Source organism: Streptomyces sp. ID05-39B (genome assembly GCF_033794725.1).
Classification (GTDB): domain Bacteria; phylum Actinomycetota; class Actinomycetes; order Streptomycetales; family Streptomycetaceae; genus Streptomyces; species Streptomyces bobili.
The window spans coordinates 56978-110444 of sequence record NZ_JARGEF010000002.1 but is presented as its reverse complement, the minus strand read 5'-3'; the positions used below and the strand labels follow the sequence as shown (position 1 = coordinate 110444).

At 69.3% G+C, this 53467-nt stretch carries 66 protein-coding genes, 1 tRNA gene, 8 other RNA genes, 2 pseudogenes and 1 other annotated feature (2 of these 78 cut by a window edge); of the genes and pseudogenes, 26 read left to right on the top strand and 51 right to left on the bottom strand.

The genetic code is table 11. The features are described from left to right. Positions 1-2077, top strand: the 3' portion of a protein-coding gene (locus P1P75_RS01445; RefSeq protein WP_319251111.1) for a DUF3516 domain-containing protein. It extends 437 nt beyond the left edge of the window; only the last 2077 of its 2514 coding nucleotides appear in the window; its start codon lies beyond the left edge, outside the window; it ends in the stop codon at positions 2075-2077. A 40-nt stretch (positions 2078-2117) separates the two neighbouring features. After that, a complete protein-coding gene (locus P1P75_RS01440) occupies positions 2118-2984 on the top strand; it encodes an acyl-CoA thioesterase II (RefSeq protein ID WP_319251109.1) in 867 nt (288 codons plus the stop codon). Between the two features lie 26 nt (positions 2985-3010). On the opposite strand, the gene P1P75_RS01435 is transcribed toward P1P75_RS01440, so the two are convergent. Further along, a complete protein-coding gene (locus tag P1P75_RS01435; protein ID WP_319251107.1) occupies positions 3011-3916 on the bottom strand; it encodes a DUF6397 family protein in 906 nt (301 codons plus the stop codon). Positions 3917-4046: 130 nt separating this feature from the next. Further along, complete coding sequence (locus P1P75_RS01430; RefSeq protein ID WP_319251105.1) at positions 4047-4460, bottom strand: roadblock/LC7 domain-containing protein; 414 nt, start codon at positions 4458-4460, stop codon at positions 4047-4049. Between the two features lie 107 nt (positions 4461-4567). On the opposite strand from P1P75_RS01430, the gene P1P75_RS01425 reads away from it, so the two are divergent. Continuing rightward, on the top strand, positions 4568-4996 hold the full coding sequence (locus tag P1P75_RS01425; protein ID WP_319251103.1) for a PPOX class F420-dependent oxidoreductase: 429 nt from the start codon (positions 4568-4570) through the stop codon (positions 4994-4996). Positions 4997-5014: 18 nt separating this feature from the next. On the opposite strand, the gene P1P75_RS01420 is transcribed toward P1P75_RS01425, so the two are convergent. The 5 genes from P1P75_RS01420 to P1P75_RS01400 all read right to left on the bottom strand — a co-directional run bounded on the left by P1P75_RS01420 (position 5015) and on the right by P1P75_RS01400 (position 10150). Continuing rightward, a complete protein-coding gene (locus tag P1P75_RS01420) occupies positions 5015-5620 on the bottom strand; it encodes an ATP/GTP-binding protein (RefSeq protein ID WP_319251101.1) in 606 nt (201 codons plus the stop codon). Positions 5621-5869: 249 nt separating this feature from the next. Continuing rightward, complete coding sequence (locus P1P75_RS01415) at positions 5870-6283, bottom strand: DUF742 domain-containing protein (protein WP_319251099.1); 414 nt, start codon at positions 6281-6283, stop codon at positions 5870-5872. A gap of 21 nt (positions 6284-6304) precedes the next feature. After that, positions 6305-6742, bottom strand: a complete 438-nt coding sequence (locus tag P1P75_RS01410; RefSeq protein ID WP_086764408.1) for a roadblock/LC7 domain-containing protein — start codon at positions 6740-6742, stop codon at positions 6305-6307. Next, complete coding sequence (locus P1P75_RS01405) at positions 6739-9312, bottom strand: nitrate- and nitrite sensing domain-containing protein (RefSeq protein ID WP_319251097.1); 2574 nt, start codon at positions 9310-9312, stop codon at positions 6739-6741. The genes P1P75_RS01410 and P1P75_RS01405 overlap by 4 nt, the downstream gene beginning before the upstream one ends. Positions 9313-9358: 46 nt before the next feature. Then, positions 9359-10150: an MHYT domain-containing protein gene (locus tag P1P75_RS01400; RefSeq protein WP_319251095.1), complete on the bottom strand. Its 792-nt coding sequence runs from the start codon at positions 10148-10150 to the stop codon at positions 9359-9361. Between the two features lie 152 nt (positions 10151-10302). Between P1P75_RS01400 and P1P75_RS01395 the strand changes: the two genes are divergently transcribed. Next, positions 10303-10902: a class I SAM-dependent methyltransferase gene (locus P1P75_RS01395; protein ID WP_319251093.1), complete on the top strand. Its 600-nt coding sequence runs from the start codon at positions 10303-10305 to the stop codon at positions 10900-10902. Between the two features lie 3 nt (positions 10903-10905). Here P1P75_RS01395 and P1P75_RS01390 read toward each other — a convergent pair whose 3' ends face one another. Then, positions 10906-11664, bottom strand: coding sequence for an alpha/beta hydrolase (locus P1P75_RS01390; RefSeq protein ID WP_319251091.1), 759 nt, complete (start codon positions 11662-11664; stop codon positions 10906-10908). Between the two features lie 138 nt (positions 11665-11802). Between P1P75_RS01390 and P1P75_RS01385 the strand changes: the two genes are divergently transcribed. Continuing rightward, entirely contained in the window at positions 11803-12327 is a 525-nt protein-coding gene (locus P1P75_RS01385; protein WP_319251089.1) for a PadR family transcriptional regulator, read from the top strand. On the opposite strand, the gene P1P75_RS01380 is transcribed toward P1P75_RS01385, so the two are convergent. Beyond that, positions 12313-13209 carry an oxygenase MpaB family protein gene (locus P1P75_RS01380; RefSeq protein ID WP_319251087.1) on the bottom strand — a complete coding sequence of 299 codons (897 nt, stop codon included), beginning with the start codon at positions 13207-13209 and terminating at the stop codon, positions 12313-12315. The genes P1P75_RS01385 and P1P75_RS01380 overlap by 15 nt on opposite strands. Positions 13210-13325: 116 nt before the next feature. Here P1P75_RS01380 and P1P75_RS01375 point away from each other — a divergent pair. Together P1P75_RS01375 and P1P75_RS01370 are read left to right on the top strand one after the other, a co-directional pair. Further along, a pseudogene (locus P1P75_RS01375) lies at positions 13326-13664 on the top strand (hypothetical protein). A 137-nt stretch (positions 13665-13801) separates the two neighbouring features. After that, complete coding sequence (locus tag P1P75_RS01370; protein ID WP_319251085.1) at positions 13802-14662, top strand: hypothetical protein; 861 nt, start codon at positions 13802-13804, stop codon at positions 14660-14662. Between the two features lie 53 nt (positions 14663-14715). Here P1P75_RS01370 and P1P75_RS01365 read toward each other — a convergent pair whose 3' ends face one another. Beyond that, positions 14716-14898: a hypothetical protein gene (locus P1P75_RS01365; protein WP_150469752.1), complete on the bottom strand. Its 183-nt coding sequence runs from the start codon at positions 14896-14898 to the stop codon at positions 14716-14718. Between the two features lie 236 nt (positions 14899-15134). On the opposite strand from P1P75_RS01365, the gene P1P75_RS01360 reads away from it, so the two are divergent. Continuing rightward, positions 15135-17999 carry a DEAD/DEAH box helicase gene (locus P1P75_RS01360; RefSeq protein ID WP_319251082.1) on the top strand — a complete coding sequence of 955 codons (2865 nt, stop codon included), beginning with the start codon at positions 15135-15137 and terminating at the stop codon, positions 17997-17999. Continuing rightward, a complete protein-coding gene (locus P1P75_RS01355; protein WP_319251080.1) occupies positions 17996-19300 on the top strand; it encodes an SWF or SNF family helicase in 1305 nt (434 codons plus the stop codon). The genes P1P75_RS01360 and P1P75_RS01355 overlap by 4 nt, the downstream gene beginning before the upstream one ends. Before the next feature lie 241 nt (positions 19301-19541). Here P1P75_RS01355 and P1P75_RS01350 read toward each other — a convergent pair whose 3' ends face one another. Next, the gene (locus P1P75_RS01350; protein ID WP_319251078.1) at positions 19542-19829 is read right to left on the bottom strand and encodes a hypothetical protein; all 288 of its coding nucleotides are present in this window, start codon (positions 19827-19829) and stop codon (positions 19542-19544) included. A 443-nt stretch (positions 19830-20272) separates the two neighbouring features. After that, positions 20273-21439: a xylose isomerase gene (xylA, locus tag P1P75_RS01345; protein WP_319251076.1), complete on the bottom strand. Its 1167-nt coding sequence runs from the start codon at positions 21437-21439 to the stop codon at positions 20273-20275. Between the two features lie 116 nt (positions 21440-21555). Between xylA and xylB the strand changes: the two genes are divergently transcribed. The 6 genes and pseudogenes from xylB to P1P75_RS01315 all read left to right on the top strand — a co-directional run bounded on the left by xylB (position 21556) and on the right by P1P75_RS01315 (position 29977). Further along, positions 21556-23001, top strand: a complete 1446-nt coding sequence (xylB, locus tag P1P75_RS01340; RefSeq protein WP_319251074.1) for a xylulokinase — start codon at positions 21556-21558, stop codon at positions 22999-23001. 14 nt (positions 23002-23015) lie between these two features. Beyond that, positions 23016-24224, top strand: a complete 1209-nt coding sequence (locus P1P75_RS01335; RefSeq protein ID WP_319251072.1) for an ROK family transcriptional regulator — start codon at positions 23016-23018, stop codon at positions 24222-24224. 571 nt (positions 24225-24795) lie between these two features. Next, the gene (locus P1P75_RS01330) at positions 24796-25401 is read left to right on the top strand and encodes an N-acetylmuramoyl-L-alanine amidase (RefSeq protein WP_319251070.1); all 606 of its coding nucleotides are present in this window, start codon (positions 24796-24798) and stop codon (positions 25399-25401) included. Between the two features lie 108 nt (positions 25402-25509). Then, the gene (locus P1P75_RS01325) at positions 25510-26778 is read left to right on the top strand and encodes a GAF domain-containing protein (RefSeq protein WP_319251068.1); all 1269 of its coding nucleotides are present in this window, start codon (positions 25510-25512) and stop codon (positions 26776-26778) included. 198 nt (positions 26779-26976) lie between these two features. After that, positions 26977-28383: pseudogene (locus P1P75_RS01320) on the top strand (aldehyde dehydrogenase family protein); the annotation flags it as partial. A gap of 64 nt (positions 28384-28447) precedes the next feature. Next, positions 28448-29977: a recombinase family protein gene (locus tag P1P75_RS01315; RefSeq protein ID WP_319251066.1), complete on the top strand. Its 1530-nt coding sequence runs from the start codon at positions 28448-28450 to the stop codon at positions 29975-29977. Positions 29978-30113: 136 nt separating this feature from the next. Here P1P75_RS01315 and thyX read toward each other — a convergent pair whose 3' ends face one another. The 39 genes from thyX to P1P75_RS01125 form a co-directional block, all read right to left on the bottom strand. Next, a complete protein-coding gene (thyX, locus tag P1P75_RS01310) occupies positions 30114-30827 on the bottom strand; it encodes an FAD-dependent thymidylate synthase (RefSeq protein ID WP_319251064.1) in 714 nt (237 codons plus the stop codon). Next, positions 30824-30958 (bottom strand): hypothetical protein, encoded by a 135-nt coding sequence (locus P1P75_RS01305; RefSeq protein WP_319251062.1) that lies wholly within the window; start codon positions 30956-30958, stop codon positions 30824-30826. The genes thyX and P1P75_RS01305 overlap by 4 nt, the downstream gene beginning before the upstream one ends. Further along, positions 30951-31256 (bottom strand): hypothetical protein, encoded by a 306-nt coding sequence (locus P1P75_RS01300; RefSeq protein ID WP_319251060.1) that lies wholly within the window; start codon positions 31254-31256, stop codon positions 30951-30953. The genes P1P75_RS01305 and P1P75_RS01300 overlap by 8 nt, the downstream gene beginning before the upstream one ends. Further along, positions 31257-31466, bottom strand: a complete 210-nt coding sequence (locus P1P75_RS01295) for a hypothetical protein (RefSeq protein ID WP_319251058.1) — start codon at positions 31464-31466, stop codon at positions 31257-31259. Next, positions 31463-31696, bottom strand: a complete 234-nt coding sequence (locus P1P75_RS01290) for a hypothetical protein (RefSeq protein ID WP_319251056.1) — start codon at positions 31694-31696, stop codon at positions 31463-31465. The genes P1P75_RS01295 and P1P75_RS01290 overlap by 4 nt, the downstream gene beginning before the upstream one ends. Then, positions 31693-32193 carry a hypothetical protein gene (locus P1P75_RS01285; RefSeq protein ID WP_319251054.1) on the bottom strand — a complete coding sequence of 167 codons (501 nt, stop codon included), beginning with the start codon at positions 32191-32193 and terminating at the stop codon, positions 31693-31695. Before P1P75_RS01285 ends, P1P75_RS01290 begins: the two co-directional genes overlap by 4 nt. A 94-nt stretch (positions 32194-32287) precedes the next feature. Beyond that, positions 32288-32479 carry a hypothetical protein gene (locus tag P1P75_RS01280; RefSeq protein ID WP_319251053.1) on the bottom strand — a complete coding sequence of 64 codons (192 nt, stop codon included), beginning with the start codon at positions 32477-32479 and terminating at the stop codon, positions 32288-32290. Further along, positions 32476-32730: a hypothetical protein gene (locus P1P75_RS01275; protein ID WP_319251051.1), complete on the bottom strand. Its 255-nt coding sequence runs from the start codon at positions 32728-32730 to the stop codon at positions 32476-32478. Before P1P75_RS01275 ends, P1P75_RS01280 begins: the two co-directional genes overlap by 4 nt. After that, positions 32718-32780, bottom strand: an RNA gene (locus P1P75_RS01270) — hammerhead ribozyme type II. The genes P1P75_RS01275 and P1P75_RS01270 overlap by 13 nt, the downstream gene beginning before the upstream one ends. A 107-nt stretch (positions 32781-32887) precedes the next feature. Further along, positions 32888-33067, bottom strand: coding sequence for a hypothetical protein (locus tag P1P75_RS01265; RefSeq protein WP_319251049.1), 180 nt, complete (start codon positions 33065-33067; stop codon positions 32888-32890). Between the two features lie 13 nt (positions 33068-33080). After that, positions 33081-33281, bottom strand: coding sequence for a hypothetical protein (locus tag P1P75_RS01260; RefSeq protein WP_319251048.1), 201 nt, complete (start codon positions 33279-33281; stop codon positions 33081-33083). A 1-nt stretch (position 33282) separates the two neighbouring features. Then, the gene (locus P1P75_RS01255; RefSeq protein WP_319251046.1) at positions 33283-33870 is read right to left on the bottom strand and encodes a hypothetical protein; all 588 of its coding nucleotides are present in this window, start codon (positions 33868-33870) and stop codon (positions 33283-33285) included. Further along, positions 33867-34142, bottom strand: a complete 276-nt coding sequence (locus P1P75_RS01250) for a hypothetical protein (protein ID WP_319251044.1) — start codon at positions 34140-34142, stop codon at positions 33867-33869. Before P1P75_RS01250 ends, P1P75_RS01255 begins: the two co-directional genes overlap by 4 nt. Positions 34143-34155: 13 nt before the next feature. Continuing rightward, entirely contained in the window at positions 34156-34461 is a 306-nt protein-coding gene (locus tag P1P75_RS01245) for a hypothetical protein (protein WP_319251042.1), read from the bottom strand. Next, complete coding sequence (locus tag P1P75_RS01240; protein ID WP_319251040.1) at positions 34461-34946, bottom strand: HNH endonuclease; 486 nt, start codon at positions 34944-34946, stop codon at positions 34461-34463. The genes P1P75_RS01245 and P1P75_RS01240 overlap by 1 nt, the downstream gene beginning before the upstream one ends. Before the next feature lie 94 nt (positions 34947-35040). Beyond that, positions 35041-35775, bottom strand: a complete 735-nt coding sequence (locus tag P1P75_RS01235) for a DUF2786 domain-containing protein (protein WP_319251038.1) — start codon at positions 35773-35775, stop codon at positions 35041-35043. A gap of 19 nt (positions 35776-35794) precedes the next feature. Next, positions 35795-35857: hammerhead ribozyme type II (locus P1P75_RS01230), an RNA gene on the bottom strand. A 13-nt stretch (positions 35858-35870) separates the two neighbouring features. Beyond that, a complete protein-coding gene (locus P1P75_RS01225; protein ID WP_319251036.1) occupies positions 35871-36044 on the bottom strand; it encodes a hypothetical protein in 174 nt (57 codons plus the stop codon). Continuing rightward, on the bottom strand, positions 36044-36469 hold the full coding sequence (locus tag P1P75_RS01220) for a hypothetical protein (RefSeq protein WP_319251034.1): 426 nt from the start codon (positions 36467-36469) through the stop codon (positions 36044-36046). Before P1P75_RS01220 ends, P1P75_RS01225 begins: the two co-directional genes overlap by 1 nt. Before the next feature lie 261 nt (positions 36470-36730). After that, complete coding sequence (locus tag P1P75_RS01215) at positions 36731-36961, bottom strand: hypothetical protein (RefSeq protein WP_319251032.1); 231 nt, start codon at positions 36959-36961, stop codon at positions 36731-36733. 3 nt (positions 36962-36964) lie between these two features. Then, positions 36965-37372, bottom strand: coding sequence for a hypothetical protein (locus P1P75_RS01210; protein WP_319251030.1), 408 nt, complete (start codon positions 37370-37372; stop codon positions 36965-36967). A gap of 2 nt (positions 37373-37374) precedes the next feature. Beyond that, positions 37375-37953: a hypothetical protein gene (locus P1P75_RS01205; protein ID WP_319251028.1), complete on the bottom strand. Its 579-nt coding sequence runs from the start codon at positions 37951-37953 to the stop codon at positions 37375-37377. Positions 37954-38077: 124 nt separating this feature from the next. After that, positions 38078-38494: a hypothetical protein gene (locus P1P75_RS01200; RefSeq protein ID WP_319251027.1), complete on the bottom strand. Its 417-nt coding sequence runs from the start codon at positions 38492-38494 to the stop codon at positions 38078-38080. An 18-nt stretch (positions 38495-38512) separates the two neighbouring features. After that, positions 38513-38656, bottom strand: coding sequence for a hypothetical protein (locus tag P1P75_RS01195; RefSeq protein WP_319251026.1), 144 nt, complete (start codon positions 38654-38656; stop codon positions 38513-38515). 18 nt (positions 38657-38674) lie between these two features. After that, positions 38675-38737: hammerhead ribozyme type II (locus P1P75_RS01190), an RNA gene on the bottom strand. A 1-nt stretch (position 38738) separates the two neighbouring features. Next, positions 38739-39302 carry a hypothetical protein gene (locus P1P75_RS01185; protein ID WP_319251025.1) on the bottom strand — a complete coding sequence of 188 codons (564 nt, stop codon included), beginning with the start codon at positions 39300-39302 and terminating at the stop codon, positions 38739-38741. Positions 39303-39306: 4 nt separating this feature from the next. After that, positions 39307-39396, bottom strand: a complete 90-nt coding sequence (locus P1P75_RS41935) for a DUF3649 domain-containing protein (protein WP_369076324.1) — start codon at positions 39394-39396, stop codon at positions 39307-39309. Continuing rightward, positions 39397-40239: a hypothetical protein gene (locus P1P75_RS01180; protein ID WP_319251023.1), complete on the bottom strand. Its 843-nt coding sequence runs from the start codon at positions 40237-40239 to the stop codon at positions 39397-39399. A 9-nt stretch (positions 40240-40248) separates the two neighbouring features. Then, positions 40249-40326, bottom strand: an RNA gene (locus P1P75_RS01175) — hammerhead ribozyme type II. Positions 40327-40530: 204 nt separating this feature from the next. Then, positions 40531-40593, bottom strand: an RNA gene (locus tag P1P75_RS01170) — hammerhead ribozyme type II. 34 nt (positions 40594-40627) lie between these two features. Continuing rightward, positions 40628-41011, bottom strand: a complete 384-nt coding sequence (locus tag P1P75_RS01165; protein ID WP_319251021.1) for a hypothetical protein — start codon at positions 41009-41011, stop codon at positions 40628-40630. Positions 41012-41031: 20 nt separating this feature from the next. Further along, an RNA gene (locus P1P75_RS01160) (hammerhead ribozyme type II) lies at positions 41032-41096 on the bottom strand. Between the two features lie 15 nt (positions 41097-41111). After that, a complete protein-coding gene (locus P1P75_RS01155; protein ID WP_319251019.1) occupies positions 41112-41444 on the bottom strand; it encodes a hypothetical protein in 333 nt (110 codons plus the stop codon). Between the two features lie 20 nt (positions 41445-41464). Then, an RNA gene (locus P1P75_RS01150) (hammerhead ribozyme type II) lies at positions 41465-41527 on the bottom strand. A 4-nt stretch (positions 41528-41531) separates the two neighbouring features. Beyond that, positions 41532-41750 (bottom strand): hypothetical protein, encoded by a 219-nt coding sequence (locus tag P1P75_RS01145; RefSeq protein WP_319251018.1) that lies wholly within the window; start codon positions 41748-41750, stop codon positions 41532-41534. A gap of 21 nt (positions 41751-41771) precedes the next feature. Then, positions 41772-41836: hammerhead ribozyme type II (locus tag P1P75_RS01140), an RNA gene on the bottom strand. A 16-nt stretch (positions 41837-41852) separates the two neighbouring features. Beyond that, positions 41853-42254, bottom strand: coding sequence for a hypothetical protein (locus tag P1P75_RS01135; protein ID WP_319251017.1), 402 nt, complete (start codon positions 42252-42254; stop codon positions 41853-41855). 745 nt (positions 42255-42999) lie between these two features. Next, positions 43000-43116: a sequence feature (16S ribosomal RNA rRNA prediction is too short), on the bottom strand. A 605-nt stretch (positions 43117-43721) separates the two neighbouring features. Then, on the bottom strand, positions 43722-44375 hold the full coding sequence (locus P1P75_RS01130; RefSeq protein WP_319251015.1) for a hypothetical protein: 654 nt from the start codon (positions 44373-44375) through the stop codon (positions 43722-43724). Positions 44376-44413: 38 nt separating this feature from the next. Next, complete coding sequence (locus P1P75_RS01125) at positions 44414-44611, bottom strand: hypothetical protein (RefSeq protein WP_319251013.1); 198 nt, start codon at positions 44609-44611, stop codon at positions 44414-44416. 1039 nt (positions 44612-45650) lie between these two features. Here P1P75_RS01125 and P1P75_RS01120 point away from each other — a divergent pair. The 11 genes from P1P75_RS01120 to P1P75_RS01070 all read left to right on the top strand — a co-directional run. Next, positions 45651-45723 (top strand) — tRNA-Lys (locus P1P75_RS01120). A gap of 96 nt (positions 45724-45819) precedes the next feature. Beyond that, positions 45820-46050, top strand: a complete 231-nt coding sequence (locus tag P1P75_RS01115) for a hypothetical protein (RefSeq protein ID WP_319251011.1) — start codon at positions 45820-45822, stop codon at positions 46048-46050. After that, the gene (locus P1P75_RS01110; RefSeq protein WP_319251008.1) at positions 46047-46307 is read left to right on the top strand and encodes a thioredoxin family protein; all 261 of its coding nucleotides are present in this window, start codon (positions 46047-46049) and stop codon (positions 46305-46307) included. Before P1P75_RS01115 ends, P1P75_RS01110 begins: the two co-directional genes overlap by 4 nt. Before the next feature lie 13 nt (positions 46308-46320). Next, the gene (locus P1P75_RS01105) at positions 46321-46752 is read left to right on the top strand and encodes a hypothetical protein (protein ID WP_319251006.1); all 432 of its coding nucleotides are present in this window, start codon (positions 46321-46323) and stop codon (positions 46750-46752) included. A gap of 13 nt (positions 46753-46765) precedes the next feature. Continuing rightward, a complete protein-coding gene (locus P1P75_RS01100; RefSeq protein WP_319251004.1) occupies positions 46766-48427 on the top strand; it encodes a terminase in 1662 nt (553 codons plus the stop codon). A gap of 34 nt (positions 48428-48461) precedes the next feature. Then, positions 48462-49937: a phage portal protein gene (locus P1P75_RS01095; protein WP_319251002.1), complete on the top strand. Its 1476-nt coding sequence runs from the start codon at positions 48462-48464 to the stop codon at positions 49935-49937. 173 nt (positions 49938-50110) lie between these two features. Continuing rightward, the gene (locus P1P75_RS01090; protein ID WP_319251000.1) at positions 50111-51040 is read left to right on the top strand and encodes a hypothetical protein; all 930 of its coding nucleotides are present in this window, start codon (positions 50111-50113) and stop codon (positions 51038-51040) included. Positions 51041-51042: 2 nt separating this feature from the next. Next, positions 51043-51567 carry a hypothetical protein gene (locus P1P75_RS01085; protein ID WP_319250998.1) on the top strand — a complete coding sequence of 175 codons (525 nt, stop codon included), beginning with the start codon at positions 51043-51045 and terminating at the stop codon, positions 51565-51567. A 70-nt stretch (positions 51568-51637) separates the two neighbouring features. After that, positions 51638-52696 carry a hypothetical protein gene (locus P1P75_RS01080; protein WP_319250997.1) on the top strand — a complete coding sequence of 353 codons (1059 nt, stop codon included), beginning with the start codon at positions 51638-51640 and terminating at the stop codon, positions 52694-52696. A gap of 76 nt (positions 52697-52772) precedes the next feature. Then, a complete protein-coding gene (locus tag P1P75_RS01075; protein WP_319250995.1) occupies positions 52773-53249 on the top strand; it encodes a hypothetical protein in 477 nt (158 codons plus the stop codon). A 5-nt stretch (positions 53250-53254) separates the two neighbouring features. Next, positions 53255-53467, top strand: the 5' portion of a protein-coding gene (locus P1P75_RS01070; protein ID WP_319251123.1) for a phage head-tail adapter protein. The gene runs 120 nt beyond the window's last position; only the first 213 of its 333 coding nucleotides appear in the window; its start codon is at positions 53255-53257; the stop codon falls past the right edge of the window.

Genomic DNA, 53467 nt, shown 5'->3' with positions numbered 1-53467 from the left:
CCACTTCTACGCCGAGGGTGACCGCGGCTGGGCCTGGCAGATCCCCATTCTGGAACTGCCCCAGGCGCAGTTCATCCTCATGTCGGCCACACTCGGTGATGTGTCCTTCTTCGAGAAGGATCTTGCCCGGCGCACCGGTCGGCCCACCTCGGTGGTCCGCTCGGCCACCCGGCCCGTGCCGCTGTCCTACGAGTACCGCTTCACGCCGCTCACCGAGACCCTCACCGAGCTGCTGGAGACCAGGCAGGCTCCCGTCTACATCGTGCACTTCACGCAGGCGCAGGCGGTGGAGCGGGCGCAGGCGCTGATGAGCATCAACATGTGTTCGCGCCAGGAGAAGGAGCGGATCGCCGAACTGATCGGCAACTTCCGTTTCACCACCAAGTTCGGCCAGAACCTCTCGCGTTACGTACGGCACGGCATCGGTGTGCACCACGCCGGCATGCTCCCCAAGTACCGGCGCCTGGTGGAGAAGCTCGCCCAGGCCGGTCTGCTCAAGGTGATCTGCGGGACGGACACCCTGGGTGTCGGCGTCAACGTGCCGATCAGGACCGTGCTGTTCACGGCGCTGACGAAGTACGACGGCACCCGTGTGCGCACGCTGCGAGCCCGTGAGTTCCACCAGATCGCGGGGCGGGCAGGCCGGGCCGGATTCGACACGGCGGGCTTGGTCGTGGCACAGGCGCCCGAGCACGTCGTCGAGAACGAGAAGGCGCTCGCCAAGGCGGGCGACGACCCCAAGAAGCGTCGCAAGGTGGTCCGCAAGAAGGCGCCCGAGGGCTTCGTCGGCTGGACCGAGAACACCTTCGACAAGCTCATCGACTCCGAGCCGGAGCCGCTGATGTCCCGCTTCCGGGTCACGCACACCATGCTGCTGTCCGTGATCGCCCGTCCCGGCAACGCCTTCGAGGCGATGCGGCACCTGCTGGAGGACAACCACGAGCCGCGCAGGCAGCAGTTGCGGCACATCCGGCGCGCGATCGCGATCTACCGTTCGCTGCTGGACGGCGGGATCGTGGAGAAGCTCGACGAGCCGGACGCCACGGGCCGTGTCGTCCGCCTCACGGTGGACCTTCAGCAGGACTTCGCGCTGAACCAGCCGCTTTCCACCTTCGCGCTGGCCGCGTTCGAACTGCTCGACCCGGAGTCGCCGTCGTACGCGCTCGACATGGTCTCCGTCGTGGAGTCCACGCTGGACGACCCCCGGCAGATCCTCGCGGCCCAGCAGAACAAGGCGCGCGGCGAGGCCGTCGCGGTGATGAAGGCGGACGGGGTCGAGTACGAGGAACGCATGGAGCGCCTCCAGGACATCACGTACCCGAAGCCGCTGGAGGAGCTGCTCTTCCACGCGTACGACGTGTACCGCAAGAGTCACCCGTGGGTCGGTGACCATCCGCTGTCGCCGAAGTCGGTGATCCGCGACATGTACGAACGGGCGATGACGTTCACCGAACAGGTCTCGCACTACGAGCTGGCCCGTACCGAGGGCATCGTCCTGCGCTACCTGGCGAGCGCCTACAAGGCCCTCGACCACACGGTCCCGGACGACCTGAAGTCGGAGGACCTCCAGGACCTGATCGAGTGGCTCGGCGAGATGGTGCGCCAGGTCGACTCCAGCCTGCTGGACGAGTGGGAGCAGTTGGCCAACCCGGCGGAGATGACCGCCGAAGAGGCGCAGGAGAAGGCCGACGAGGTCAAGCCCGTCACCGCCAACGCGCGTGCGTTCCGCGTCCTCGTCCGCAACGCGATGTTCCGCCGCGTCGAACTCGCCGCTCTCGATCACGTCGAGGAGCTGGCCGAGCTGGACGGCGAGTCCGGCTGGGACGCGGACGCGTGGGGCGAGGCGATGGACAAGTACTGGGACGAGTACGACGACCTGGGCACGGGCCCGAACGCGCGCGGTCCCAAGCTGCTCGTCATCAAGGAGGAGCCGGAACACGGTCTGTGGCGCGTCCGTCAGATCTTCGACGACCCGAACGACGATCACGACTGGGGCATCAGCGCGGAGGTCGACCTGGCTGCGTCGGACGCCGAGGGTCGCGCCGTGGTCCGGGTCACCGACGTCGGCCAGCTGTGAGCGCCGTAAGAGGCGGACGAGGTACAGGAGAAGCACACACATGACGAATCCGGCCGAGAGGCTCGTCGACCTGCTGGACCTTGAGCAGATCGAGGTCAACATCTTTCGGGGCCGCAGCCCGCAGGAGTCCCTGCAGCGGGTCTTCGGCGGACAGGTGGCCGGCCAGGCGCTGGTGGCGGCCGGCCGGACGACCGAGGGCGACCGGCCCGTGCACTCGCTGCACGCGTACTTCCTGCGGCCGGGCCGCCCCGGCGTGCCGATCGTGTACCAGGTCGAACGGGTGCGGGACGGCAGGTCGTTCACGACCCGTCGGGTCACCGCCGTCCAGCAGGGGCGCACGATCTTCAATCTCACCGCCTCCTTTCACAAGCCTGAGGAAGGTCCTTTCGAGCACCAACTGGCGCCGGCCCGCGAGGTCCCGGACCCGGAGTCCCTGCCGACGGTCACCGAGGAGGTGCGGGCCCATCTGGGCGCGCTGCCCGAAGGGCTGGAGCGGATGGCACGTCGGCAGCCCTTCGACATCCGGTACGCGGACCGGCTGCGCTGGAGCCCTGAGGAGGTCAAGGACGCCGAGCCGCGCAGTGCCGTCTGGATGCGCGCCGTCGGGCCGCTGGGAGACGACCCGCTGGTGCACACGTGCGCGCTGACGTACGCCAGCGACATGACCCTCCTGGACGCGGTCCGTCTCCCGGTCGAGCCCCTGTGGGGGCCGCGGAACTTCGACATGGCGTCCCTGGACCACGCCATGTGGTTCCATCGGCCGTTCCGTGCGGACGAGTGGTTCCTCTACGACCAGGAGTCGCCCATCGCGACCGGTGGCCGCGGTCTCGCCCGCGGCAGGATCTACGACGTCGACGGGCGACTGCTGGTGTCCGTCGTCCAGGAAGGGCTGTTCCGGAAGTTGTAGGGCCTGGGAGTCACGGGCCCGGCGCCTCAGGCGCTTCTGCGGCGCAGCCAGCCCAGGAGTCCCCTCCTGGGCGGCTCGGTGCTCGTGGGCCGCCGGGTACTCGCGGGCCGCTCCGGTTCCACGACCGGCCGGGGCGGGGCCGGCTTCACGGCGGGGCGTGGTGCCGGCTGGTGGACGCGGGCCTCCTCCAGGGCGTGCGTCAGGTCGGAGCGCAGCCAGGCGATCTCGTCGGGGTCGTCCGCCGTCGTGATCCGCTCGGCCAGATGTGCGGCGGGTGAGCCCGGGGCTGCGTGTGCCGGCGGTCCGGGCCGGAAGCGGTTCAGGTGGGAGCGTTCGTAGGGGTCCCTGGCGATCTGGGCGACCTGGACCGGGTCCAGGAGAGCGGCCAGGGCTCCCGCCCGCTGCCAGGGCCCGTCGGCCTGCCGCAGCAGGAATCCCAGGTGGCGCCCGCGCCAGTTCCGGGGCCGCAGGTCCACACCCGCGGCCAGTTGGTCCCGCAGTCCCTCAGGTGTCCGCCCCGTCAGCAGGGTCACATTGTCCTTGTCGGCGGCGAACTGCCGTAGTTCGTCGGCGAGATACAGCCATACGACGGCCCGGTAGCGGTTCAGGTAGAAGCTCACCGGTACCACCAGTCCCAGCTTCGCCAGGCGGGTGAACCGGCTCGGAGGGACCTCAATGACGGCCGCGCCTTCGGTGGTTCCGACGGCATGGACGCTCTTCGTCAGGGTGTCGGGAAAGCCTGGCGCCGCACGCAGGCGTTCGATCTCGGTACGGGCCACCCGTCGTCCTCCGCCCCCCTCGTCGGGTACGGTCCTGATCCGTCCGAGGTTCACGGCGAGGTCGAACTGGCAGCGCTTGAGGCCCAGTTCCCGTGCGGCGCGGCTGTAGGCGCAGGACTGGGCATGCGGTGGTGCGACGGTGTTGCGTGACATGGCAGGTCTCCCCCGTGGAGTGCTGTGCCCCCGGCGATGTTCGCGGTGGCCTCGGGAAAAACGGTAGCCCGATTCGCGAATCTCGTGTTGAGCCTGTGGATAACTCCACGGGAGAGAACGAACTCGCAGGTCAGAGATCTGTGAACTGGTCGCCCTCGGGTCGGCGGGCGTCCACGGTGAGGTGCTCTCCGACGCGATTGACGAGCAGGGCCATCTCGTAGGCGATCTGTCCCATGTCGGCCTCGGCCGCGCTGAGCACGCAGAGACAGCTGCCGGTGCCGGCCGCGGTGACGAACAGCAGCGCCTCGTCGAACTCGACCATCGTCTGGCGCACCTGGCCTGCGCCGAAGTGGCGGCCTGATCCCTTGGCCAGGCTGTGCAGTCCGGACGAGACGGCCGCGAGGTGCTCGGCGTCCTCCCGGCGTAATCCCGTGCTGGCGCCCGCCACCAGCCCGTCGTTGGACAGGACCAGCGCGTGGTGCACCTGTTCGACGCGCTCGGTCAGGTCGTCCAGCAGCCACCCCAGGCTCTGTTTCTGTGCCATGATCCGTCTCCCCGTGACGTTTTTCCCCGTTTGGCGGCCCCGCCTGGCCGACGGGTCCGTCCGCAAGCCTTCCCCACGGCCGGCCGCCGGGCAAGGAGGATGGGGGCATGGCACAGAAGATGACCGACGAGGAATGGCGGGCGTTCGTCTCGCAGGGCACCCGCACGGGAAAACTGTCGACGGTGCGAGCTGACGGAAGTCCGCATGTGGCACCCATCTGGTTCCTGCTCGACGGGGACGACGTGGTGTTCAACACGGGTAAGGAGACGGTGAAGGGGCGCAACCTGGTGCGGGACGGCCGGGTCGCCCTGTGTGTGGACGACGACCGGCCGCCCTTCGACTTCGTGGTGCTCCAGGGGCGCGCCCGGATCTCCGAGGATCTCGGCGAGATGCAGCTCTGGGCGACTCGGATCGCGGCGCGGTACATGGGCGAGGAGCGCTCCGCGGCGTTCGGCGCCCGCAACGCCGTACCGGGTGAGTTGCTGGTCCGCGTCGGGATCGAGAAGGTTCTGGCGCAGAGGGCCGTGGCGGACTGAGGAAGAGGGCGGCGTCCCTCAGCCCACCGAGTCGAGCAGCCGGGCGGTGTGCATCCGCCCGGCGTACTCGACGAGCCTGATCAGCACCTCCTTGCCCGAGTCGCGGTTGCGAGCGTCGCACAGGACGACGGGCGTTCCCTTGTCCAGATCCAGGGCGCGCAGTACCTCCGGGGCGCCGTAGGAGCGAGCGCCGGTGAAGCAGTTGACGGCCACCACGAAGGGGATGTGGCGGTGCTCGAAGTAGTCGACCGCGGGGAAGCAGTCCTCAAGCCGCCGGGTGTCGGCGAGCACCACGGCGCCCAGCGCTCCCTGTGACAGTTCGTCCCACAGGAACCAGAAGCGGTCCTGGCCCGGCGTGCCGAAAAGGTAGAGGGAGAGGCCGGAGCGGATGGTGATCCGGCCGAAGTCCATGGCGACGGTCGTCGTCACCTTCTGGTCGACGCCGTCGGTGTCGTCGACCAACTGACCCACCTCGCTGAGGAGTTCCTCCGTGCGCAGCGGTTTGATCTCGCTGACCGCTCCCACAAGGGTGGTCTTGCCCACGCCGAACCCGCCGGCGACCAGTATCTTCAACGCCAGCGGGGTGTTGTCGCCACCCGCGGTGTCGGAGTGCTCGGAGACCATGGATCACTTCTCTCGGGAGTGCCGGCAACGGTCGACATCGGTACGGGGTTGGGGCGCTGCGGCGGGTCCGCCGTGCGCGGCTTCGGCGTGGGGGTGCGAAGGCAGCATCATGACAAGGCGGGCCGGTTTCCGGTGGGTTCGACCGCTGTCTGCCCGATGTGACCGCCTCGGATCGGTTCGCTGTCCGAAGACGTGCGCGATTCGTTCCGGAGCGGGTCCGTACGCTTGCGGGTCGGTCCGTACGTCCATCTACAGCGCCCTCAGTCCCTCGATGACCTCGCGCAGGATCCGCTCGTCGGGCAGTTGTGCGGGCGGGACCGGACGGCTGACGGTGACGCAGCCGAGTTCCAGCAGATCACCGAGGAGCACGCGGATCACGCCCACCGGCAGGTCCGAGCCCGCCGCGAGCTCCGCGACGGACTGGGTCTCCGTGCGGCACAGGTCGACGAGGGTGCGGTGTTCCGGCCCGAGTCCCATGCCGTCGGCATCGGGCGCGGCGGGGTCCAGGGTGACCAGGGCGATCAGGTCGAAGCGCACCCCGGTGGGTCCGGGCTTCGTGCGTCCGCCGGTCATGGCGTAGGGGCGGACCAGGGGCCCGGCCTCGTTGTCGTACCACTGGCTGCCCTGTTCGTGTGGGGCGCCGGTCGTCATGTTCTCGTTCATCTGCGCGGGTCACCTCTCGCCTCATCCGGCGGTGGGCGGTCGCGCGGAGACGCGCGGTGGCGTGTAGAGGTGCTCTCCGACCCTCTTGACCAGCCGCGCCATCTCGTAGCCCACCAGGCCGATGTCGGCGGTCACGGCGGTGAGGACGGCGAGGCAGGAGCCGTCGCCGGCGGCGGCGACGAAGAGGAAGCCGTCGTCCATCTCCACCATGGTCTGGCGTACGCCGCCGGCCCCGAAGTGCCGTCCGGCACCCTTGGCGAGGCTGTGGAAGCCGGAGGCGACAGCGGCGAGGTGTTCGGCGTCCTCACGGCTGAGCCCGGTGGACGCGCCGACGGCAAGGCCGTCGTTGGACAGCACCACGGCGTGCCGTACCTCGCTCACGCGCATCACCAAGTCGTCCAGCAGCCAGTCGAGTTCGCCGGACCGCTGGGCCGACCTCATACTCGGGTCCTGGATCATGCGGGGTCTCCTTCACTGCTGTGACGGCCCGGTGCGGCACCGCGGCCGGGTTGCCTGCCGCCGCCTCGCGTCCAGCCGTCGCGGTAGGCGGCCATGCGGTCCCGTACGAGTTCGGGCGTGTGCCGGTCGTCGTTTCGTGGGCCTGGGGTCCGGGCCGGTTCCTCGGTGGCCGACCGGCGCAGCTGGGGGGCGAGGCTGGCCTGGCGGACCCGGCGCGGAAGGTCGTCCGATCCGTCCGCGGCATCCGGCCCGTCCGGTGCGTGGGGCCCGCCCGGCCTGCCGGGCCGATCCGGTCCGGGGGAGTCGTCCGGTGTGCGGTGCAGGCGCAAGGCGGTGACTCCGGGGGGAGGCGGGTCGGCGGCCGTCGGTTCCGCGTCGGCTCGGAGGGGGGAGACCAGCGCCGGCCGCCGGGCGGTCGTGGGGACGGCCTCCTGCGGGCGGTCGGCGGCGGACACGCGCGCGTACTCGCGTTCCAGAGGCTGCTCCTGCGACCGCGCCACCTGGTGTGCGGAACGCTCCGGCGTGCCGTTGTGCAGCAGGGCCGTGGGCAGCAGGACGACCGCGGTGGTGCCGCCGTAGGGCGAGGTGCGCAGGTGCACCTTGACGTCATGGCGCGCCGCGAGCCTGCTGACGACGAACAGGCCGAGCCGGTCGCTGTCGAAGAGGTCGAGTGCCTCGGACTGCTCGATGCGCCGGTTGGCCTCGGCCAGGGTCTCCTTGCCCATGCCCAGGCCGCGGTCCTCGACCTCGACGGCGTAGCCGTTGCCGACGGGTTCGCCAGTGACGCGCACGCGCGTGTGCGGCGGCGAGAACTGTGCGGCGTTCTCGACGAGTTCGGCCAGCAGATGGGTGAGGTCGGCGACAGCGGTGCCCTTGACGGCGGTCTCCGGGAGCTGTCGTACCTCCACACGCGCGTAGTCCTCGACCTCGGAGACGGCGGCGCGCACCACGTTGGTCAGCGAGACCGGTATGCGCCAGGCCCGCCCGGGAGCGGCACCGGAGAGGATGATCAGGCTCTCGGCGTGGCGCCGCATGCGGGTGGTGAGGTGGTCGAGCCGGAAGAGGTCGCTCAGCTCGTTCGGGTCGTCGGAGCGGCGCTCCATGCTGTCGAGGAGGCTGAGCTGGCGGTGCACGAGGACCTGGCTGCGGCGGGCGAGATTGACGAAGATCCCGGAGATGCCGCTGGCGAGTTCGGCGCGTTCCACCGCGGCCCGCAGCGCGGCGCGGTGGACGGTGCCCAGTGCCTCGGCCACCTGACCGGTCTCGTCCTCGGCTCGCGGTCCGGACGGGGCCTCGGCCCGGACGTCGATCTCCTCCCCCGCCCGCAGTCTCCGCATGGCCTCGGGGAGTTTGCGCCGGGCGATCTCCAGCGCGACGTTGCGCAGGCTGACGAGTTCGACGACGAGGCCGCGGCCGATGCGCACGGAGATGACGAGCGAGGCGGCGACGGCGGCGAGCCCGAACAGGACCGCTGCGCCGGCCGGGGTGAGCAGGCCGCGGGTGAACGGGTCGGCGCGCTCGGCGACATCGCGCGCGGCGTCCGCCTCGATGGTCCGCATCCCGTCCCGCACGCGCGCGTGGGCTTTGCCCCACGTCGCCTCCGGTGCGGCGGCGACTGCCTTGGTGCCGGACCCGCCGTCGAGCACCTTGTCCTCGATGGAGTCCACGACGGCGTAGGCGCTGCCCGCGGCCAGGCTCTGCCAGGCGGTGCGTTCGGCGCCGCGGAGGTCCGTCGCGGCCGTCTCTGTGAGGGAGCGGCGCGTTCCGACGGCGCCGGCGAACAGCCGCATGCGTTCATCGTCGAGGCGGCCCGCCAGACGGGCACTGCCGAGTACGGCATCCTCCTGGGCCAAGGCCTCACCCGCGCGGGAGAACTCGACCAGCACGCGCGCGTCGGAGCCGAGTTCGGCGTCCTGGATGCCGGAGAGGGCCCCACCGACGGAGAAGGCGGCCGCGATGGTGCGGGTGTACCGGCCGTACGTCTGCTCCCAGCCCGCGCTGCCGTCGAGCACCGCGGTCCGCAGCGGGCGCAGTTGCTCGGCTCCGTCGACGAAGGCCTCGATCCGCTGGGCGACTCCCGCGGGCAGGTCCTGGCCGTCGGCCACGGTGCCCTCGTCGCCGAGCCGGAGGTCGGCCACCGCGCGGTCGGTCGCTTCGCCGAGCTTCCTGAGGTCACCGCTCTGCCCGGCGGCGGGGTCGGTGGCGTGGCGGACGGCGGCCGCCCGTTCGGTCTGCAACGCGGCCACGGCCGCGGCGACGGGCGTGCGCACCTGGGCGTCCACCCGCTGCAACTGGCGCAGCCGGGAGATGTCCTGGGCCGTGGTGACCGTGGCGTAGGCCCACAGCGCCAGCAGGGAGACGACCGGCACCATCAGCAGACAGACGATCTTGGCGCGGACGGTTCGCGGACGGATCCGCCAGTGACCCGCGCGCGAGGGTGTCGCGTCCGTCGGTGTGGCCATCTGTTCGTCCGGCCCCTCGTCCGCGGGTGGTCCGGCGTGGGCGCGACGCCCACGCGCGGGGGTCGGCGTCGTGCCGCCGTCCTTGGGGGTCCTACGGGGTTTACGCATGGCCTCCTCGCTCGTCAGTGGTTCACAGGACGTCTCTCCGGTCCCGTCATGCGGTCCGGGCCTGCTGCCGGCCGGCGGCGCTGTCCGCCTGCTGGGCGGAGGCGGACGCCTCGCGTTCCCCCGTGGTGGGCGACAGCGCGACGAAGGCCGAGGTCAGGAAGAGGTAGGACCCGAGGCCGACGGCGAGGGGGAAGATGAACTGCATCGCCGTGGCCCCGGGCAGGGTCTCGCCCGACGGCGTGACCTCGACATGGACCGCGAACATTCCGGTGTAGTGCATGCTGCTCACCGCCGCGCCCATCACGAGCGAGGCAAGGGTGACCGCGACCGGCGACCTGATGTTGAGCGCCGCCCAGAGCGCCGCGGTCGCCGCGACGACGGCGATGGCGACGGAGAGCCCGACGCGCATCGGATCGTAGGTGACGTCACCGTGCAGTCGCACCGCGGCCATGCCGAGGTAGTGCATGCTCGCCACACCGAGTCCGGTGGTGAGCCCGCCGATGAGCAACGCGCGCGTGCGGTCCCGGCCATAGCCGACGGCAAACACGCCGGCGCAGACGACGACCATGGCGACCAGAAGGCTGAGGACGGTCAGCGGAACGTCGTAACGGATGTCCGTCCCGCTGACGCCGAAGCCGAGCATGGCCACGAAGTGCATGGTCCAGATGCCGGTGCCGATCGCCGAAGCCGCCGTGACGAGCCAGTTGCGGCGCGAGCGGCCGGTCGCGCCCAGCGCGCGAACGGTGCAGCGCAGCCCGAGAGCGGCGCCGATGCAGGCCATCGCGTACGACAGCACGGGTGTCAGCCAGCCGAAGGTGGCGTGGTCCAGGTGTCCCATGGGTTCGGGACGCTAGCCGGGGCACGGGAGCACAAAGGGGGCGCATTTCGAAAGCTGCCGCAATGTGACCCAGTTATGCACCGGAGCGATCGCCTCACGCTCGAACATGTGCGCCGGGGCGTCCTCCGTGTCGGTGAGGGATCATGCGGAACATGAGCGACGACCACACACACGTCCAGGAGTTCTTCACCCCGCGCGCGGCGCACTGGGACAGCAGATTCCCCGACGACGCTCCCGCCTATGCGGCGGCGGTCGCCGCACTCCGCCTGCGCGAGGGCGACCGGGTGCTCGACGCGGGCTGCGGCACCGGCCGGGCCCTGAAACCTCTGCGCGACGCCGTGGGAGCCTCCGGAGTGGTGCTCGGGGCCGATCTGACCCCGGCGATGCTGGAGGCCGCCGTACGGGCCGCACGCGACCGTGACGGGCGGATGCTCCTCGCCGACGTCGCCGCGCTTCCCCTGCGCTCCGGATCGCTCGACGCCGTGTTCGCCGCCGGGCTCGTCGCCCATCTGCCCGACCCCGCGCGGAACCTGCGGGAACTCGCGCGCGTGGTACGCCCCGGCGGCGTGCTGGCGCTGTTCCATCCGATCGGCAGGGCGGCCCTCGCGGCGCGCCAGGGCCGGACCGTCACCCCCGGCGACCTGCGCGCCGAACCGAACCTGCGACCGCTACTGGCGGGTTCGGGGTGGCGCATGACGTCGTACGTCGACGAGGACGCCCGGTTCCTCGCACTGGCCGTGCGCGAGAGCTGAGGTTCACACGTCTGCGGCGACAGCCCGCGCGAAGGCGGCGGGGTTGTCGAACATGACGTTGTGACCGGCGGCCGGCACCGTCAGGATCCGCACGCCCGCCGCTTCGAGGGCTTCGGCTCCGTCGAGCGGGCCGCTCGACTCGCCCTGCAGGTAGACGCGCTCGATCGTGTCGAGCCCGGTGAGGATCTCGCGCATGACAGGTTCGGATCCGCGGCGCAGTCCGACGGCGCTGCGATGCAGGCCGCGAGGGTCGGCCAGCCGCATGGTCGCCGCCCACACGGGTCCGACCTTCTCCAGCACGCGCGCGTGGCCGCCGTCGACGAACTCCTCCTCCGTCCAGGAGGCGATGCCGCTGCTGCCGGCCGTCGAGGGCGGGAAGGCGTCGAGGTTGGCCTCCGTGACGACCAGCCGTGCGACCAGGTCTGGCCGACGATGGGCCAGGACGATGGCCACGGAACCGCCCATGCTGTGAGCGACCAGCTCCGCGCCGGTGACACCCGCCGCGTCGAGCGCCGCGGCGACCGCGTCGGCGTGCTCCTCGAGTGTGTAACCGAAGTCCCGTGGGCGGTCACTGATGCCGTGTCCCGGGAGGTCCACGAACAGGCTGCGCCGGCCGGCGAGTTCGGGACGCGCCGCCACATGCGCGTGATAGACGGCCGAAGCGGCTCCCAGCCCGTGCACGTACACGCGCGCGGGCTCCTCCCCCGGCGCCTCCGTCCAGCGGATCCTGCTCCCGCCCTGACCGAACTCGGCCTGCTGCATCGCCGCCTCCTGGGGGCACCACGGTCTGCTCGAACGCGTCACACGATACATCGGTACCGATGTATCGTGTGAGCGGGGTACAGCGGGAGTCGTGTACTACCTCTCGGATGTACCCCGTCGATACGGCAGAATGCGGGCATGCTGGAGCTCGCCATCCTCGGTTTCCTGTACGACACCCCGCTGCACGGCTACGAGCTGCGCAAGCGCATCTCGGCGCTCACCGGTCATGTGCGGCCCGTGGCCGAGAGCACCCTGTATCCGGCGATCAAGCGCCTGGAGAAAGCGGAACTCCTGGTGCGGGCCACCGAGCCGGGTGCCGTGGCCGCCCCGCGGCACGTCCTGAGACTCACCGACGAGGGACGGATCGAGCTGCGCCGCCGGCTCACCGAGCCCGACGAGCGGGACATCACCGACGAGAACCGCTGGTTCACGGTCCTCGCCTTCCTACGGCACCTCGACGACGCCCCCGCCCAGGCAGCCGTACTGCGACGCCGTACGGCCTTTCTGGAGGAGCCCGCGAGCTTCTTCTACGACGGTGACCGGGCGCTGCGCGCCGAGGAGCTGGACGACCCGTTCCGGCGCGGCGTGCTGACCATCGCGCGGGCGACGTCGAAGGCCGAACTCACGTGGCTGCGCGACACGCTGGAGTCACTGGACGGCTGATCCGTCGCCCCGCCGTACGGGGCAGCCTCGCAGCCCGGGCACCGGCCGGGTGCCCAACTGGTCGAGGCGGTAGCCCTCCGGGTAGCTCTTGATCTCCCAGTTCTGGCGCGCGTAGTGCGGTGCGCGGCGCGGCGGGAGCAGCCGGACCGCCCGCCCACGCGCGCGTACCGCCCGGCGGACCAGCGCGCGCGTGGCGGGTGCCGGCGGGGTGTACCGGAAGGCCCGCAGAAGGGGTTCGTCGAGCAGGGCGAGGGTGGCCGTGCGCAACACGGGGGCCAGCGGCCTCGGGTACCAAGAGGCCATGAGGTCGAGCGTGGCGTCCGAGACCGCCCGCGCTCCCTCGTCCCAGCCGAAGTGGGCCGCTTCGTAGGCGTCGAGGCAGGCCTCGAACTCCTCGTACGACGAGGGGATGTCCTTGATCCCCATGCGGTGGCCGAGGGTGCGGTAGTGGACGGTGGAGGCGACGATCTCGTGGCGTGACAGCCTGCGCCATCCATAGGCGTCGATCCAGCGTTTGGGCATCACGACGAACGTACAGAGCACGTAGCGCATGTCGTCGTCGCTGATGTCGTAGCTGCCGTGCATGCGATTGATGCGGCGGACGGCCGTTCGGCCTTCTTCGCTGTCGAATCCGTGCTCGACGACGGCGTCGAGGAGCAGCGAGGTGTCGTCGTAGCGCTTCTGGGTGCGATCGGTGAGTTCAGCCGTACGGGCGAGCAGCGCGCCGATGCCGGGAACCGCGTAGGTGCGATAGAGGGCGAGTTCGAGGGCTCGTGTGAAGTCCCACGGGAACTCGTAGGCGACGGTCAGCCGGTAGATCTCGGAGGCCTGCGCCACGGGATCCATGCGCCGGATCCGTCCGAGCCGCTCAAAGCGCTTCACCGCGCTGTCCCCCTTCTGCTGCCGGAGCTCCAACTCTACGTTGAGCTACAGAAGATGAACGCTCGGTCGGCATGACACTCGGTCGGTTCGTCCACGCAGAGGGAAGGCGGTCGGCGATGTTCGACTCCGTCCGCGGGATCTGGGGGACGCTTTCTGGACGCCGCGCGTGGAGGGCGTCGTGCGGGCGGGGAGGAGAGGAGCGGTCCGCGGGTGCTCCGCGGAACTCCGGTGGGAAGCGTGCGCACAACCTGTTCGAGGCGGCCGCCGCATAGGTCTCGGCGTGCGCGGAGGACGACCTGGACGGGAGCGAGGAGGCGGTGGGCTGGGTGTCCCCAGAGGCACTGTCGTTCGGGGTCGACGAACTGGCCTGCCGGGCGGTGATCGCTCTCGCGCGCGAGCGCGACGAGTCGCCGCGGACCGTGGCGCGTGCTCTGTTGGGGCTGCCATCGGCGTGACACTGTCGGCGGCCAGGGGGTGATTCGCCCCCGTCCGGTGGGAAAATTGCAGCTCCGGGCGTGTCGGGGAGTCGTGACAAGCGGCTTCTCGCCGCACTAGGGTGCGCGCCGATGGACGAACCGATGGGGAGGCTGGGATGGCCGGGACGGAAGAGGACGCCGTCGCCGCCGCGGACGATGCGCTCTATGTGCTCACGGCGGTGTTGCTGACGCCGGCGAAGTTCCCGAGTGTGCTGGGCGACGACTACCCGGAGGCCTGTGGCGCGCTGGGCCTCGCGCCGCTCGCCGACGGCTACGGCCTGGTGCTGGGCCAGGACGGCGAGGGCGCCCGGTGGACGGTGGCCATCGACGACGTGTCGCTGGTGGCCGTCGCCATCGCGTCATGGGACTGCGGCATGGAGTACGACCTGTCGCCCGACGAGCGGACGGTGGTCGCCGCTCTGCCCGGCTGGCCGCTGGCCGTCGCCGTCGCGGCGCCCGGCGTACCGGCGCCGCACGATCCCGACCCGGAGGCGGCGGGCGGCCCTGCCCTGCGCCCGCCGGACACCACCACCTGGGGCCCCGCCCAGCGCCGGCTGGGAGCCGACGAGATCGCGCTCCAGTGGGCCCTGTGGCGTGAGCAGATCGACGACGCCGAGTTCGCACCCGCAGGCACTGAGTCGGAGGCGGCCGGGACGACCGAGGTGGCCGAGAGCGCGGAGGAAGGCGAGAAGGACGGCTCCCCGGCTGGGCGCGGCGGCGTCCGGCGTGTTCTGGCGGAGGTCCGTGCCTATGTGGAGACGCCGCCTCCGCTGGGGCGGGTGCGCTCGTCGTTCGCGCCAGGTGACGCGCGCACCTTGCGAGCGGACGGCCCGGGCTGGTCGCTGGTGGCCCGGACCGACGACATCGCCTTCGTCCTGCTCGACGACGAACCCGGCGAGGTCCTGCCGGTCGGCCGGGGACCCGAGCTGCCCGGCCTGCTCGAGGCGCTCGACAAGATGGCCGTACGGCCGAGCTGAGCCGGACGGAAGCACGCTCGACGGCGGGGGGCCGCGGCGCGGCCCCCCGCGCCTCAGCGACCGAGCTCCTTGCGTGTCACACGGCGCAGCCTGCGCCGCTGCGACGGATCCAGCATGAGGTACGCCGCCGCCGGAACTCCCACCATGATCAGCAGGGCCGCCCACCAGGGCAGCCAGATCAGCAGCAGGAGCCCTACGGCCACTCCTCCTGCCGCGATCTTCGCGTTCTTGGACATGTGCGTCGCCTCCTCCGCGGCCACTGCCGCTCTCTGGTCTGAAAACGGCTCTGCGCGGCGCGCGGTTCCAGCATCACCCCTGAGACGTCCCTGATGTACACCCCTGACGTGCCCCCGAGAGGGGTTCAACCGCGCATTTCCCGGATCACTTCCGGGAAGGGTGCGCGTTCAGTGGAAATGTGTTGTACCCTCGGCGGCCGACCCTTGGTAGTCAAACTTGAGGAGTAAGCATCTCCGTGCAGTGGGTTTCCGCGGAAACACCGTCCGAGATCGTGGAACTGGCTCGTTGCCCTGCCGTGTTCGTGCCCGGCGTCCCCGCGCGCACAGGCCGCGTCGCCTTCTGGCGTCCCGACGGTGCCACAGCACCCGTGCCGGCGTCGGGGTCCGGCTCGGTGGAGGACCTGTCCGTCGTCCGGCCCACCAGCGCGGGCGTGGAACTCGTCCGCGTGTCCGCCGTACTCCTGCCCGTGCACGAGGCCCTGCACGTCCTCACGCGCGCGCGTGCCGTCCCCGATGCACACCGGGCGGCCGCGTTCTGGGGTGCGGCAACGCTGGCCGCCCTGGAGTTCACCGCGCGTGGACTGCTGCTGCCGGGCCTCTCGGACGATCATGACGCCTGGCGCGCGGGCCCGTTGGGGCCCGACGACGTCGAGGGGATCCGCAGGCTGGCCGCCGCAATGCCTCCCGAGGCGCACGCCGTGCCACTCACCGGCACCCCGCCCCTGCGACTTCCCGATCAGGAGCGCCTGCTGCGAGCCTTCCTGGACGCGGTCGCCGACACCCTCCCCCGCTCCCCCGCCGCCCCGCTGCTGACGGGCGGTGCGGCCTACGCGGCATCACAACCGCTGCACGTGCCGCAACTGCGGTCCTGGGCCGCCGATGTCGCGGCAGGACACGACGCGGGGGTGCGGGTCTCACTGCGGATCGAGGTCTCGGGTCTCTCCCCCGCGGCCCCCGAGGCGGTGGCGGCCTTCCGCGCCGTGCCCCAGGTGCACAGCGTGAGTGATCCCTCGCTCGTCGCGGACGCCGCCGAGATCTGGCAGGACACCGGCGCGGGCCACCAGGCCTTCGGCCCACGCGCGCGAATGGACGCCCTTCTCGCCCTGCGCCGTGCCGCCCGCGCGTGGCCGGCCCTCACGCCCCTGCTGTCGGCGGCCGTCCCGGACGCCGTCGATCTGCTCGACGAGGAAGTCACCGAACTCCTGGGCGAGGGATCGCGGGCGCTCGCCGGGGCGGGAGTGGAGGTGCACTGGCCCCGGGAGCTGGCCCGCACGCTCACCGCCCGCGCGGTGGTGGGCCCTCCGGACGAGGTTCCCGTACCGGACAGGTCAGGCTCGGACGCGCCGTCGTTGCTGTCCGCGGATGCGCTGCTCAGTTTCAGTTGGTCGTTCGCGCTCGGCGACCGGCGCCTCACGCACGAGGAACTGGACCGCCTCGCGGAGGCGAACCGGCCGCTCGTCCGGCTGCGCGACCAGTGGGTGCTGATCGACCCCCGGGAACTGCGTCGCGCGCGGGACCGGCAGGACCGCAAGGTGTCACCGATCGATGCGCTGGGTGCGGCCCTGACGGGCTCCACGGAGGTCGACGGCCGTCGGGTCGAGGTCCAGCCCACCGGATGGCTGGCGGGCCTGCGGGAGCGGCTGACGCGCCCGGACGACCAGGAGCCGGTGGAGCAGCCTGCCGGGCTCGATGCGACGCTGCGCGACTACCAGCGACGCGGCCTCGGCTGGCTGGCCAGGAACACGTCCCTCGGGCTCGGCTGCTGCCTGGCCGACGACATGGGTCTGGGCAAGACCATCACCCTGATCGCCCTCCATCTGCACCGCCGGACGGACCCTTCGGCCGCCGGGCCGACCCTGGTGGTGTGCCCGACCTCCCTGATGGGCAACTGGCAACGGGAGATCGAGAGGTTCGCCCCCGGCACACCGGTACGCCGCTTCCACGGGCCGCGGCGCGATCTGGCGGACCTGGCCGACGGGGAGTTCATCCTCACCACGTACGGAACGCTGCGCCTGGACGCCGGCCGGCTCGGCGAGGTGGCGTGGGGTCTGGTGGTCGCGGACGAGGCGCAGCATGTGAAGAACCCTTACTCGGAGACCGCGCGGGCGCTGCGCAGCATCGGGGCACGCGCGCGCGTGGCGCTCACGGGCACGCCGGTCGAGAACAACCTGTCGGAACTGTGGGCCATCCTGGACTGGACGACACCCGGGCTGCTGGGCCGGCTCGGCACGTTCCGCACGCGCTACGCCCGAGCCGTCGAGGCGGGCGGGGACCCGACCGCGGCGGAGCGGCTCACCCGGCTCGTCAGCCCGTTCCTGCTGCGCCGCCGCAAGTCGGACCCGGGCATCGCGCCCGAGCTGCCGCCCAAGACCGAGACCGATCGCCCGGTGTTCCTCACCAAGGAGCAGACGGGCCTGTACGAGGCCGTGGTGCGCGAGACGCTCGCGGCGATCGCCGAGGCCGACGACATGGCACGGCGTGGGCTGGTCGTGAAGCTCCTGACCGGCCTCAAACAGATCTGCAACCACCCGGCGCAATACCTCAAGGAGGACCGGCCGAGGACCGCCGGACGCTCGGGAAAGCTGGAACTGCTGGACGAACTGCTCGACACGATCCTCGTCGAGGGGGCCGGCGTCCTGGTGTTCACGCAGTACGTCGGCATGGCGCGGGTCCTCGAACGGCATCTGGCCGCGCGGGGCGTACCGACCCAGTTCCTGCACGGCGGCACGCCCGTCGCCGCGCGCGAGGCGATGGTGGCGCGCTTCCAGGCCGGCGAGGTCCCCGTGTTCCTGCTGTCGCTCAAGGCGGCCGGTACCGGACTCAACCTCACGCGCGCGGAGCACGTGGTGCACTACGACCGCTGGTGGAACCCGGCCGTCGAGGCGCAGGCCACCGACCGCGCCTACCGCATCGGGCAGACCCGGCCGGTGCAGGTGCACCGGCTGATCGCGGAGGGCACGATCGAGGACCGCATCGCCGACATGCTGCGGCGCAAACAGCGTCTCGCCGACGCGGTGCTCGGCTCCGGCGAGGCGGGGTTCACGGCGCTGTCGGACGCCGAACTGGCCGAGCTGGTGGAACTGCGAGGGGGCACACGATGAACGCGTACGACAACGAACGGGAACGTACTTTCGAGGCACTGCCCCCCGCGCACGGCAGGGGGTTCGCCCAGTCCTGGTGGGGTCGGGCGTGGCTGGCGGCCCTGGAGGGCGGAGCGCTGGACGGAGAGCAGGTGCGGACGGGCCGCAGGCTCGCGCGCGCGGGAGCGGTGGGCGCGGTGTCGGTGCGGCCCGGACGGATCACGGCTGTCGTCCGGGACCGTGACGGCACGGGGTACAGGGCCGACGTGCTGCTCGACGTCCTGACGGACGCCCAGTGGGACCGGTTCCTGGACCTGACCGTGGAACGGGCCGGACATGTCGCCGCGTTGCTCGACCGTGAGATGCCGCCGCATCTGGTCGAGGACGCGGAGACCGCGGGCATCGAGCTGCTGCCGGGGCTGGGCGACCTGGAGGCGGAGTGCGGCTGCGACGCCTGGGACCACTGTGGCCATACGGCGGCCCTGTGCTATCAGGTGGCGCGGCTGCTCGATCAGGACCCGTTCGTCCTGCTGCTCCTTCGCGGACGTGCCGAACAGGCTCTCCTCGCCGATCTCCAGGCCCGCAGCACCGCGGTGCCGACGGAGCCCGAACCCTCGCCGCAGCAGGGCGTCGATGCGGTGGAGGCGTATCTCGCGGGGCATGTCCTTCCTCCGCTGCCCGCCGTGCCGGAGCTGCCCGAACAGCCCGGTGTGCCGCCCAGGTTGGACACCGAGGCTCCACCTCCCGGCGAAGTCGAACCAGCGGCCCTGGAGGCACTGGCCGCCCGTACGGCAGCGCAGGCCCACGTCCTGCTCGCGGAGGCGGTGCGCGGCGGGGCGAAACGGGCGGCTCCGGCGAGGGCTCTGACGGTCGGTGAGGACGCGGTGCGGCTGGCCGCGGGACTCCCCGGAGACCGGGGTACCAACTCGACGCGGTCCGTGCTGGACCGGCTGGCCACCGGCACGGGACGCAGCCGGGAGCAACTGGCGCTGGCCGTGCGGGCCTGGCGCACCGGGGGCGTGGCCGCCCTGGCGGTGCTCGAGGAGGAGTGGGCCGTCGAGGGCGAGGCACTCGCACGCGCGCGTGCCGCCCTGAACACGGCCTGGGAGGAGGACGAGCGGCCGGTGCTGCGGGTGCGGGGCAACCGCTGGACCGTGGCCGGGCCGGCCGGGCCGGCCGGCCAGCTGCGCCTCGGGCGGGACGGCCGCTGGTGGCCGTACCGCAAGGAGCGCGGGCGCTGGGTGCCGGCCGGGGACGCGGCCCAGGATCCGGCGACCGCCCTGGCCGCCGTGGGGTCCGAGGGGACGGGACAGGCGGAGTAATCGGAGGAAGCTGAGGAAGCGCTTTCCCGAGGTGGGGCGTCGCGCTCGTGAACCGCGACACCAGCGGCATCGAGACGAAGGTGACGTACGTCCGCCTTCCGAAGGGCCTCTGACACCCGGCCGGTGAGCCGTGCCGTGCGGGACGCGTGTGTGCGTGCCGCACGGCACACCTGTGTGTCGCACACGGCATCACGCGCGTGCGGCACACGGCATCACGCGCGTGTGCCGCACGGCGGCGCGGTCACGGCAGCAGTTCCTCCAGGGACGGCAGGAGCGACTCGAGATCGCTCGGCAGCGCGGTCGGCAGGTCGCTCGGCAGGTCGCTGGGGAGCTGGGACGGCAGTTCGCTGGGCAACTGGGTGGGCAGCTCGGTCGGGAATCCGCTGGGAAGCTCGCTCGGGACACTGAGCGAGGGGGCGGGTGAGGATCCCTTCCCCGGCGGTGGGTCGCCGTCCGGAGAATCGTCGTTCCCGGAAGCCACCAGCACGACGGCGAGCACGACCGCGGCGGCGGCCAGCAGCGCAAGCACGGCGAAGAGGGGACTCCTGCGCCTCCTGGGGCCGTCGGGAGGTCCGGGCGGCCCAGGAGGCGGCCCGGACGGGGGCCGGTCACCGCCTCCGGGGCCGAAGTCCGGCGCGGGCGGTCCGAAACCGCCCGGAGGCGGCGTGTCACCCGGCGGGCCGGGCGGCTTGGGCGGTACGGGCGGCATGGCCATGGCGTCCAGCCTCGCGCCGGAGCGGCCGAAGCGCGAGCCTCGCACGGAAGTTGATACGCGCGCATGCCATGGACGGCATGATTCCGACGTACTCCGCACGGAGGCCGCCGGGCAGCCGCGGGTGTGCTCGTCACGCACACGCGAGTGCAGGCCGAAGCCGCAGGGGTCGGGGGCGGACATCGGCGTCCGCCGCACACACGCGTGTGCGCGACGGACGGCGCGCGCGAGCGCCCTGGGGCACCCACGCGCGCGTGCCGTCAGCCGCGGGCGCCGAGCAGGTGGTCCATGGCCAGCTGGTCGAGGCGCTCGAAGGCCATCCCACGCGCGGCGGCCGCCTCGGTGTCGAAGTCCTCGAACGCACCACGGTCGGCGAGCAGGCCCTGAAGGCCGTCTGCGGCGGTCGGCTGGGCCAGCTCGTCCAGGCGCGAGTCGCGCAGGGCCTGCTGGACCTCGGGATCGTTGCGGAAGGCCGCCGCACGCTCCTTGAGGATCAGGTAGTTGCGCATGCAGCCGGCGGCGGAGGCCCACACGCCGTCCAGGTCCTCGGTGCGCGGCGGCTTGAAGTCGAAGTGGAGCGGGCCGCTGTAGCCGGCGGTCTCCAGCAGGTCGACCAGCCAGAACGCCGAGCGCAGGTCGCCGGCGCCGAAGCGGAGGTCCTGGTCGTACTTGATGCCGGACTGACCGTTGAGGTCGATGTGGAAGAGCTTGCCCGCCCACAGGGCCTGGGCGATCCCGTGCGGGAAGTTCAGGCCCGCCATCTGCTCGTGGCCGACCTCGGGGTTGACGCCGTACATCTCCGGGCGCTCCAGGCGCTCGATGAACGCCAGGGCGTGGCCGACGGTGGGCAGCAGGATGTCGCCGCGCGGCTCGTTGGGCTTGGGCTCGATGGCGAAGCGCAGGTCATAGCCCTGATCCACGACGTACTCGCCGAGGAGGTCGAAGGCCTCCTTCATGCGGTCGAGGGCCACGCGCACGTCCTTGGCCGCGCCGGACTCCGCGCCCTCACGTCCGCCCCAGGCGACGTAGGTCTTCGCACCCAGCTCGGCGGCCAGGTCGATGTTGCGGATCGTCTTGCGCAGGGCGTATCGGCGCACGTCGCGGTCGTTCGCGGTGAACGCGCCGTCCTTGAAGACGGGGTGCGTGAAGAGGTTGGTGGTGGCCATCGGCACCTTCATGCCGGTGGCGTCCAGCGCCTGGCGGAAGCGCTTGATGTGCGCCTCGCGCTCGCTGTCGGAGGACCCGAAGGGGATCAGGTCGTCGTCATGGAAGGTCACACCGTGCGCGCCCAGCTCGGCCAGGCGCTGCACCGTCTCGACCGGGTCCAGGGCGCCGCGCGTGGCGTCACCGAACGGGTCGCGTCCCTGCCAGCCGACGGTCCACAGACCGAAGGTGAACCTGTCGTCGGGGGTGGGCTGGTAGCTCATTGCCGCGGCTCCTTGCTTGCAGACTATTTCGTCATGGCCGTTTACAAATTAGTATGCGGAGGCATCTCTGGGAAGTCAGATCCCGCAGAGCCGCGGAAAAAGTTAGGGAGATCTCGATGTCAGCAGCCGAGGGACCGCTCGTCGTCGGCGTGGACACGTCCACCCAGTCCACCAAGGTCCTGGTGGTCGACGCGGCCACCGGTCAGGTCGTCGCGAGCGGCCAGGCGCCGCACACGGTGTCCTCCGGCGCCGGCCGGGAGAGCGACCCGCGCCAGTGGTGGGAGGCCCTGCACGAGGCCCTGCGCCAGTGCGGTGACGCTGCGCACGAAGCGGCGGCGGTGTCGATCGGCGGGCAGCAGCACGGGCTCGTGACGCTGGACGAGCGCGGTGAGCCGGTGCGCCCGGCGCTGCTGTGGAACGACGTGCGCTCGGCCCCGCAGGCCCGCCGGCTGACGGAGGAACTGGGTGGCGCGAAGTTCTGGGCGGAGCGCACCGGATCTGTGCCGGCCGCATCCTTCACCGTGACGAAGTGGGCCTGGCTCGCCGAGCACGAACCGCAGGCCCTGCGCGCGACGAAGGCCGTACGCCTCCCCCACGATTACCTCACCGAACGCCTCACGGGCGAGGGCACGACCGACCGCGGCGACGTCTCCGGCACCGGCTGGTGGGCCTCCGGGACCGAGGCGTACGACGCGGAGATCCTGGCGCACGTGGGCCTCGACCCGGCGCTGCTGCCGCGCGTGGTGCGGCCCGGCGAGGTCGCGGGCACCGTGCGGGACAGCCACGACCTGCCCTTCTCCAAGGGAACCCTGGTCGCCGCGGGCACCGGCGACAACGCCGCGGCGGCGCTGGGCCTCGGCCTGCGCCCCGGCACTCCGGTGCTGAGCCTCGGCACCTCGGGCACGGTGTACGCCGTGTCGAAGCGCCGTCCGGCCGACCCGACGGGCACGGTGGCCGGCTTCGCCGACGCGCACGGCGACTGGCTGCCGCTGGCCTGCACGCTGAACTGCACCCTCGCCGTCGACCGGATCGCCACACTGCTGGGCCTGGACCGCGAGGCCGTCGAGCCCACCACCGGCCTCACGCTCCTGCCCTACCTGGACGGCGAGCGCACCCCGAACCTGCCGAACGCCTCCGGTCTGCTGCACGGCCTGCGCCACGACACCACCGCCGGCCAGCTGCTCCAGGCCGCCTACGACGGTGCCGTGCACTCCCTGCTCGGCGCGCTGGACCTGGTCCTGGACGAGGACGCGGACCGCTCGGCCCCTCTCCTGCTGATCGGCGGCGGCGCCCGCGGCACGGCCTGGCAGCAGACCGTGCGCCGGCTGTCCGGGCGGCCCGTGCAGATCCCGGAGGCCAGGGAACTCGTCGCGCTGGGCGCCGCGGCACAGGCGGCCGGCCTGCTCACCGGGGAGGACCCGGCCGCCGTGGCCCGGCGCTGGAACACCGCGCGTGGCCCGGTGCTCGACGCCGTCGAGCGGGACGAGGCGGCCCTGGCCAGGATCGCCGGGGTACTCTCCGACGCGGCCCCGCTGCTGGAGCGGGGCACGGACACCCACTGAGGATCGACGGAGGCATGAGCGCACCGCCGCACGAGGCTCGCCCGACCGGCCCCGGGCGAGCACTGCCCGACACGCAGCAGGGCATGCGCCGCCGCAACCTCGCCCGGGTGATGCACGCGGTCAGCGCCGAGGGACCGCTGTCACGGGCAGCGGTCGCCTCGCACATCGGCCTGACCCGTGCTGCGGTCTCGACGCTCGTCGACGAGCTGATACGCACCGGCCTGATCGAGGAGCTGGGTCCTGAGCGGCCCGGCAGGGTGGGCCGGCCAGGGTCGGCGCTCGCGGTCAGCGGCCGCGGCCCGGCGGGGATCGGTGCGGAGATCGGCGTCGACCACCTCGCCGTCTGCGCCGTCGATCTGCGCGGCGAGGTGCGGGCACGTGCCGTACGGCACGGCACCAACCGGGGCCGTGCACCCGAACCGGTACTCCGCGAACTCACCGCCCTGGTGCGCCGGGTCGTGGCCGACGGGGAGCGCGAGGGGCTGTGGCCTGCGGGACTCGCGGTGGCCGTCCCGGGTCTGGTGGGCCGCGACGCCCGCACCGTCGTACGCGCCCCGAACCTCGACTGGCACGATGTCGACCTGGGCGCCCTGCTGCCCGGCGAGTTCCCGCTCACCGTGGACAACGAGGCGAACTTCGGCGGTCTCGCCGAACTCTGGCTCGGGGCGGACACCCCACGCGACTTTCTGCACGTGTCGGCGGAGATCGGCATCGGTGCCGCGCTCGTCGTCGACGGCAGCCTGCTGCGCGGTACCCGCGGCTTCGCCGGTGAACTCGGGCATGTGCCGGTCCATCCCGACGGCCCGGACTGCGGGTGCGGCAGCCGGGGCTGTCTTGAGCAGTACGCCGGTGAGGAGGCGGTGCTGCGCGCGGCCGGCCTGGAACTGGGCGAGGACCGCGTAGGGCTGCTGGCCCGGCGCGCGGCGGACGGTGACGAGGAAGTACGGCGGGCACTGCGCGAGGCGGGGACGGCGCTGGGCGTCGCCCTGACCGGAGCGCTCAATCTGCTGGACCCCGAGGCTGTCGTGCTGGGCGGTGCGCTCGCCGGACTCGCGCCCTGGCTGCTGCCGTCCCTGGAGTCCGAACTCGCCCGCCGCACGGCCGGCCCGCCCTGCCCGGTGTCCGTCTCCCGGCTGGGGCCCGAGGGTCCGCTCCTCGGCGCGGCGCACTCCGTGGTGCGGGCGGTGCTGGACGACCCTGCGGGGGTGGCGGGTCGGGGTTGAGGGCCGGTGCTCTCGCTGCCCGGGGGCGTCGATGGGGCTGTGATGTGCTGGAAGGACGGGCCGTGCCGAAGGCGCTCGGGAGAGGTCTGATGCCCCAGCAGGCACACCGGGCGACCACCGGCAGACGGTTCCTCTCCGTACGGCAGTGCCGCCCGACCGGGTCGTGACGCCCGGACACGGCGCCGGGTCGGCGGCCCCGCGCCGCGGTTGACGCCCCGTCCGTCGCCCTCCCCGTCCGTCGCCCTCCCCGTCCGGCATCCGAATCGGCGTGCGGTATCCGCGTGGCGCAACCGCGTCCGCATCTACGTCCGCGTCCACAGGAACCTCGGCGCCCCCGGACCGAAGAGCCGCCTCGCGCCCCGGAACTCCCCCTTCGGGCGAGGGAGTTGTCCACAGCGCCGCGGTTGTCCACCGATCCCGGACGTTCCCGGCTGCGCGGCGCCGGGCGCCGTAACGTGATCCACGCGGGCGCAGTCGGAGACACCCTCCCGGCCGCTGCTTCAGCTGACGCACGCCCCGCACCGAGCCGTTGTCGGGTCCCGCACGCCCCTGTCCTCGAAAGGCATCATCCGTGGAACGAACCAGGCCACTCCCCCTCCTCGACAGGCGCCGGATCCTGAAGGGCGCCGCCCTCGCCGCCGTACCGTACGCGCTGCTTCCCGACGCGCGAGCCGGTGCGCAGAGTCAGGCCGTGGACTACCCGCCGGCCGAGTGGCAGCCGGCCGCATCCTCCAGCTACACGGCGTCCAGCCGCCCCACGACGTACACCGTCGACCGGGTCGTCATCCATGTCACGCAGACCACCTATGCCCAGGCGCTGTCCGTTTTCCAGAATCCGAAGAAGAGGGTGTCCGCGCACTACGTGGTGCGTTCCGCGGACGGTCATGTGGCGCAGTGCGTGCGGGAGTCGGACGTCGCCTGGCACGCGGGGAACTGGGACCACAACACACGGAGCATCGGTATCGAGCACGAAGGGTGGGTGGGCCGGCCGGCCTACTTCACCGACGCCCTCTACGAGCGGTCCGCCCGGCTCACGGCGTCCGTCTGCGACCGGTACGGCATCCCCAAGGACCGGGCTCACATCATCGGCCACCACGAGGTACCCGGCACCGACCACACCGACCCCGGCCCCGACTGGGCCTGGGTCCGCTACCTCAGACTCGTCAACTCCGCCTGACGAGGGCGCGGCCTCCCGCTCTTTCGGGAGACCCTGGTCCAAACGGTTGTCGGAGCGCACACCCGGAGTGACGATGTCCCCAGCCGCATCGCCTGCCGGGAGGCCGACTTGACCGATCCCTGGGTGGCCCTGGAACCGGGGGCCGACCCTGCCGAGCGTGTACGGGTCCTGCGGCGGGCGCACGACGCGTTCACCGCGGCCGGCACCGTGCCGCGGCCGGTGCGGTCGGTGGTGGCCGACTCGTGGCGGCGTTCGGCGCGGGCGGGCGTCGGGCCGGACGGCACCGCGAGCGTGGAGCTGACCGACGGAGACCTCGGCACCTACCGGTCCGAGCATCCGCTGACGCGGGTGATGCCGCTGTTCCGGGAGCTGATGGGCACGTTCGCCGCCGACGGAAAGCATCTCCTCGCCGTGTGCGACGCGCACGGCCGGCTGCTGTGGGTCGAGGGCCATCCGGCGACGCGGCGCCAGGCGGAGCGGATGAACTTCGTGCCGGGCGCGCGGTGGGCGGAGACCTCCGTGGGGACGAACGCACCGGGGACGGCGGTCGCCCTGGACCGGCCGGTGCAGGTGTTCGCGGCCGAGCACTTCATCCGGCGGGTGCAGCCGTGGACGTGCGCGGCGGCGCCGGTGCACGATCCGCGGACCGGGCGGGTGCTGGGCGCGGTGGACATCACCGGCGGGGACGGGCTGGCGCACCCGCACAGTCTGGCCTTCGTCCAGGCGGTCGCGCGGGCCGCCGAGTCCCACCTCGCGCTGCTCGCCCCCGCGCGGCCGGAGACCGACCCTCCCCGGCTGACCGTGCTGGGCCGCGACGAGGCGTGGCTCGCGGCCGACGGGCGACGGATCAGGCTCAGTAGGCGGCACAGCGAGATCCTGGTGCTGCTGGCCCGCCATCCGGAGGGGCTGACCGGGGACGAGCTGCTGTGCGCGGTGTACGAGGACGAGTCGGTGACTCCGGTGACCCTGCGAGCCGAGCTCGCCCGACTGCGCGGGGTGCTCGGTCCTGGGCTGGTGGCCTCGCGGCCGTACCGGCTCACCGTTCCCGTCGAGTCGGACATCGCCGTCGTGGAGCGGCGGCTTGCGGCCGGCGCGGTCACGGCCGCGGTCACGGCGTACTCGGGTCCGCCGTTGCCGGCGTCGCAGGCACCGGCGGTGGTGCGGCTCCGCAACCGTCTGGCCGACAGCCTGCGTGCCGCCCTGATCGCCGGCCGGGACCCCGACCTGCTCACGGACTGGGCGCACGCGCCGTGGGGCGAGGAGGACGTCGGCGTATGGCGGGCGCTGGTATCGGCACGGCCCACGGCAGCGGTACGGGCTCGGCTGGCCGCGCTGGAGTCGGAGCTGGCGGCACCGGCGTCGTGGACGCGCGGCTGACAACACCGGTGGGCCGCGAGGGCCGTAAGGATCCGCAGGACCGGACGCGACGGTCGGCGCGACCCGCGTCCGGGGTCGCCAGGCACCACCGGCACTACGCCCTCCGCGCTCCGCAACGTGGATGCAACGTCGGCTTCCCTAGCCTCGCGCGCAGAGCTGCCCAACGGCGGGCAGCGCTGCTCAGGGAGGCAGTCCACCATGACCCGTTACGCGGCGCCCGGAACCGAAGGCTCGATCGTCTCCTACCAGGCGCGTTACGACCACTTCATCGGCGGCGAGTACGTGCCTCCGGCTCGTGGCCAGTACTTCGAGAACCCGTCTCCGGTGAACGGGCAGCCGTTCACCGAGGTGGCGCGCGGCACGGCGGAGGACATGGAGCGGGCGCTCGACGCGGCGCACGCGGCCGCGCCGGGCTGGGGCAGGACGTCGGCGACCGAGCGCTCCGACATCCTGCTGAAGATCGCGGACCGTATGGAGGCGTACCTGGAGCCGCTGGCGGTCGCGGAGACCTGGGAGAACGGCAAGCCGGTCCGCGAGACGCTGGCGGCGGACATCCCGCTGGCCATCGACCACTTCCGCTACTTCGCGGGTGCGGTCCGCGGGCAGGAGGGAGCGCTCAGCGAGATCGACGAGGACACGGTGGCCTACCACTTCCATGAGCCGCTCGGAGTCGTCGCGCAGATCATCCCGTGGAACTTCCCCATCCTGATGGCGACGTGGAAGCTCGCGCCGGCTCTCGCCGCGGGCAACGCGGTCGTCATCAAACCGGCCGAGCAGACGCCGGTCTCGCTGCACTACTGGATGAGCCTGGTCGCCGACCTGTTGCCGCCCGGTGTGGTGAACATCGTCAACGGCTTCGGCGAGGAGGCGGGCAAGCCGTTGGCGTCCAGCCCGCGGGTGGCGAAGATCGCGTTCACCGGTGAGACGGCTACCGGGCGGCTGATCATGCAGTACGCCGCGGAGAACCTGAAGCCCGTCACGCTGGAGCTGGGCGGCAAGTCGCCGAACATCTTCTTCGACGATGTCTGGGAGAAGGACGACGACCTGCGCGACAAGGCCCTGGAGGGCTTCACGATGTTCGCGCTGAACCAGGGCGAGGTGTGCACCTGCCCGTCGCGCGGACTGATCCAGCGCGGCAACTACTCGGAGTTCATGGCTGCCGCCGTCGCCCGCACCGAGCTGATCAAGCCCGGACACCCTCTCGACACCGACACGATGATCGGCGCCCAGGCCTCCGGCGACCAGCTCACGAAGATCCTCTCCTACATCGACATCGGCCGGCAGGAGGGCGCCAGGATCCTCACCGGCGGCGAACGAGCCGACTACGACGGCGAGTTGAAGGGCGGCTACTACGTGCAGCCGACCATCTTCGAGGGCGACAACCGTATGCGGATCTTCCAGGAGGAGATCTTCGGCCCGGTCGTCTCCGTGGCCTCGTTCGACGACTTCGACGACGCCGTGAAGATCGCCAACGACACGTCGTACGGCCTCGGCGCCGGGGTGTGGACGCGGGACATCAACACGGCTTACCGGGCTGGACGGGCCATCCAGGCCGGCCGCGTCTGGACGAACTGCTACCACGCCTACCCGGCCCACGCGGCGTTTGACGTAGTTCCGTATTGAGTGGCTACACTCTACCCCAGGCTGTTGAGCGAGGGGTGGACACATCATGGCACGGAAGGACCCGGCACCGGGGCTACCCATCGGGGGCTACTGCCGGATCTCGGAGGCCGATCTCCTGGAGATCCGGCGGGCCGTCGAGGCGGGCGTGATCTCCACCGAAGAGGGCGCCGAAATGGAGCGAAAGGGCGTCGAGAAGCAGCGCGAGGACGTCACGCAGATCGCCGAGCCTTTCGGTCGACCGGTCAAGATCTATGAGGACAACAGCCTCTCCGCCTTCAAGCGAAACGTCCGCCGCCCCGATTTCGACCGGATGGTGCGAGACCTGGCCGCGGGCAAGCTGGCCGGCATCGTCGGCTACGACATCGACCGCATCTTCCGGCAGCCTCGTGACCTCGAAAGAGTCATCGACCACTACGAGACGTGTGGCCTGAATCTGATCTTCAAGACCGGGTCCGGCCAGAACTACGACCTCACCACGGGGGACGGTCGCTTCTCCGCCCGACTCTTCGTGTCCATCGCGAACAAGTCTTCTGAGGACGCGTCGCGTCGCATCAAGCGGGAGGTCCAACGCAAGGCGCAGAAGGGCGAGTACCACGGAGGCACCCACCCCTTCGGCTGGCGCAAGGACGACCGCTCGAAGTTGGATCATGAGGCAGCCGCACTCGTTCGGAAGATCGTCGAGGCGCACCTCGCCGGGGACAAGATCGCCACCTGTATGGAGTACCTGGCCGAGGCGGGCGCGGTGAATCCGAACACGGGGAAGCCGTTCACCTGGGCCGGCACCAAGACCCTGATCTACCGGGCCCGCAGCTTCGGCATCCGGATCTACCTCGGCGAGCCTCAGACCACCGCCGATGGCGGGTACGTGATGGGTGACTGGGAGCCCATCTTCACCACGCCCGAGGGCGGGCCGGATCTCGACAAGTACGAACAGCTTGTCGCGTTGAAGGCTGGACGATCCTCTGCCGGACCGCAGGAGAAGAGTTCGGTGAAGTACCTGCTCTCCCGCATCGTCCGCTGCGGGCGTTGCGGCTATCCGATGGTCGGCAAGACGGTGTGGGTGCGAGGCAAGAAGTCGCAGTCTTTCGCCTACAACTGCAACAAGGCTCACCCGGACGCCTGCGGCAAGATGGGCGCCTCCGGGCCCCGCGTGGACGACCTGATTAAGAAGCTGGTGTGGGCTCAGGCTGTCCGCGCGAGCAAGGAGCGACTCCTGGTGCCCGAGCCTGGAGTTTGGGCGCGAGAGGGTGAGCTGAAGGACGTTGAGGAGCAGATCGCGGAGCTGAAGGCACTCTGGGCTGCCAAGAAGGTCCGCGCAGCCTCGTACGTGGTCACACTGGATGAACTGGAGGCCCAGCGAATGGACCTGAAGGCCGATCGAGCCGTCCATACGGCGACTCCGCCCATTCGGGCCATCACGCCCGAGCTCCTGAAGTCTGGCTGGGAGGGTCTGTCGGTGGAGCGTCAGCGGATCATCGTCCGGGCCATACTGAAGGCCGTGATCATCCATCCGGCACGCGACGGCAAGCGAGGCGGAGCGTTCGACCCCGCTCGGGTCGAGCCCGTATTCGCGTGAACACAAGAAGGCCCACACCCTGCCTGGGTGTGGGCCTTCCGTTACTTTAGGTCCATCAGCTCAAGGATGCCGTCGACCGTGTCGTCGTCGAGCACTGGAGCCTTACTCATCCAGTGGTCGAGCCAGTCTTCGGGGGTCAAGGGGCGACCCGCCCGCTCTTGTTGAAGGCGGCGTACGTTATGGGCATCAGCTCGGCGAAGCGGTCTTCCATCTTCTCGGCGACCATCTCGATCTCCCGCTGAGGGAAGGACGGGAAGGCGGCGATCACGCTCTTGGTGCGCAGCCCGAGGAAGTGCATCAGGCTGCGGGCGTTGCAGGTGACGTAGTACGAGGTGAAGATCCCCACCGGCAGAGCCATGCGGGCCACCTCGCGGGCGACGTCGTTGCGGATGAGGGCCGCGTACGCCTCGTAGCTGTCGACGTAGGACTGCTCCAGGGTGCAGCGAGTGTAGAGGGCGGTCACGGCGGAGCCGGCCTCGAACTCGTAGGCGCCGGGCTTGCCCACCTGAATCAGGGGGCGGTCCGCGGCCGGCACGTAGAAGACGGGCTGGAGCTCCTTGTAGCGTCCACTCTCCTCGTTATACGAGTGGCCGACACGGTGGCGCATGTGCTCGCGGGCCACGAACAGCGGCGCCTCGACGTAGAAGGTGAAGCTGGTGTGCTCGAAGGGGCTGCCGTGCCGGTCCCGCATCAGGAAGTTGATCAGACCCTCGTCCTTCTCCAGGTCGACGACCTCCTCGTGCGAGCCGCCGATGGTGGAGACTCGGGCCGCGGTGGCGACGTCGGAGTCAGTGGCGCTGGCCTTGACGAGCTCGACGGTGACGTCAGAGCGGAAGCGGATGTCGGTCACGGGGTGGGTGCCTCCTCGGTCTGGTTGATCTCGGCCTTCCAGGCGTGGTCGGTGATGAGGGCGCCGGTCAGCATGCCGAGGATGAAGATCGCGACCATGAAGACCGCGATGGCGGGGCGCTCATCACGCACTGGCCGGCTCCTCGTCGTACATGTGAAGCTCGTTGACGTGGTGCACTCGGGTGCCGTAGCGGTACTCCAGCTCCTTTAGCACCTCCATGAGGCGGCCGGCCTCCCTGCTCAGGCCGAGGCCGGTGTGGAACACCCTCTTCGGGCGCCTGCCGCGGAGCTGGCCGAAGGCGGCGACTCCGTGCAGGGTGAAGACCTTGCCCCGGTCGAACTCGGGGTAGAGGCGGGCCTGGTGGAAGGCGTAGACGATCAGGATGTCGTCCTCGTTGACCGGCTCAAGCGGTCCGATGTTCAGCGTCACTTACACAGCCTCCTCGAAGAGAATTCGCGCCTCGCGCGTCTTGTCGCTGAGCATTTTGCAGATCTCCGACCCGCCGTATCCCCAGAGGTACGGGTCGTTGTTCGGGTTGCGGTCCATGGCGATTGCCGCCTTCCGGACCTCTCGCAGCGTGGCGAGTCGCACCTCGGCGCGAAGGCGGGCGCGCGTCTCCCTCGCCTCCTGGCCCTTCACGTGTTGATCCGGTTCTCGTACGACGAGCGGTTCTCGCTCGTCAGGTGGAAGCTCCCGAAGTCGCACTCGTAGTACCGGGACTCCACCCTCAGGCCGCGCATGGTGCCTCGCGCCGCCCCCTGCCTGCTCCTCTTGGCCTGGGCCCTACCCAGCGCCTTCTCGGCGTCCCGCTCGCTCAGGAACGCTCGCTTCGTACCGCACGGGCACGCCCGCCAGTCGCAGTTGCTCATAGCTCGTTGATCGCCTTCGCTCCGCCCGTCTTGCGGGCCGTGGTCTTCTTCGCCTTGACGGTCGGGTCGTCCTTGACAAACTTGTCACACTTACACGTCGCGATGTGACACTTACCGCGACTTGATCCGTCGATGGCATGGTTCACGGGCGAGTGCCCGCAGTCGGAGTCCCAGCAGTAGCCGGGCCACGACTTCTTGCCGTCATGGTTGGCCAGCAGGACCCCGGAGGACGTCAGCGGGATGACCTTGCCGGTGCCTCCGAAGGACATCTTCTTGGCGAAGCTCTCCGCCTCGGCGGCGGCGCCGAAGGGGCCCATGTTCAGGCCCTTGGTCCCATCGGCCCACGTATGGGTCAGGACGTAGAGGTCACGCATCTGGAGCATGTCCCCGACCTCCTTGATCACGGCCTTCGCCATCTGGTCGGGGCTGTCGAACGTGGGGTCTTCGAGGATGTCGACGATCTTCTTGATCTCGTACGCCCTCGGGGTGATCCTCATACCGGCTGCCATCCCCACGAACCCAGGCGGCACAGGCCGGCGCCGGGGATCAGGACGTACAGCCGGCCGTTACGCACGAACGGGGTCAGGGGCTTCATCGCTCATCCTCGGGGACCTGATCCTCGTCGACCAGCTCGGACCAGGATTCGACGTACTCCCAGACCTGGTCCTCGATGTACTTCTGGTCCGCCTCGCCGTCCTTCACGAAGTCGTCCGCGACAGGGATGTACGACACCCTGTCTGTGTTGATGTACGGGCCGCTCACGCTGACCTTCAGGTACTTCACTCTCCGGCCTCGACCTTCTTGATCTCGTCCGGCTCGAAGGGGAAGTGCGAGCCGTTGATCAGGACGTAGGTGAAGGTCGTCACCCCGTCGTTCACGAAGTGCGTGACCTCTCCACGCTCCCCCTTGGAGGCGACCACCTCGTCCCAGTGGTCCGTGACCACCTCAACGGTGTCCCCCTGGGCCAGTCCCAGCTTCTCGCCGAACTCGGGGCCGATCTCGTGCACCGCGGTCTCCTCTCGCCTGGCTGCCATCGTCAGGAGGTGGGAGCCACCCCACCCCGACGCCTCCCGGCGTTTCGGCTGTCACACTTGCACACCTACTCAACGAGCTTGAGCTGGGCGGCACTGACGAAGCTGACCCCTTCGGCGCGGAACTTCTTGGCCAGGGCCCGTACGTCCTTGTCGATGCTCACTTCTGCGTCTCCTCTCCGTGGATCTCTCGGACCATCCGGCACTTCAGGCACAGGATGGCGGGCTTTGTACAGGTCGGGTCGCAGCGATGGAATCCGCTGCGCTTGAGGGGTGGCGGCTTGAACTCGTACGTCTTGGTGTTCGTCGAGCCGCAGTGGATGCACTGCTCGCCTCTCACGACGTGCCCTCTCCTACTCTCTCGGGGTGCTGAGCACCCGCACTCCCCATCGCCGGACGTTGACGTAGGCGATCATGTTCTGTGTCGGCGTCTTGGTTGGGCTGTACCAGTCGCCGCCCCGCTTGAAGAGTGGCGTATCCCGCTTGTCCTGGATCAGGATCTTCGTACCGTCCGGTAGCTCGTCGAGTTCCCGTATGGTTCGGACGCTTGTCACACTAACCCACCTGCGACAGTTGCACAAGGTCAGCCACGCCATGGAGCTTCCGGTGCAGAGCCCGCGTCGAGCCGTCGTTGCGGAGGAGGTGATCGAAGGGCCAGTCGTCCAGAGCAGTCTCGCTCTCATGGACTCGGCCGATCCTGTCCTTCGCCGGGCCCACGCCGGGCCTCTCGATCCGGATGACCACACCACCGCGGTCGGTGACGGCTTGCGCCTCGTTGGGGAAGCGGACATCCGTGACGACCAGGGCCGGCGCGTCCTCCAACTCTCGGAACAGGGCGTCGACCCAGACGTTCGGGCCGAGCAGCTTCCGGCCGGCCTCCGTCCCCGCCCGCTGGAGCAGGGCTCGCACCTCGGGGTAGTGGTCCTTCGCGTACTCCCACCCGACATCCCGGACCAGGATGCTCAGCCGCAGGTTCCCTGTGCCGTACGGGCCAGGTATCACGGGGTCGACGGCGAGCAGGAACTCACGCAACTTGTCGGCGAACGCCGCCTGCTTCCAGCCGAATCGCACCAGGGCCTCGGCCGCCTCGTTCTTGCCGGACCTGGAGTACCCACTCAGTCCGATGATGAGCCTGTCACTCACTCGTTCTTCCTCCATCGTCGGTCGTCGGCGCCTCGCTCCGAGGCGGGGATGTTCGGGCCTGCGGTCGAGGCCACGGCCACGTCGTAGGCGACGGCCCCAGCGTGGTCCAGGCAGGTGTAGTGCTGCGTCTCCTCAGCGGTCTCGACGAAGTACAGGACGGCCGGCTTACTGCACAGCCCGCAGCCGTGGGGCGCCTCTCCGCCGTCGTCTGCCAGGCCGACGTACCCCTCGCCTGTGCCGTAGCCACCCAGCGTGCGTCGCGCTCGCTCCATCTCCACCACTCCCCTACTCGTCGGACTCGTCAGGGTAGTCGGGGAAGATGAGGTCGGCCGCATCCTTTCGGCCCTCCTCGTATCCGGCCAGCCACTCGCGACGGAGAGTGAACCCCTCCAGCACCTCGGGCTCCATATCCCGGATCTTCTCGGCCGCGTCACGCTGGGCTGCTCGCACCAGGTCTTCGAGTCGGCGCCGCAGCTCCTCGTACTCGTGGCCGTACAGTCCGCCCGTGATCTCGGCCATCGCGATCTCGGGGGTCGGGGCCCAGCGCGGGCGCCCGTCCACGTACTCCCAGCCTCCGTGTTCGCGGGCCATCAGGCGGCCACCCCCACGGACTGCGCCAGCTCGGCCGGCGAGAACTCGAAGTAGGGCTCGCCGCTCAGGTGTCTGACCTCCAGGTGCGACAGCCGGACGCACAGCTTCTCCTCGCAGACCGGCGCAACCCGAACCCGCTCAGGGAGTTCGCCGAAGTGGAGCTGCCAGGCGACTCGCGCCGCGGTCTGGGTGTACCCCTCGTGCGTGCACTGGCCGTAGCCGCTGTTCATGACGCTGCCCTCCCACCACCAGTGGTCGCCCGTCTTCTGGACGCGGGAGTAGAAGCGCTCCTCAGGGGTGTCGCCGATGCCCTGGATCGACGCCGCCTTCTCCGTGGGCGGGGTGTACGGACGGATGGGGGTGTCCTTGCCGACGTGCCCCCACCGGATCAGCCGGTCCCCGTGGGTCCAGCACAGCTTGGTCACCTGGTTCTTCGTGTCGTTCTTGCACTGCTGGCCCGCGGAGCTGGTCACGATGCACTTCACTGGGTGTCTCCCTCGACTTGGCTTGGCTCATCAGCACGTGGGCAGCCATCCCGCGTGAACCCCCGAAGGGGTTTCGCCTTGCGTCACTTACACATCAGCGGCTGAGTGACTTCCGGGTTCCGCCGACCTCGCGACCGCCAAGGCTGGCCCGCTCCCCCGCGGCCTTACCGTCCCGCCAGCCCGAGCCCGTCAGCCGACGACGCGGGGCAGCCTTCAGCTTGGGGTGGGCCTGCTTGAAGAACCGCTCGACGGCCGCCTCGCGCTTCACCAGGACCAGCTCCGTGCTCGCACCACCGGCCTGCTGCCGGGCCTCCTGAATGGCGGTCTCCTCGGCCTGCGCCAGGCGCTTGCGCACCACGCTGGAGAAGCCGGCCATCCAGCTCTTGCGGTAGGCGGTGAGCGACTCGCCGTACTGCGGACGGGCCTTCTTCATGCCGTTCAGGGCCTGGAGCTGGAGAGTGCTGAACAGCATCTCGATGCGGTCGAGCGTGGACCGGTGGGCATAGACCTCGATCTTGCGGTACCGCTTGCCGTCCGCCGAGTCCGTCAGGGTCCAGTAGACGTTCTGCGCGCCGAGGGCGTGAGTGATGGAGAACAGCAGGGCCGCGCGGTCAGGGACGTACTTGCCCTTGATGTCGAAGGACTGGCTAGTGATCTCGTCGGTGCTCGGCTGGGCCTCCGCGAGGAGCGCCTGGTCGATCCCGTACTTCGCCATCAGGTCAGCGGCCCGACCGAAGTACGCCTCCGCCTCCTCGGGCGAGGAGGCCGGGTCCTCGGCCTTGGCCAGGAGTGCCTTGATCTTCGCGAGCTTGGGGTTGGTCTCGGTCATGGTCTTCACCTCATGTGGATTCGGCCTGGCTCATCAGCGCGAGGGCAGCCATCCCTCACGGACCCCCGAAGGGGTTTCGCCTTGCGACACTTACACTACGTGGTCGGCCGTATCCAGCGGGCGTACAGCACGCGCCCGTCGGAGCGGACCCGGACCCTTCTCTCCCAGCCGTTCGCGTAGTTGTGGACCCATACTCGATCGGTCCCACGCAACCGGTTCCAGCCGGGATGGGCGTAGACGATGCCCATGACTCCCAGGTCGATACGCATCACGACGTCTCCTTGAAGCCGTCGAAGCAGAAGACGTACGAGGTGTCGCCGACCTTGGCCCAGCACAGGCGGTGTCCCCAGACGGTGCCCCAGTACTCGCGCTTGGCCTTCTCGTTCGCGGCCTTCCACGCCTTCCGCTTGGCCGGGTCGTTCAGCTTCGGGTTCAGGTACGTCACGTTCCCGGCGCGGTCGACGTAGTACGAGTAGCCCTTGCCGTTCCCGCGCTTGGCCGCGTCCCAGTAGCAGTTCACGTCATCGGAGTCGTCAGCGCACGGCCGCGTCGGCAAGCGGAGCGCGGGCGCCTGCGTCACCTTTGCCGGCAGTACCGTCGGCTTCCGGTCGGAGGCCGAGGCCGGCGAGTTCCAGGTCAGGGAGCCCAGCAGGGCGAGGGCGAGGAAGCTCAGGGCGGGCTTGACGATCTTCATGGTTGGACTCCTCTTCATCGAGCCAGGGCGGGCCCTGGTGGTCGGGGTCGTACGGTGCGTAGATGTAGGACTTCAGGGCGGGGGTCTTGCCGGGGGGCGCCTGGCCGTGAACCCAGGCGGCCCGGTAGACGTCGGCCAGCAGGGCGACGCCCCACTTGACCATCTGGCTGTAGCTGAGCCCGGCGACCCGCAGCGTTCGGATGTGGCCGACCAGTTCGCGGTCGACTCGCGCGCTCAACTGCTTCGGGAGGCTGGGGAGGTTCACGTGACCAGCTCCTCCAGCATCAGCTCAGCGAACTCGGTCACGGCACCCTCGGCGGTGAGGTAGCCCGCGTGGGTCAACTCGTTGGCCGTCCGTCCGTACGAGCCCTGGAGGGTCCAGGCCATGCCGCTCTTGATGAGCAGGCCGAACAGCTCCAGCGTCTCCCTGGCGTCCAGCTCGCCAGCCTCGAAGCTCATCAGGTCGATCGCGATGTCCTTCATGCGTCCCATCGGTCAGCCCTCCTCGATCTCGGTGAGCAGGTTGGAGACCAGGCGGAAGGCGATCTGGAACAGGGCCAGCTCCGCGTATCCGCCCAGGCTGGTGTCGATCGGAGTCCCCGCCTGACTCAGGTCTTCCTTATAGGCGGCCAGGTCGACGAACTGGCGCCACTTCACGGCCGGGTCGGAGCTCGGCGCCGCGTCGGCAGCGGTGTCCTGGATGGTCTCGCGATAGTCCGCGACGAGCTCGGCCAGGCTGCCGCCCGGCTCCTTGACCAGTTCTATCCAGGTGAGCACGTCGTCGCGGACCCCGGTGAGGAACTGCCCACCCGCGCCCTTGGGGTCATCCGGGGCGGTGGTCTGCGCGACCGTCGCCAGGTGGTAGGCGTTGTACTTCTTGATCGCGTCGATGATGTTCAGCATCGTCAGACCTCCGCCCCGAGCTGGCTCAGGCGCTCGCCCCACTCGGCGGCCTTCCGGTCCTCCGCCACCGCCTCCTTGCGGAGCGCCTCGGCCTTGCTCGCGTGACTGTCGCGCTCATAGGTGAACAGCCGGCCGATGCTCTCGGTCACCCACTCCGGGTGCTCCTCGTGGAAGCGGTCCAGCACCTCGTGCTCGATGTCCGTGAGAGAGCCCCACGCCTTCGCGTCGTAGTTCACCCGCTGACTGCGATCGTTGCGGAACCCGCCCCAGTAGGACGCGGTCTCGTACGTCCAGTGCGTGACCTCTTCCGAACCTCGGCGGAAGGTTGTGGGGTGCTGGAGGCGCTTGATCATGCGCTCGATCGTGTACTTCCGGCCCCGCACCTTCACGAAACCGAGGCTGACGTCACCCTTGAACTCCGGGTCGGTGACCACGTACACCCGCGGCTGCAATTCCTCTACCCAGAGGCGCCCGTCGGTCTCGCTGTAGGAGTTGTACGTGCGGCGCTCGGCCGTCTCTATCCGGAGGTAGAGCTTGCCGCCCGCGGCCTCGTACTCGTACGTCTCTCGTTCGTCACTCATCTGCTACACCTTCACAGTGGTTGGCTTCATCAGGACGAGAGATCCACTCCCGCCGACCGGGTCACCCCGGTTTCGCCTTCCTGTTGGCTACACTATCACTCTCTGCGCCACTTGCACAGTGGTGTCAGCCGTAGCGGATCTCCCCGAGGGCGGCGAGCTGCACGATGGCGTCCGCCGCGTCAGCGTCGATGTGCGACGTGTCGATGCCATTCTTCTCGTCCCTCTCAAGCCAGGACTCGACGATGTACCCGTGGATCTGTCGGTTCACGTGGTCCTGGTCGAGCGCCAGGAGGTCGGCGTACGCCTCGCGGATCTGGTCGGCGTCGAGGTAGTGCACCTCGTCGACCTCGCGCACCCCGCCCCAGCCGGTGTCGTCGACACCCTCGACGATCGTCCACTTCTTGCCCGCGGGCAGGCCGGCGAACTCCTCGTCGGTCGGCTCTGTCGCCCAGTAGGTAATCCCTCCCGCGGAGGCGGTGTCGATGATGTCCTGCGCGATGTGGTCGGTCACGTACTTCTTGATCTCACTGATGCGCGGCACTGGTCTGAGTCCTCTCGGTCAGGCGTCGGCGTTGATGCGGGTGGCGGCCGGGGTGGGCTCGTACTTCTGGCGCCGCAGCTCGCGGAGCGCCAGCGTGGTCGCCTTGTCCTTGCGCTTCGAGTCGCGGACCTGACCGTCGTGAATGCGGAACTTCGGGGTCACTGTGGTACTCCTCGCGTTTGCGGCCTGGCTCATCAGGGCGTGGGCTGCCATCCCGCGCCGACCCCCGAGGGGGTTTCGCCTGTCAGTCGAGGTTCATGATGTGCAGCAGTTCGTCGACCGAGACGGTCGGAAGCGCGACCTCCCCGGCAGGGGCCTTGGGCTTGGGTTCCTCGATCAGCTCGGGCACCGGCTTGCCGGCCAGCTCCAGGACGTACGCCTCGTAGTCGTCGATGTCCGCGTGCAGGTCGTCCGGGTCGTCGTCCGCGAACGCGTGGCCCTCCAGGAACGTCATCGCCGCGCGCTTGTGGCCACCCTCCATCAGGGCCTTGGTCAGACGCTCCGCCTCGGTGCAGGTGAAGTAGTCGCCCACTCCTTGTGCGGTCATCCCGTCGCCGAGGATGTCGGCAAACACGCTGATCGCGGAGTAGAGATCCTCGATCTCCTCGTCGGAGTCGCGCTCGTCGTCCACCGTCTCGACCTGGACGAGGTACCCGTAGCTCTCCTCCCAGTGGTAACCGGGCTCACCGCCCCGGCCGGGGCCCACTCCCCCTCCGCAGGTCGCGCACTTATACGAGCCGCCAGGCTGGGGGTAGAGGATCGGGCCGTTGTCGACCAGGCACCGGATCACGTTGCTGGGGATCTTCATCTCGTTACACCTTCACACTGTGGCCTGCCATCATCAGGGCGGGGGCTGCCATCCCGCGCCAACCCCTTCCGGGGTTTCGGCTACACTTACACACTCAGACCGCGAAGTCGAGTTCGAGCTGGTCGGGGTTGTACCCCAGCACGTTGTACCGGTAGATCTCGTAGGCCAGCTCGCCAAAGTAGGCATCCCGCGCGGCCTCGTACTCCTCGGCCACGGTCGCCCAGCAGACGTCGTCGGGGTGGCACCACTGGTTGCGATGCGTCGCCGACTCGTCCTCGTAGAACCGCTGCGCGATCTCGTCGTCCTGCTCGCATGTGTCGTAGTGGTCGCGCTGCGCCTGCTCGACCGCAGTCTTCAGCGCCTCCTCGAACGCCTCATGCTCCCGCTCGGAGTAGTCCGATTCGTCGAGGATCGGGTAGTCCTGGAGGGACAGCGCCAGCTCGGTCGCCTGGATGAATGCCGCGGTGTATCGCGGGGTGATCTCCATCATCGAGACCCGTCCGGCCCGGATGCCTTGCATGTTCGAGCAGCGCCACTGCTCCTTGTGGTGGGTGCACATGCCGCGACGCCGCGCGTTCGGCTTTCGGCTAATCACCCAACTGGCGACCTCTCCGCAGTCGCGGCACCGTAGCGCGTTGTCCTCGTAGACCTGCACGTAGATCGTGCGCAGGGAGCCGACCGCCCAGTGGCTCGACGTCCCGTCGATGACGTGCTCGTCCGAGACCTCGGTGTCCGGCCGCCCGTCATCCGCTGCGGCCCGGATCAGGTCCAGCGCGGTCAGGTAGTTGGACTCCGCCAGGATGTCGTCACCACGCTCCGCCCAGTGGAGCACCGCACCATGTGTAGTGAACAGTCGGTCGTCCCAGAATGCCGAGTTGCTCGGGCGCTCCAGGGCCTCGGCCGCCGCCTTCTCCAGGGTGTCCCTGTCCAGCTCCATGTCTCTCCTCCGTGGCTGCATCATCAGGACCAGGACGCCGCGCCTGGCCGACCATGCGACCGGAGGCCGGCCGCGATGGTTTCGCATGGGAGGTGCGCTCCCCCTCCCCCATTGGGGCTGGTGAGGTGCGGGAGGGGGGCGCGGTAGGTGTGTCAGTGGAGGGCATCCCTCCTGAAGAATCCAGGCTCCCCGTCGCTGTCTTCACGGCTCCGCCGTGCGTCAAGCAACACCCGATATCCCCCGACTGCCTTCATGTATGACCTTCCGGTCTCGATGGGCTGATGTCCGCTGGTCTGGTTGGCTCATCAGCGACCGGGAACCACCCGGCCGGACCGGCTTTCGCCGGTTTCGCCTTCCGCTGTCGCTACAGTATCACAGCTTGCGCAGGTTACACAACCAGCGACATGAACACGACGTCGGGCTCACCGACGGTCCAGTTCGGGACCCGCTCCGTCTCCTGGAACCCGAACTGCTTGTAGTACTCGGGGAGGAACCCATCGAAGCAGTCCAGCTTGATCGCACGGCGGTGCAGTACGGCGTGCCACACCATGTCCTCGCCGCGCCCCTTGACCGTGCTGAACAGCCCCATCAGGGTGCCGTCCGTGTCCACCCCGAACCCCGACAGGAAGTCCGCGGTGAGGTAGTACCGCGCCCCTCGGGGCATCTCCTCCGGCTTGCTGGTCGCCTCCGCGATCCTCTCGGAGCCCAACCTGGCCCAGTCCAGGGCGGCGGTGTACTCGGACCAGGATGCGGCGTACATGATGACGGACATACTCGTCTCCTTAGACGGTGAGCAGGCTGGCTCATCAGCGACCGGCATCCCAAGCCGGCCGGACCTCCCGAGGGAGGTTTCGCCTTGTCGCGCTTACGTCTCAGCGGCCGACGCCGCTGTGCAGCCAGCGCTCATACGCCTCGGGGTCGTTGACCTTGTGCCACTCCTCCCAGCACCCCTCGGAGCAGAAGTCCTCGACGTCCCTGATGGGGGCGTGGCACGCGTTCTGGCACCGCTTCCACGGGTCCTTCGCGTTCGAGAGACCCAGCACGGCCGCCTTGTGCGCCTCGAACGCCTTGACCTCGACGTCGTAGGCCCGCTCTCCGAACTCCACAGACAGGGCCAGGAGGTTGTTCCTTCTGACGCCGCGGTTGATCGCGGCCCGCATCCTGCCGTAACCGATGGACTGTGCAGTCTTGTCCAGCGAAACCATGACGTGTCCTTTCGAAACTGAGCAGGCTGGCTCATCAGCAACCAGGAACCACCTGGCCGGACCCTCGGGTGAGGGTTTCGCCTTGCTTCACTTACACACTGAGACGGTGTTGAACACCAGCTCGGATCCGCAGCCCGAGCAGTCGGGGTCCTCGACGTAGTCCGCGAGCGTTCCACCGACCAGCCACACGCACTCGCCGTACTCCTCGTCGTGCAGCTTGACGACACCCTGGTCCGTGACCTCGAAAGCGTCGGCGCAGCCGGTGCAGTGGAACGTGATCTTCGTACGGGTCACCGTGGCAGACATAGCTCTCTCCGTTCGTACCGATGCAGGCTGGCATCCTCAGGCCCCGGTAACCACACCGGGACGACACCCCGAAGGGTGTTTCGCCCTTGCATCTTGCGTCACTTACACACACTGCACCACGGGAAGGCAGGTGACGCGGGTCGCCTCGTAGGTGAAGTCGTCGTTCACCGAGTAGTGCGGCCGGTACGGCTCCCATGCCGCGTCGGCGACCAGGTACTTACTCTCCTGGCATCCGAGGATCGTGAGCCAGCTCTCGACTCCGTCGCCCTCCATCGGCCAGACGTCGGCGACCAGGTCACCCTGACCCGTCCCGATCTGGACGTTGACCAGGTACCCGTACTCCGTCCTCCAGGAGCGGGGACGGGGCAGCTCGACCAGGTACTGGGGGTAGCCGAACCGGGAGGCGCAGCCGAAGCAGAGCATGACCCGGTCGCCCTCGTATGCCTTGTAGTAGTGCGTGGCCTCGACGGCGCTGTGGTCGAGGTCGTATGTGCAGGTGTCCATCCCGCTCTCCGTTCGTTGTGTTGCTACACTATCACACCTTGCGGTGTCGGTCAACCCGCCGACTGGCGGGGACCCGGCGACCCCGTGTGCTTCGATGCTACGGGCCCCACTCTTGCGAGTGGTCCCGAGGGGCCTATGCGGGAGGGTCCTTGCGGACCCTCCCCCCGACCCTTTCGGATCGGGTTGGCAGGTTCTTCGGACGGGATAACTGCCATCCCCGTCCCCTCCCCGGTTGGGCTGGTTAGTCCTTCCGGGCCTCCAGTCTCTTGCGAGACTTCCGGCCCTTCCGGCCAACCCTTCCGGATTGGGGAACCGCACCTCCATCACTCCCACGGTTCTGTCCCTGCTCTCTGACGTCGGGTGTCCTCAGTCAGGTACGTCCACCCCCGAAGGGGAGGGTTTCGCAAGTAGCCTATGGGTCGCACACTCGGGCAGATGCCCGTGCCGTTCCGGTTTAGCTTGGTTCCTACAGGGTTCGCGGATAGCATCCGGGCTGCCCACCATCGCAGGGGAGGATCACCCTCTCCTAGGTTGCGCTACCTTCTGGCCGCTGAGCCTCTTACCTACCCACGCACTCCGAGGAGTGTTGCGACGTCCCTTGCGGGGGCCGGGCAGGCGACGATCTGAAGTTCGTGTGCGCTTGGCCTTTCGGCCTTGCGCTGAAGCGACACTATCACAGCCGCTCCGGGTGGTGCAAGTTGCGCTTTCGTGCGGATTACAACCCGAAGGCCTTCTTCCCGCATGTGCCCCGCACCCTCTCAGGCTGGGTACCCGTCGTAGCCTAGGTGAGCCGTTACCTCACCTACTAGCTGGTAGGCCGCCCGCCTCCCCCGTCTCCGAGGGAGTACGTACGTGTTACTGCGTGGCGCCGGTTACCCGACTTGCCGACTTGCGTCGGCTGGATTGCACTGTGCAGGCGAGCCGTTAACCATCGGTCCGCAGTTCGCTCCCCGGTGCATCGATAACCCGGATCACTCACCCGCTGTGCTGTGGTGCTGAGCCCTACTGTAGTCGAGTTGGGCCCGGTGTGCAAGTGTCGCTGTCCCTTTCGGAGCGGACGTTGAAGTCTGGCGTTACGTCCTACGACGACCGGCCAGGCTCCCCATTCCCCGCCTGCCTTGCGGCCTGCGGTGCGGTCCCGTGGTGGCGACAGACAGAACATTGACACACTTACACAGCCAAGTCAAACCCGCAGGTCAGAGCCGGTCCGCGACGGGCTGAGCCGCCCTCTCCGCCCCGCTGGCGGGGCCGCTGACGTCCTGGTCCGCAGGGCTGCGAAAGGGCCTGTGACCTGCGGTTCTGGCCGTTCTCGCGGGTCTCCTGCGGCCCCCTTCTGCGATGCCTGCACGACGTGCGAGCGCGCGAGGGTAGCACGGGCCCGGACGGGGTGGGGGGTGACCCCCTACGAGCGGAGCGACCCACCGCTGAGTCTTAGCGGCCAAGATCGCGCCACGGTTTTGGGGTCGATCAGCGGAAGGGGAAGGGGAGGGAGCGTGTCACCCCGGCAAGCACGCCCATTCCGATCTCCCTCGCCACGGCGCTGGGCGCCTCCAGTACCTCGTCAACATCGACCAGAGGGAAGTCGATGCATCGCGTTGCCTCGCGGTCGCCGTCGACCAACACCGTGATTGTCACCCTCTGACCCTTCCGCAGTAGCGTCGGTCTGAGCTCGATACCGCTCACGGGGGGCGCTGCGGACCCTGAGCCAATGTCGGTGTACGTGCCGATAAGCTGGCTCAGACCCGCGGCCGGCTGCGATTCGTAGTCCAGGATTACGAGCACGGGATGACCGAACGAGAAGCGAAGCGGCGCCCCTTCATGGAACTTGGCGGCCGTGATGTCGCGCTTACCTAGGTTCGTGATCACTAGGTCGACGATGCGCGGCTTCTCAAGATGGGTGCTACCGAGCCGGACCGAGAGCGGACTGCTTTGGCCGGCCCACCTCGACTCGGCGAACAAGGGAGTGTTGGACTGCTCCCACCAGCCGAGCTTGTATTTCGGATTGCTGGCTCGAAGGGTGGCCCAGGCGGTGAGCCACCCGACACCCAAGGCGACGATGGCTGTAACGACGAGTGTCCAGACGTCCAGGTTCTGCCACCACTGCCCCGCAAGGATCTCCACGCCTCAAAGTTACCGGACCTAAGCGGCGGGTAATGCCTTCAGGGTCGCAGCGTTGGAGTGGTCGGCAGAGTGCCGGCGAGGGCCTGGCGGACGTGGCCGGCCTCTAGCACGGTGCCGGGATTGGCGACGGCGAAGGTACGCAGCCGGCCGAGCGGTGAATCCGCGGGCGGGGGCGTGTCGGCCAGCTCGGCGCCAGCGACCTGGAGGGCGAAGCGAAGGTCAGTGTCGTTGTCCATGACTCCAGCGTAGGGCGTGGGACTGACAGCCGGCACTGGATTACGGGGGCGCGGCAGCGCCCCCAGAGAGCTAGCCGGCACTGCTCTGTGGCGCCCGCCAGGGCGCCCCTGGCGCTTCGCTCCCTGCAACCCCTTCGCCGTCGCCTCCAGCCCAGGTGGCCGCCGCCAGGCGGCCCAGCCTCGAAGCCTCACTGTGTAAGTGTGACCACGGTCACAGGAAGTCCTCGTTCCGAGACTGCCCTCGGGCTCCGTATCTATAAGTAAGAGCGTAAGACTGCTGGAGAAGTAGCAGGCTGGAGGCCCTGTCGGGCCTCGCTTGATGATGACGCTGTCGTCTTACTGCTTCGCAGTTGGGGGCGCGAAGCGCCCCACTGAACGTAGCAACTTACGTCTAAGACTCCCTCGGGTTGACAGCTCATGGCAGCTACCTCTTCAGGTAGGACGTCACCGAGGGCTCAACTTCCACGTCGGGGGTGATGATGCCGAACTGGGAAGGTTCCGACAGGCGCTCGCGCCTACCGAAGGACTGGCCCAAGATCCGGCTCAAGGTCTTGCGACGAGACGGAGGGCAGTGCACCGCGCTGACTGAAGCGGGTGAACGCTGCGCCTCGCTCGCATCCGACGTGGACCATGTCCGACCAGGTGACGACCACAGCATGGAGAACCTCCGCTCGCTGTGCACCTGGCACCACCGCCAGAAGTCCTCCCGCGAGGGAGCTGCGGCAACGCACGCCAAACGGCGCGCGATCTCGCGGCGCTTCAGGCGAGACGAGGCCCATCCGGGTCTCCTCTGAACCCGCGCTCCAGGCCCTCCCCGCCTGTCGAGCGTGAGCGCGCTCCTCGTCCTCCTCTCCGAGTCGAGCGCGCCGGCCCCTGACTAACCACCAGGGCCGAGACTTCCCTGCGGGGGAACGTGGATGGCGGCTCGACCGTCCGGCACGCCCGCGGGGCTGAGGCTGGGGGTAGCTCCCCCGCGCTGGCAGGTTCGCAACCGGTGCACGCGTCCCGGTTCGTGGGTTCGATCCCGCGCAGCGCACAACGATCCGTAGCTCAGTTGGCAGAGCAGGGGGCTCTTAACCCCCGTGTCGCTGGTTCGAGTCCAGCCGGATCGACGGGCAGTGATGGTGGCAACACTGACCAAACCAACTCGCCCACCCGCTCTTGCCGGGCCGAGCGTCGTAACGCCCGATGAACTTCAAGGAGGTGCGGTGACCGGATTCGAGATGGCCTGGGCTGCCTGGGCTGGAGCCTTTGTCGTGATCGAGGGAGTCGCCCTCTACCGCAAGGACAAGAATGACACCCTGTCCGAGCAGGTCTGGAAGATCTTCCACACCGCGCAGGGCCAGGAGAAGACGAAGACCACGCAGGCGCGTCGCGCTGTACTGGTCATGTTCCTGGCCTGGCTCGTTGCGCACTTCGTGACGGGCGGCAAGGTGTGAACGTCCTCTACTTCACCTCTCCGTACTGCCGGCCCTGCCGCTCATTCGGTCCCCTGCTGAAGCAGGAGCTCGCCGAGCTGGGGGTCGAGGCGGAGACGGTTGTCGTCGCAACCTATGCCGGCCTCGCGAAGGCCGACTCCTACGGCGTGTCGAGCACTCCGACCGTCGTCATCGAACGGGACGGCGAGGAGATCAGTCGCTTCACTGGCGCACTCCTCGGTGACTCACTGAAGGACGCACTCAGCGTCCTCCGTTGAAGGGAGGTGACCGGTGGGCGCACGTGGCCCCGTCCCGAACCGTGAAGAAGACCTCGCGCGCCCCCGGTCGCGCAAGGGATCGGACGAGCAGCCCGTAACCAAGGGCGAGATGAAGCCGGTGAAGGTCCCCAACGCGGACCGTAACTGGCATCCCATCGCCCAGAAGCTGTGGGACGCCCTCAAGACTTCCGGCCAGGCCGACTTCTACCAGAACAGTGACTGGGCGTTCGCCTACTCGCTGTGCGAGGACTTGTCCTACTACAAGAAGTCCGGCAAGCGGTCGGGCCAGATGCTTCAGACCATCTACTCCGCCTTCGAGCGACTCCTCGTCGCCGAGGGCGATCGGCGCCGTGTGCGCATCGAACTGACCGAGCCCATACCTGAGCAGGACTCTGCCGCCGTGGTCGCCATCGCTGACTACAAGAAGGCTCTGGGGGTTGACTAATCGGGGGTGACGCATGGCCGCAACTGCGCCACTCACTCTCGAAGAGATCGAAGCCCTGGAGCCCGAGTATCTGGGCCCCACCTGGCAGAAGGACGCGTTCGGCAGATGGAAGCTCCCCGAGTTCACGCTCGGGTGGCAGATTGCCGGCTGGTGCGCCGAGTACCTGGACGGCGAAGGTTCCACCGACGAGAAGCGGGTGCCCTGGAGGTTCACTCCGGAGCAGCTCCGCTTCCTGCTCTGGTGGTACGCCATCGACAAGGATGGCGAGTTCGTCTACCGGACCGGAGTCCTCCAGCGACTGAAGGGCTGGGGCAAGGACCCGCTCCTCGCGGTGATCTCGCTCGTCGAGTTCGTCGGGCCGTCGCGCTTCTCCCACTGGGAAGAGGACGGCAGCCCGGTCGCGAAGGCGCACCCGCAGGCGTGGGTGCAGATCACCGCGGTGAACCAGGAGCAGACCACCAACACGATGGGCTACCTGCCCATCCTGATGGGGCCGAAGCTCATACAGACCTACGGCATCAAGGCCGGCGCCGAGCTCATCCGCGCCGACCGTGGCCGCAAGCGGCTCCAGGCCGTGACCAGCTCGTATCGGGCCATCGAGGGTAAGCGAACGACCTTCACCCTGCTCAACGAGACGCATCACTGGGTCGCCGGCAACGGCGGCCACAAGATGTTCGAGACCATCGACGGTAACGCCACCAAGATGGACTCCCGGTACCTGGCAATCACGAACGCCTACCTCCCCGGCGAGGACAGCGTGGCCGAGCGGATGCGCGAGGCGCACAACAAGGTACTTGAGGGCCGGGCGCTCGACGTTGGCACGCTGTATGACTCGATCGAGGCGCACCCGAAGACTCCGCTGACGCCCGAGGCGCTGCGGATCGTGCTCCCCAAGATCCGCGGTGACGCGGTCTGGCTGAAGATCGAGTCGATCATCAAGTCCGTCATGAACTTGACGATCTCAGCCTCGCGCTCGCGGCGCATGTACCTGAACCAGGTCATCGCCGAAGAGGACGCCCTGTACGGGCCGGCCGAGTGGGACCCGCTCGCGGACGACAACAAGACCTTGAAGCCGGGCGACGAGATCGTCCTCGGCTTCGATGGCGGCAAGACCTCGGACTCGACCGCCCTGGTGGCGCTCAGGGTCCGGGACATGCACGTCGTTCTGCTCAACATCTGGGAGCACCCGGAGGGCGAGGCCGGCAAGAACTGGTCGGTCCCCCGGCATGAGGTCGACTCCGCGGTCCATGAGGCGTTCCGCCTCTTCCAGGTACAGGCGTTCTTCGCGGACGTCGCGCTGTGGGAGAGCTACATCGCCGACTGGTCGGAGACGTACGGCGAGACCCTGGCAGTGAAGTCGCCGGTCGGCAAGGACGCGATCGGCTGGGACATGCGTGGCTCGCAGAAGACGGTGACGATGGCGCACGAGCGCCTGATGCGGGCCGTCTTCGACAAGAAGCTGAGCCACGACGGAGACCTGACGTTGCGCCGGCATGTGCTCTCTGCTCGCCGACGCACCAACAACTACGGCATCTCCTTCGGCAAGGAGTCGAGGGACTCGCCGCGCAAGATCGACGCGTACGCAGCACTGCTGCTCGCGCATGAGGCTCTGTACGAGCTTCGCACCCGCGGCAAGAAGGTCCGCAGACGGACCGGCCGGGGTTACTTCATGTAGGGCTATGCAAGTGTGACACGGAAGGTGGTGAGGCATGGCTGACTCCAGCCCACTGACGCTGGCGAAGGAACTGCTCGCCATCCTCGATCGTGACGAGGGCCGGCTCCAGCGGATCGACAACTTCATCCGAGGCAAGCACGACGACCCGTACATGCCGCCCCAGGCGGACGACGAGTACAAGCTCCTCGCGAAGCGCGCGGTGTCCAACTGGATACCGCTCCTGATCGGTACGCCGGCCCAGGCCCTGTACGTGGACGGCTTCCGGCCGGGCACGTCGACCTCGGGCCTGCCCGAGGCGTCGTCCTCGACGAGCCCGGCCTGGTCGCACTGGCAGCGCTCGCGCATGGACGCCCGGCAGGCCGCGGTCTACCGCGGTGCCCTGGGGTTCGGTCACTCCTTCGTCCTGACGGAGAAGACCAAGAAGGGCGTCATCTCCAAGGGCCTGTCGGCGAAGAAGACCGCGGCCCTGTATGAGGACCCGGCCAACGACGACGAGCCGTACGCCGCGATTACGATCACGTCCAGGCCCAAGGGCGATACTCCCGGCCGGGCCCGGATGTTCGACAGCCGCTACGAGTACGCGGTGTCGTTCAAGTCGCTGTCCGACCTCGACTCGGTCCGGGTCGCCAAGGGCCGGCTGCACGGTTCCACCGAGTGCCCGGTCACCCGCTTCGCTGCTCAGGTCGATCTCGAAGGCCGCACGGTCGGCGTGGTCGAGCCGATGATCCCGTTGCAGAACCGGATCAATCAGACGATCTTCGATCTGCTCGTCGCGCAGACGTACACCTCGCACGAGGTGCGGTATGCGACCGGCATGGCGCCGCCTCTCCAGATGGAATACCTGGACGAGGCCGGCAACGTCACCACCGACCCCGCCCTGGCGGTCGACGCCCGGCCCAAGCTGGGCCCCGACGGCAACCCGATGCCGGCTCAGATCAACCACAACGCGCGCAGGTTCCTCTTCGCGGAGGACCCGGACGTTCGCTTCGGGAGCCTGCCGGCCGGGCCGATCACCCCGCTGATCGACTCGGTAGACATGTCCATCCGGCACCTGGCCGCGATCTCACAGACCCCGCCGCATCACCTGCTCGGCCAGATCGCCAACCTGTCTGCCGAGGCTCTGCTCGCCGCCGAGACTGCGCTGTCCCGGAAGATCACCGAGTTCCAGTCCCTCTTCGGGGAGTCCTGGGAGCGCGTGTTCCGGATCGCCGCGGAGATGGAGGGCGACACGGCCGGCAACGAGGACTACGCGGGCGAGGTTCAGTGGCGCGACATGGAGTCGCGCTCCCTGGCCCAGGCCGCTGACGCGCTCGGCAAGCTCGCCGACCAGCTCGGCATTCCGAAGCGCGGCCTGTGGAAGCGAGTGCCCGGCGTGACCCAGACCGAGTACGAGGACTGGGAGCAGATGGCCGAGGACGACGACTCCGTCGCCCAGCTCGCCAACGCGCTGACGCGGGCCACTCCGTCCGTCAGCCCGGCGCCGGCCGCCAGTGAGGTGGTCGCCGCGTGACAAGCCCGGCCCGACGGGCTGAGGCTGACGGCGCGGCAGTCGCGTTCCAAGCGGCGCTGACCCAGATCGGGGCCGGCACCGTCACGGAGGCGCTTGCACTGTGGGGGGACGTCCCGGCCATAAGCCGGGCGTCCACCGCGGCTTCCTGGCTCAGGCGGGCCATCACGCTGGTGATGAGTCGCAGGCGCCAGAGTCGGGACCTTGCCCGTGCGTACTACCGCCTGGCCCGCGCACTGCGGACCGGGACGACGGTAGCTGATCCGTACCATCCCGAGCCCACGTACATCACGCTCGATGTGCTGCGCCGGGAGTTCGCCGAGCTGGCCGGAAGCCCTGAGAGCCCCCAGGAGGGGCCCACGGGAGACGACCCTGCCAGCACCCCGGACTCCTCCTCGTCGGCCGCGACCAGCCAAGCTGGGGAAGCTGACGAGGAGGCCCTCGACGCCTCTGCTCAGGCAGAGGAAGACGAACTCGACCGCATCCTGGTCGAGGAGATCGAGGGTCTGCGCGAGGCCGAGGAACGGATCGAGCGCGAGGCCGAGGAGGAGCTCCGCACCGTGCTGGAGGCCCTTGGGCCGGCCAACCTCCAGAAGAAGGTCGACATCATCGACAGCGCCAGGAGCGCTGACGAGGTCGACGGCCTTCGGGAAGAGGCACACCGGCAAGCCGGTGCACAGCAAGCCGCAGCCGCTGAGCGCGTTGCCATGAACGGCGGACGCTCAACGGTCTGGAACCACACGCAGCGCGACCGCCGAGCCCTCGGCTACATCAGACTCTCGCGTACCGGCACCCCTTGCGGGTGGTGCGCGATGCTCATCTCTCGTGGTCCCGTCTACCGCTCCTCCGCTTCGGCCGAGTACGCGGACGGCGACAAGTACCACGACAACTGCCACTGCTACGCGGAGCCTGTGTTCTCGCGCGAGCAGTACAGCAGCTCGTCTACGTACGAGCTGAACCGCCGGTACGAGGAGCTGTGGCCCAAGGTCACACGCGGCCTGTCCGGTAAGGCGGCCGTGTCCGCCTGGCGCCGGTTCATCCGGCAAGAACAGAAGGCCGCAGCCCAGGAGGCTCGGCGATCCATCACGAGCGTCCAGGAGGCGTGAGAGTGCCCGAGCAGGAATCCACCGAGACCAGCACCGAGACCACCACGGAAGAGACCGTCGAGACGCCCCCGGAGGGCGAGACCCCCAAGGGCGAAGAGACGGAGTCGACCGAGGAGAAGGCCGAGGAGACCGTTCCCCCGGAGGTGCTTCGAAAGAAGCTCACCGACGCGAACGCCGAGGCCGCCAACTACCGCACCAAGCTCCGCGAGACGGAGGCCGCACTCTCCAAGGCCAAGACGGTCGAGGAGTTCGAAGCCGCCACATCCGAGCTGCGCGGACAGATCGAGACGCTGGAGCGGACGATCCTGCTCAACACCGTGGCAGCAAAGTTCGAGCTGCCGCCCGCCCTGGCCAAGCGCCTGACGGGCACCACCGAGGCCGAGCTCCTGGCGGACGCGAAGGAGCTCCAGAAGCACCTCGCGCCGGCCACTCCCGGAACGCTCGGCGGAGGACTCGACCCCGACGACGGAGGCGACGACTTCGACCCCGTCAAGGAAGCTCGGGCGGCACGCAAGCGCCGCTACTGACCCATCCCCCGGTGTGCAAGTGACGCACGCCGAGCCTCCACGCATCCTCAACTGAACGGAGAACCACTCAGTGGCTTACACCGAACACGACGTCGTCAAGCCTGAGAAGATCGCCGCGACCGCGGCGGTCGCTCTCGAAGAGTCTCTGGTCGTTCCCGCGGTCTTCCAGCGCGAGGGCATCGACCAGTTCAAGGGCACCAAGGACGACACCATCAACGTGAAGGTCGAGGGAGTCCTCCCCTACCGCACGTACGGGTGGCGCAACGACCGCACCACCGAGATCCAGTTCGACACCTACTCCGAGCGGACCATCGCGGTCAGCTTCGGCGGGGACGTCTACTCGGGTGTGCAGCTCACCGACGAGCAGAACGAGATGGACCTCCAGGGCTGGGCCAAGCTGATGGCCAAGCAGACCGAGGCGGTCGGCAAGGGTCTGGAGTACCAGGCGGTCGACTACCTCCTGAGCGCCCCCTACCAGGTCACCCTCGGTGGCGCGGTCTCCGGTCGCTCCTTCCGCAAGACCCTGATCCGGGCGCGCGAGGTGCTGAACAAGTTCCGCGTCCCCAAGGAGGGCCGCACCCTCCTGGTCGGTTCCGCCTGGGAGAACGAGCTCCTGGCCGACCCGGACCTGAACCTCGCTTCCAACGTCGGTGACGCCGAGGCGGTCTCCGCGCTGAAGGAGGCGACCCTCGGGCGCCGGTACGGCTTCAACATCGTCACCTCTGACGAGCTGCCGGCCGACTTCGCCGTGGCGATGGTCTCGTCCGCGTTCATCTTCGCGACCGGTGCGCCCAGCGTTCCGCAGTCCGTTCCCTTCGGCGCCTCCGCGTCGTACAACGGCGTCGCGCTGCGCTGGATTCGTGACTACGACTCCACGCGCCTGATGGATCGAAGCATCGTGAACACGTACAAGGGATTCCGCGTCGTGACCGACCTCCTGGTCGGCCGTGACGAGCAGACCCCGAGCCAGGGCTTCGTCTCCACGCACGAGCACTTCGTGCGCGCGATCAAGCTCGACCTCGACGCGACCGCGGACGTGCTGCCCGACCCGGACGGCCCGGACGCGAAGCAGCAGGAGCTCGCTGCGATCACGGGTGTCGCCGGCACCGCTGACGGCGCTGGCGTCTGATCGGCCGAGTGAGCGGGCGGGGTGTGCAAGTGTCGCACCCCGCCCCTCCTCGTGAGCGACGAGAAGGAGACCAACCATGGCGGACTTCGCCACACTTGACGAGCTGAAGGCCCGCCTGGACTGGACGCTCGACGCTGACGAGGAGCGCATCGCTACCTCAGCCCTGGAGGACGCCTCCGACCTGGCCCGCACGCACGCGGGCCGCGAGTGGCCGGACGCCGCCTCCGCCCCGCGCCTCGTACGGACCCTGGTCCTGAAGGCGTGCAAGCGGCACATGAACAACCCCTCGGGCTACACACAGTCCCGAGCCGGCGACGAGACCTTGGGCTGGAACGACGACCAAGGCGAGGATGCCGGCACCGTCTACTTCACGAAGGACGAGCGCGAGATGCTCGCCGAGATCGGCGGCAGGAAGCGCGGCCTGTGGAGTGCGGAGATCTCCGCCTGGAACAGCCGCATACGCCCCGTCGCGGCCGGCCTGGTCCCGGTTGCCCAGCCGACCTCGGACTCCAAGCCGTTCCCCCTCTTCGCTGATGAGGTGGATCCCTGGTGAGCTCGATGCAGCGCAGGCGCGGCCTGAAGGCGAAGGTCTGGAAGACCTCGATCCAGACGGACAACCGCGGCAACGAGGTCTTGGTCGCCGATGCGGACGGCCCTTACGAGGTGACCTGTGCACTGATCCCCCAGCGCTCCGCGCGGGCCGAGGTTCCTGGTCAGCAGCAGATCAACATCACCCGCATGATCGTGGACGCTCACATCGAGGGCGTCACT

Excerpts from the sequence above, each read along its gene's own strand:
- P1P75_RS01440 (WP_319251109.1), top strand. The coding sequence starts at position 2,118 with ATGACGAATCCGGCCGAGAGGCTCGTCGACCTGCTGGACCTTGAGCAG.
- P1P75_RS01435 (WP_319251107.1), bottom strand. The coding sequence starts at position 3,916 with ATGTCACGCAACACCGTCGCACCACCGCATGCCCAGTCCTGCGCCTAC.
- P1P75_RS01430 (WP_319251105.1), bottom strand. The coding sequence starts at position 4,460 with ATGGCACAGAAACAGAGCCTGGGGTGGCTGCTGGACGACCTGACCGAG.
- P1P75_RS01425 (WP_319251103.1), top strand. The coding sequence starts at position 4,568 with ATGGCACAGAAGATGACCGACGAGGAATGGCGGGCGTTCGTCTCGCAG.
- P1P75_RS01420 (WP_319251101.1), bottom strand. The coding sequence starts at position 5,620 with ATGGTCTCCGAGCACTCCGACACCGCGGGTGGCGACAACACCCCGCTG.
- P1P75_RS01415 (WP_319251099.1), bottom strand. The coding sequence starts at position 6,283 with ATGAACGAGAACATGACGACCGGCGCCCCACACGAACAGGGCAGCCAG.
- P1P75_RS01410 (WP_086764408.1), bottom strand. The coding sequence starts at position 6,742 with ATGATCCAGGACCCGAGTATGAGGTCGGCCCAGCGGTCCGGCGAACTC.
- P1P75_RS01405 (WP_319251097.1), bottom strand. The coding sequence starts at position 9,312 with ATGCGTAAACCCCGTAGGACCCCCAAGGACGGCGGCACGACGCCGACC.
- P1P75_RS01400 (WP_319251095.1), bottom strand. The coding sequence starts at position 10,150 with ATGGGACACCTGGACCACGCCACCTTCGGCTGGCTGACACCCGTGCTG.
- P1P75_RS01395 (WP_319251093.1), top strand. The coding sequence starts at position 10,303 with ATGAGCGACGACCACACACACGTCCAGGAGTTCTTCACCCCGCGCGCG.
- P1P75_RS01390 (WP_319251091.1), bottom strand. The coding sequence starts at position 11,664 with ATGCAGCAGGCCGAGTTCGGTCAGGGCGGGAGCAGGATCCGCTGGACG.
- P1P75_RS01385 (WP_319251089.1), top strand. The coding sequence starts at position 11,803 with ATGCTGGAGCTCGCCATCCTCGGTTTCCTGTACGACACCCCGCTGCAC.
- P1P75_RS01370 (WP_319251085.1), top strand. The coding sequence starts at position 13,802 with ATGGCCGGGACGGAAGAGGACGCCGTCGCCGCCGCGGACGATGCGCTC.
- P1P75_RS01365 (WP_150469752.1), bottom strand. The coding sequence starts at position 14,898 with ATGTCCAAGAACGCGAAGATCGCGGCAGGAGGAGTGGCCGTAGGGCTC.
- P1P75_RS01355 (WP_319251080.1), top strand. The coding sequence starts at position 17,996 with ATGAACGCGTACGACAACGAACGGGAACGTACTTTCGAGGCACTGCCC.
- xylA (WP_319251076.1), bottom strand. The coding sequence starts at position 21,439 with ATGAGCTACCAGCCCACCCCCGACGACAGGTTCACCTTCGGTCTGTGG.
- xylB (WP_319251074.1), top strand. The coding sequence starts at position 21,556 with ATGTCAGCAGCCGAGGGACCGCTCGTCGTCGGCGTGGACACGTCCACC.
- P1P75_RS01335 (WP_319251072.1), top strand. The coding sequence starts at position 23,016 with ATGAGCGCACCGCCGCACGAGGCTCGCCCGACCGGCCCCGGGCGAGCA.
- P1P75_RS01315 (WP_319251066.1), top strand. The coding sequence starts at position 28,448 with ATGGCACGGAAGGACCCGGCACCGGGGCTACCCATCGGGGGCTACTGC.
- P1P75_RS01290 (WP_319251056.1), bottom strand. The coding sequence starts at position 31,696 with ATGAGCAACTGCGACTGGCGGGCGTGCCCGTGCGGTACGAAGCGAGCG.
- P1P75_RS01285 (WP_319251054.1), bottom strand. The coding sequence starts at position 32,193 with ATGAGGATCACCCCGAGGGCGTACGAGATCAAGAAGATCGTCGACATC.
- P1P75_RS01275 (WP_319251051.1), bottom strand. The coding sequence starts at position 32,730 with ATGGCAGCCAGGCGAGAGGAGACCGCGGTGCACGAGATCGGCCCCGAG.
- P1P75_RS01250 (WP_319251044.1), bottom strand. The coding sequence starts at position 34,142 with ATGGAGCGAGCGCGACGCACGCTGGGTGGCTACGGCACAGGCGAGGGG.
- P1P75_RS01245 (WP_319251042.1), bottom strand. The coding sequence starts at position 34,461 with ATGGCCCGCGAACACGGAGGCTGGGAGTACGTGGACGGGCGCCCGCGC.
- P1P75_RS01235 (WP_319251038.1), bottom strand. The coding sequence starts at position 35,775 with ATGACCGAGACCAACCCCAAGCTCGCGAAGATCAAGGCACTCCTGGCC.
- P1P75_RS01225 (WP_319251036.1), bottom strand. The coding sequence starts at position 36,044 with ATGCGTATCGACCTGGGAGTCATGGGCATCGTCTACGCCCATCCCGGC.
- P1P75_RS01220 (WP_319251034.1), bottom strand. The coding sequence starts at position 36,469 with ATGAAGATCGTCAAGCCCGCCCTGAGCTTCCTCGCCCTCGCCCTGCTG.
- P1P75_RS01215 (WP_319251032.1), bottom strand. The coding sequence starts at position 36,961 with ATGGGACGCATGAAGGACATCGCGATCGACCTGATGAGCTTCGAGGCT.
- P1P75_RS01210 (WP_319251030.1), bottom strand. The coding sequence starts at position 37,372 with ATGCTGAACATCATCGACGCGATCAAGAAGTACAACGCCTACCACCTG.
- P1P75_RS01205 (WP_319251028.1), bottom strand. The coding sequence starts at position 37,953 with ATGAGTGACGAACGAGAGACGTACGAGTACGAGGCCGCGGGCGGCAAG.
- P1P75_RS01185 (WP_319251025.1), bottom strand. The coding sequence starts at position 39,302 with ATGAAGATCCCCAGCAACGTGATCCGGTGCCTGGTCGACAACGGCCCG.
- P1P75_RS01180 (WP_319251023.1), bottom strand. The coding sequence starts at position 40,239 with ATGGAGCTGGACAGGGACACCCTGGAGAAGGCGGCGGCCGAGGCCCTG.
- P1P75_RS01165 (WP_319251021.1), bottom strand. The coding sequence starts at position 41,011 with ATGTCCGTCATCATGTACGCCGCATCCTGGTCCGAGTACACCGCCGCC.
- P1P75_RS01155 (WP_319251019.1), bottom strand. The coding sequence starts at position 41,444 with ATGGTTTCGCTGGACAAGACTGCACAGTCCATCGGTTACGGCAGGATG.
- P1P75_RS01145 (WP_319251018.1), bottom strand. The coding sequence starts at position 41,750 with ATGTCTGCCACGGTGACCCGTACGAAGATCACGTTCCACTGCACCGGC.
- P1P75_RS01135 (WP_319251017.1), bottom strand. The coding sequence starts at position 42,254 with ATGGACACCTGCACATACGACCTCGACCACAGCGCCGTCGAGGCCACG.
- P1P75_RS01125 (WP_319251013.1), bottom strand. The coding sequence starts at position 44,611 with ATGGACAACGACACTGACCTTCGCTTCGCCCTCCAGGTCGCTGGCGCC.
- P1P75_RS01100 (WP_319251004.1), top strand. The coding sequence starts at position 46,766 with ATGGCCGCAACTGCGCCACTCACTCTCGAAGAGATCGAAGCCCTGGAG.
- P1P75_RS01095 (WP_319251002.1), top strand. The coding sequence starts at position 48,462 with ATGGCTGACTCCAGCCCACTGACGCTGGCGAAGGAACTGCTCGCCATC.
- P1P75_RS01090 (WP_319251000.1), top strand. The coding sequence starts at position 50,111 with ATGAGTCGCAGGCGCCAGAGTCGGGACCTTGCCCGTGCGTACTACCGC.
- P1P75_RS01075 (WP_319250995.1), top strand. The coding sequence starts at position 52,773 with ATGGCGGACTTCGCCACACTTGACGAGCTGAAGGCCCGCCTGGACTGG.